The sequence below is a fragment of the Parablautia muri genome (assembly GCF_009917485.1).
Taxonomy (GTDB): domain Bacteria; phylum Bacillota; class Clostridia; order Lachnospirales; family Lachnospiraceae; genus Suilimivivens; species Suilimivivens muri.
On sequence record NZ_QZDT01000026.1, the window covers coordinates 1 to 57,671 of the forward strand.

A 57,671-nucleotide genomic window follows, 5' to 3' on the forward strand; every position below is an offset into this window, starting at 1 on the left:
TGTATTGCTCAAACTGATTTTCGCTCGCAGCAAATAAACCCTCATCATCCGATATCCTGGATTTCCAGAGTATTCATGGTATATTTGTAGGATCTTATTTTTAAATTTCTCTTTCTGCTCCCTGTAGCCTGCTTTCCTGTCCTTTTTATAATTGTAATAGGCATTTGGACAGATGCCCATCTGGCGCAGAAGCCAGCGGACGCCGTACTCCTGCTTATGTCCGTCAATAAACTGGTATTGTTCTAATCGATTTCCTTTGCGAAGAATGCGGCGGCTTTTTTTAAGAATGCAATTTCCTTTTTCTTTTCCTCCAGCTCTCTGCGCAGTTTACGGTTTTCCTCATAAAGATTCTTTGTGTCATTTAAGTCTGGGTTTGTTTCGCATTCTTCGCGGAATGCCCGCACCCATTTACGGACAGTTCCGTCTCCTAACTGGTATTCTTCGTTTAGACTTTTTATCGTACGTCCTTCTTCTAAATACAGCTGTACTATTTTCTTTTTGAATTCTGGCTCATAAACCTTTGTTTTTGGCATGTGTAACACCTTCCTTTTCTTTATATTGAATATATCATTTATTTCCTGTTTGGTGTTACAACTTTATTATACCATCTCAATACAGACTGAAAAAAAGGTGTAACCTTTGTGGTTATGCCTTTTTTTGTCGTAACTTGCGGCAGCCCGTGCAGGTGAGCGGGGAAGTGTACCGGGAATATTACCGGGCCGAGGACAAGGAGCGGTATTTTATGGGGAAGCTGAAAAAAGGGCGTACAAAAGTCAACCCGGAAACACAGGAAATACAGTACATCCCCAGCCGGGAACTGTCCTATGAGCAGCTTGTGGAGCAGGACTGGCAGTTTGCCGTATCGGATGATTCCGTGGAAGACAGGGCGGTCAGGGCTGACATGCTGGAGAAATTGCAGGACGTATTGCAGAGCCTGTCCGCAGAAGAAATGGCCCTGCTGAACGAACTGTTCTATCTGGAAAAGACGGAACGGGAAGTGGCAGGGCTGTACGCTGTCTCACAGAACACCATCCACTACCGGAAAAACAGGATTTTGGACGAGCTGAAAAAAAATGATGGAAAAATAACCATATTTCTTTCTATCAGGATGCGGTTTTAGTCCCTTACATTATGAGGGGGTTTTTGCTCCCTCTTACGGACATTGGAAAATAACAGGGCATTCCCCTGTTCATAACCAGTATTCAAGTTTTTCCTTCTGTGCGGGGCTGTAAAACAGCAAGCGGCCCAGGCACGGGCGCGATGACTGCCTGCGGGCGCGGGCGGGACAAGGGAGGGATGCAGGTTTCCCTTTCCTGCCTGCCCGCCCCGTCAAACAAGATGACTTCAAAGGTACGAGCGGCAACCCGGAGGGCCTGTGACCGGCGCGTGGCAGCGCCGGGACCGCCATGAGCCGCCAGTTTAAGGAGAACCAGCATATTCCCGTACCGCAAGGTGAAAGGGGGATACTGAGGGCATGGCCTGGGCAGCTTAGTCATCTGCCGCCACCTGCCGTTGGTATCATGGCGCTTATGGAGCCGTAGGCGGCTTGGATATTCCCGTGCCGGGGAAAAGCAGTAGGGCAGTCCGGTTGCCTGACAATACGGCACAAGACAGGAACTTTGTGATTTTTCGGAACCAATGCCGGATGGGAGGCATTTTATAACCTTTACTGTGCGGGCGGTTATCTATTTATATTTCCGGCAGGTGTACAGAAAACATCTGCCGGATTTCCCACGGGATGTAAGACCTGACGATGCAAGCCTTTTTTCGCTGTGCCCTGGCAAAACGGCGGGCTTGCGGCGCAAGGTGTTCCATCCCGTTTATACGGGAAGGGGGCAAAGTTTTTTGTGATAAGACAACCTTAACGGAAAATAGAATATAGAAAGGCGGTCAAGGGGCAGGATATGGAACTGACAAGGGAAAAGTTACAGGAGATGGAGGCTGTGGATATACGGGATGTGGATATTAACAGCCTGACGGATTTAAGGGATATTGTGGTAGACACGAAAAAGCCCGTTCCCCAGAAACTGGCTTCTTTTGCAGCGCAAACCAATAACGTATACGTCCACCGGATCGGGGACTATATTGTGAAAGTCCGTTTTATGAAGGAAGGGCCGACCATTGACGATAAGATGGAGGAATATTTAAGAAGGCTTGCAGAGATACATATTTAGCCGGAATAAAAGGAGTTTGTTCTTGAAAGAACAAAAAAGTTATGTGAATTTAAAGGCAGGACTTGATTCAGTGGAAGCCCTGGCTTTAAGGTTTAAACAGGATAACGGCTATCCTTGTTAGCTAATAAAAAGTCAGGGGTGATACAGTTGAAAGAAAAACAATTCTATGCGGCCATGTACCTCCGTCTTTCAAAGGATGACGAGGACAGGGGCAGTTTCAATAAGTCCGAGAGCAACAGTATCGGAAACCAGAGGGAACTTATCAAATCATTCTTGAGGGAGTAGCCGGACATAGAGCTTTACGACATCTATGTTGATATGTAAAACCGCATTTTGATATAATCCAATCTCACAATATGTGTGGGAAAAGGCTTAAATCAAGGCTTTCGGCAGATTCAATGATTTGTTGGAAGCCTTCTTTTTTTGTGTTCTGAAACAATAGATAAGCATTGAAATGTAAATTGAACCCCCTTAACCGATTTGGACCCCTCTGCAAGGCAAAATAAAAAAGTTTAATATGAAAATTTGCAAAAAAAAGATTATTGCGTTTTATACATCAATAATGCGAAACATTCACTTCGCTTTTCTGAAAAAGTGTGTTTTAATAGCCCTAAAGAAAGCAGAAGGCTTTCAGTTATGAAAGGAGCGATGTACTATGTTATTGCCAAGTATTTTCGGAGAAAGTTTGCTGGATGAGTTTTTTGACCATCCGCACCAGAGAACCCATTACCAATCCCACGTGTCCGAGATGATGAGGACTGATATTAAAGATTTGGGGAATGCTTATGAAATGACCATGAATCTTCCTGGCATTAAGAAAGAGAATGTAAAGGCAGAACTGAAAGACGGATATCTGACAATCAGCGCCTCATCCGCTTCCCAGAATGAAGAGAAGGAAGAAGGACAGCGATGGGGTATACATCAGGCGGGAACGCTATGCCGGTACCTGCAGCAGGAGTTTCTATGTAGGGGAAGATGTGAAACAGGAAGATATTAAGGCACGTTTTGAGAATGGCACTTTGAAATTGCAGGTTCCGAAGAACATGAAGGAAGCAGTCCCTGAAAAATCCAATTATATCGCAATCGAAGGGTGATGGGGCTGTACGGCAGATAAACAGACATTTTGTATATCAAATAAAAAGCGATATGGATGCTTTCCAGTATCTATATCGCTTTTTGCTGTGAAAGTTAATGGTAAGATGTATTCGTAACGATAGCAATAAAATTTTTCAGCAAAGGATTTTGTGAACTTTTTTTATAAAAAAGACCATAGGATAATGGTTTGCTGTTTTTTAGAGGGACTGAACAGATATCCGAATTTACAAAATTCATCCGTGGAAGTACAGAACAGCCATACCCTGCCCTGACAAGAGTAAGAAGCACCTGCAGGTTTTCACATACATAAGTGGATTCAGGCAGGATATGCTGTGAAATCTGGTTCTGCATTTCTGCGACTTTGGCAGGAATTGCATAGGAATTGCAGACAACAATATTCTCCAGATACAATTCCTCTCTTGCAAGCTCAGATTTGGCCGCATAAGGATGTGCGGCGGGAACAATACAGCACAGTGGTATCCGGAATAATTCTTTGTAGACCGTATCGTTCTTTACAGGGATATCATCTTGGAATCCAAACAGCAGATCCAGTTCTTCCTGGTAGAAGAGATTTAAAATGGACCTGTGGGGAATCACTTTCAAAAAGGGATATAGTTCAGGTATCTGTTCCCTACAGGATTTCAGTATCTTACAGAGCAGGTCCAGATTAGCCTCACTCTGGCAGCCTATCGTTAAGACCTGTAAGTTCGTGCTTTGATGGCGCTGCAGCTTCTGTTCGGCAATTTTTAATCTGCCCATAACATTTTTTGCATCTTCCAGAAAGCTGATTCCAGCAGGGGTAAGGGTAACTGTCCTGGTGGTGCGGTGAAGAAGTTTTGTCCCCAGTTCATCTTCCAGCGAATGAATCTGCCGGGAAACGGCAGACTGGGTAATCTTTAAAATTTCAGCGGCTCTTGCAAAGTTCAGGTTTTCGGCAACCTGGATAAAGCTCTTTAACTGGTCTGTATTCATGGGGTTCACCCCTATTATTGCGTTTTTATCATTGATAATATCATATTTTCACTTCACTATCAAGAGCGAGTGTGGTTTAATATGTATTGTAAAGATTAGCACTCGAAAAGTATGAGTGCTAACAATAAATAGAAAGGCAGGTAACAGGCATGAAATTAAAACCATTGGGCGACAAGGTTATTTTACGATATCAGGAAACAGAAGAAAAAACACGGTCAGGTCTTATCCTGCCGGACAGTGCAAAAGAGAAACCGCAGGAAGCGGTTGTTGTGGCAGTCGGGGACGGTACAGGCTGTGAAAGAAAGAATGTGCAGATGCAGGTCAAGGAGGGCGACAGGATAATTTTTCCTAAATATGCCGGAACAGAGGTAAAGGTTGAGGAAAAAGAATATACCATCGTTTCTCAAAAGGACATTATCGCAATTGTACAATAGCCGGGAAAAGGCAGGCTGAAGTTTAAAGGAAAGAAGGAATTGAATCATGGCAAAGGAAACTAGTTTTGATATTGCGGCAAGGAAGAAAATGGAAGCAGGCGTAGATAAGCTGGCAGATACGGTAAAGATTACACTTAGGCCGAAAGGAAGAAATGTAGTGCTGGATAAATCCTATGACGCACCGTTAATCACCAATGACGGCGTGACGATTGCAAAGGAAATCGAACTGGATGACCGTTACGAAAACATGGGAGCGCAGCTTGTGAAGGAGGCTGCCACCAAAACTTATCACCATTGAAGAATTCAAGACCATGAAAACGGAAATTGACGTGGTAGAGGGAATGCAGTTTTACAAAGGATATGCATCTTCGTATATGTGTGATGACAAGGAAAAATGACTGTGAATATGGAAAATCCATATATCCTGATCACAGATAAGAAGATTTCCAATATTCATGATTTACTTCCTGTTTTGGAACAGACAGCACAGTCAGGGAGCAATCTTTTAATCATAGCAGATGATGTGGAAGGGGAGGCAATTACAACACTGATTGTAAATAGTGAACTATGGATGGAAAACAGTGTGCTGGTTCTGTTCTGGGGCTGGCCAATCTGATAAAAAGAGTTTTTGACACGACAACGGGGCATTGCGGAACACAGATACGAATCTTGAACTTTGTGCTGGTGTCGTATCCGGACAGGGAGATTTATCAGAAGGATATAGAAGAGGAACTGAACATAAGAAGTGCATCTGTTTCTACGCTTTTGAAGAAAATGGAGGCACAGGACTTTATCCGCAGGAAGAAGGTTTCCTATGATGACCGCTTGAAAAAGATACTGCCAACCAGCCATACGGTGGAAATGAAGGAGCAGGTTGAAAGGCATATTGCGCTGCTGGAAAAAAGACTGACGGCAGGAATTAAGGAAGAAGAACTAAGGATTTTTTCCGATGTGCTGAAAAAAATGCAGGAAAATATGGAATTGACGGAAAGGGGAAACAGGTGCGGATAGGTTTTGTGTGCTTTCATCATGTATTTTGAGTTAGGAGGTAAATATGGATACGACAGTAACAAAAACAAATCCACTTGGTACAGAACGAATTGGGAAACTGGTACTTACGTTTGCTGTTCCAAGTATCATTTCTATGGTGGTCAACGCCTTATATAACATTGTTGACCAGATTTTTATCGGGCAAGGGGTAGGATATCTTGGCAATGGAGCTACCAATGTTGTTATGCCGATGACAGTGATTGCCATAGCTTTAAGCCTGTTGATTGGCGATGGAGCTGCGGCATACTTAAGTCTGAAGCTCGGCGAGGGTGATGAAAAATCAGCAGCCAGAGGCGTGGGCTGTTCCATATCGGTCATGGTGATTGTGGGGATTATTCTCTGCATCCTGTTTCATTTGTTTTTGAAGCCTTTGTGTATATTATTTGGTGCGGCAGAAGATATCCTGCCTTATGCCATGGATTATGGACGGATCATTTCGTATGGAATTCTGTTTTCTTCCATTGATTCCGGCATGGCGGGTATGATTCGTGCGGATGGCAGTCCAAAATTCAGCATGGCAGGACTGCTTTTAGGATGTATCACCAACATCATCCTTGATCCGATTTTTATTTTTGTGTTCCATTGGGGGGTAAAAGGAGCGGCATGGGCAACGATTGCCGGGCAGATATTGAATGCTTTCCTGTATCTTGTTTACATTTGGAAATTTAAGAGCATCAAACTGGATAAGGAATGTTTCCGCATCTCAGGGAAAGTCATGGCGAAAGTCAGCAGCCTTGGCGTATCAAGTTTTATCACACAGATTGCTATTGTCCTGGTTATGGCAGTTACAAATAATATACTGGTGTCCTATGGTGCAGAATCAAAATATGGCGCAGAGATCCCGCTGACGACTATTGGCATTACTATGAAAGTAAACCAGATTGTTTCTGCCATACTGCTTGGACTGGCGACAGGGGCGCAGCCAATTTTCGGCTACAATTTTGGAAGCGGGCAGAAGGACAGGGTGAAGCAGGCATACCGTATTATCCTGGCAGTATCTACAATCGTTTTGATTCTGGCATTTCTGGTATTCCAGTTTGCGCCTATGAGCATTGTCCGCTTGTTTGGTTCGGAATCAGAGCTGTACAATGAGTTTGCGGTGAAATGTTTTAAAATTTTCCTTCTGGCGTGTCCGATTAACGGGCTGCAGATGGCAACGGGGGTTTTCTTCCAGGCAATCGGAAAGCCTGCACAGGCGACCGTATTGTCACTGTCCAGACAGATTGTTTACCTGCTTCCCGCAACCATGCTGCTGCCAATGGTATTAGGAGTGGAAGGAGCATTGTGGGCAGGTCCGCTGGCAGATGTGCTGGCGTTCATAACAACTTTAATTATGCTGAAATTATATTGGAAAAAAATTTAGGAGGTATCTATGCAGGGAAGAATTATCACGATCAGCAGGCAGTGTGGAAGCGGCGGTCATAGTATTGGAAACGAATTGGCAAAGAGGCTGGATGTTCCGTTCTACGATAAAGAGATCATCGAAATGACGGCAAAAGAGAGTGGTTTTCATCCGTGCAGATATGGAGTTTAAAAAGAAGCACTGCATGGAAAGACGGCAGTTTCCAGAAGGGAATGCGGAGGATATGATCCACAGGAGGGATAAACTGCGTGCAGACCATTATCGGTATTATACAGACCAGAAATGGGGGGATTCGTTCCATTACTATTTATGTTTGGACAGCAGTATGTTTGGCATTGAGAAATGCGTTGACATCATTGAAGATGCCTGTAAAGCTATGCGTCCGGCTTCATAAAACAGCGGGAGAGTTTCAGATATTTATGAAAGAAACAGGAGGCATTTATGTTTAAAACACTTTTGAAGCAGATTGGAGATTATAAAAGGGATGCGGTCCTCACTCCGATCTTTGTCATTCTGGAGGTTATCATGGAGGTCATTATCCCTGTGATGATGGCAGCGATCATAGATTATGGACTGACTGGACAAAGCCTCAAGACGGTATGTCTGATCGGGGCAGCGATGATTGTGATGGCGGGGATGGCATTATTTTTTGGTGTGGAATCTGGGAGGACGGCATCCAGTGCCAGTTCTGGTTTTGCCATGAATCTGAGACAGGCCATGTATGAAAGGATACAGACATTTTCCTTCTCCAATATAGACAAGTTTTCTACGGCAGGGCTTGTAACCAGGATGACCACAGACGTGATGAATGTACAGCAGGCATTCCAGATGTCAATCCGTATCTGTGTCAGGGCTCCGATCATGCTGGTCAGTGCCATGGTGATGACCTTCCTGATCCATCCACGCTTTGCACTGATCTTTTTGATAGTGATCATCTGCCTGGCAGTCGTGCTAGCCCTGATTTCATCCAAGGCAAACCCGACTTTAAGAAAAGTTTTCCATGAATATGATGAATTAAATGCGAAAGTGCAGGAAAACGTAAACGGGATGCGGGTAGTGAAATCTTTTGTAAGGGAGGATTATGAAACACGGCGTTTTGAAACAGAAAGCGAAAAAATCCGCAGCCTGTTCGTAAGCGCAGAAAAGCTGCTTGCTTTGAATTCACCTGTTATGCAGTTTTCCATGTATTCCTGCATCCTGTTGATTTCATGGATGGGTGCAAAAATGATCATTGCAGGGAGTCTGACGGAAGGGCAGCTTATGAGTATGTTTACATACATTATCAATATCCTGATCAGCCTGATGATGGTATCCATGACTTTTGTGATGCTTATTATGTCAAGGGCATCGGGAGAGCGGATTTCGGAGGTACTGACCGAGGAGCCGGATTTATTTAATGTTCCCCATGCAATAAAAGAGGTTGCGGATGGCTCTGTTGATTTTGAACAGGTGGGTTTTGCATACCCATCCAATCCCGGAAAAGAAATCATCAGCGACTTGAATATCCATATCAGACCGGGAGAAACCATTGGTGTCCTTGGCGGAACCGGAAGTGCAAAGTCTTCTTTTGCTGCACTGATACCAAGGCTTTATGATGTCACAAGAGGAGAGGTACGGGTTGGCGGCGTTCCGGTGAAGGATTATGATATGGCCAGTCTTCGGGACAATGTGGCGATGGTCCTACAGAAGAATGTGCTGTTTTCCGGGACGATCAAAGAGAACCTGCGGTGGGGAAAAGAGAATGCAACAGATGAAGATATCATAAATGCCTGCCGGCTTGCCCAAGCGGACGAATTTATCCGGGATTTCCCCGCAGGGTATGACACGCATATTGAACGGGGCGGGGCAAATGTATCCGGCGGGCAGAAACAGAGGCTCTGCATTGCAAGGGCGCTTTTGAAAAAGCCGAAAATTCTGATTCTTGATGACTCCACGAGTGCCGTTGACACAAAGACAGATGCGTTGATCCGTAAGGCATTCAGGGAGGAGATACCAGATACAACAAAGATTATCATAGCCCAGAGAATTTCGTCAATTCAGGATGCGGACAGGATTATTGTGTTTGATAACGGCAGAATGGAATCTGTAGGCACCCATGAAGAACTGCTGGATGGCAGCCCGATTTACAGAGAAGTCTATGAGTCACAGACAAAGGAGGGCAGTAATGATGAAGGCAGAGAATAAGAAAAATATGGGCGCAGCTTTAAAGCGTCTGATTGCGTACATCCTGAGAAAATATAAATGGTAGTGTCTGCTTGTAGCATTATGTATCTTAGTCAGCACCGTTGCAAATATTGGTGGTACACTGTTTATGAGGAACCTGATCGATGATTATATTTTGCCTTTTGTGAACCAGGTGCAGCCCGACCTGACACCCCTTTTACGGGCGCTGTTTGTGATGGCGGCAGTTTATTATATTGGCGTGTTCTGCACATGGGCCTATAACTTCACCATGATTTATGTGTCCCAGGGAATGTTGAAGACAGTGAGGGATGATTTGTTCCGCCATATGGAACGGCTGCCGATACGTTATTTTGATACAAAATCCCACGGGGATATCATGAGTATCTACACCAATGACACAGACACGCTGCGGCAGGTGATCAGCCAGAGCATACCGCAGATGCTGTCCGCAGTGATTACGATTGTGGGTGTGTTCTTTTCCATGCTGGTCTTAAGCCGGCCGCTCACACTGATTACGGTGGTGATGGTCATCTGTATGGTATTTGCAACGAAGACCATATCCTCAAAAAGCGGATATTATTTTGTGAAACAACAGACAGATGTGGGCAATCTGAACGGCTACATAGAGGAAATGATGGAAGGCCAGAAAGTGGTGAAGGTGTTCTGCCATGAAGATGCCTGTATACAGGATTTTAGGTGTTTGAATGGAAAGCTGCGTGATAGTGCGAACAATGCCAACCGTTATGCCAGTATCCTTATGCCAGTGCTGGGCAATCTGGGATATGTGATTTATGCGGTAATTGCAATGGTGGGGGCGTGTCTGTCTATCTTCGGCGGGCATATGACACTGGGGACGTTGGCATCATTTCTGCAGTTTTCACGCTCTTTCAACCAACCGATTTCACAGCTTTCACAGCAGCTGAATTCTATCATTATGGCGATTGCGGGGGCAGAGAGGATTTTTGGACTATTGGATGAAGATCCGGAAAAGGACAGCGGATATGTGAAGTTGGTGAATGCACGCTATGATGAAAAGGGAAATCTGGCCGAGGTCCCGGATAGGACCGGTGTGGGGGCGTGGAAGCATTATCATAAGGCAGATAATACGACTACCTATCAGCCGATGCAGGGGGATGTGGTATTTGAACATGTGGATTTTGGATACACCAATGGAAAAACAGTTCTGCACGATATTGAGATTTTTGCAAGACCAGGGCAGAAAGTGGCTTTTGTTGGGGCAACAGGTGCAGGAAAGACGACCATTACCAATCTGCTGAACCGGTTTTATGACATTCAGGATGGAAAAATCCGATACGATGGGATTAACATTAATAAAATCAGGAAGGAAGACTTACGGCATTCTCTTGGGATTGTTTTACAAGATACGCATTTATTCACAGGAACGGTGATGGAAAATATCCGATATGGAAAGCTGGATGCTACAGAGGAAGATGTGATACAAGCTGCAAAGCTGGCAAATGCCCATGAATTTATTATGAAACTTTCAGATGGGTATCAGACTGTTCTGAAAGGCAGCGGCAGCAGTCTTTCCCAGGGGCAGAGACAACTCCTGGCAATCGCAAGGGTAGCTGTGGCGGACCCTCCGGTGTTGGTTTTAGATGAAGCGACTTCAAGCATTGATACCAGGACAGAGAAGATCGTGCAGGACGGTATGGACCGGCTTATGAAAGGCAGGACAGTATTTGTGATCGCCCACAGGCTTTCCACGATCAAAAATTCAGATGTGATCATGGTATTGGATCATGGACGGATTGTGGAACGGGGAAACCATGAGAGCCTGCTGGCAAAGAAAGGAATGTATTATCAGCTTTATACCGGGAAACTGGAGCAGGAATAAATTCTGCCAGATAGCATTCGATGCCTGGTACTGGATTGTAAAAATATATGTTTATTAAAGAAAGGATGGTGGCACATATGGACACAACAGCAAAAATCAAATTATTGGAGGAAAGGTTTCAGAAGCTGTCCTCCAGTGAAAAAGAGAACTACGGGGTGTGCAGAAAAATTAAAAGAGATATCCTAAAACTGCGAAAAGAATTGGCATTTCGTGCTTAAAGCGGTTCTTACCAGCAGACAGCCATCACTGAGAAACAGGCGCAGCGGAAAATGATGGAGAACTTCATGGAGGTGCTGCGGGGACTGCCGCAGCAGGTGGATTACTTTGACGAGGGCGCATGGTACGCCATGGTGGGTTTTGTGACGGTCTACGGCAAGGAGGATGTGCGGATTACCTTTAAAAACGGGATGGAAGTTCCGACAAAAAACGAATAAGGGATACAGATTGCACTTCACGGGAATGTGGAGTGTTTTCTTATTTTAAAGGCAGTTTTTCCATTTGAACCCCTTTGGGAGGCAAAATAAAAAAGTGTAGGGAAAATAAAATTGTATCAAAATGGGCTATTAGATAGACCTTGGGAAAACGGGGAGCAATTTCAACCGTGACGAGTTCCAGAGGCTTATGCAGGACATAAGGCTTGGTGACATTGACTGTGTGGTTGTTAAAGACCTTTCGCGCTTTGGCAGGAACTATCTGGAAGCGGGGAATTATATTGAGAAAATCTTTCCCTTTCTTGGCGTCCGCGTTATTGCGGTTGCTGACGGTCTTGATACGGGAAGCCGGGGAAGCGATACAAAGCAGATGTCAACCGCTATGGCGGTGGAGATAAAAAACCTTGTCAATGATATGTATACAAAAGATTTTTCCGTAAAGGCGAAGCAGCATTTGAAGCAGAGGCGGCAGGAAGGCTCCTATGTGGGTGGGCCGCCGCCTTACGGTTATAAATCCGGATGGGATAAGAAAATACGGAAGCTGACACCGGATGAAAATACGGCGGTAGCGGATGACCTGAACAGGAAAAAGGTCAACCCTCTCTCTGTTTATAAAAAGATAGGGGAGGTCTTTTTCAGTCAGAGGCAGGGAGAATACAAGGGCTGGGATAAAGGAGCGGTAGAGCGCATCCTGAAAAGTGAGACATACACCGGGAAGCTGGTGCAGGGGAAATCATCTATTACCGCCAGGGATGAAAAGAACTGTATCCATAAAGCGGAAGATGAATGGGTGGTCAAAGAAAATACCTATGAACCTGTCATTGACACAGCGATGTTCGGGGAAGCTGCAAAAGTACGGAAGAAGCTCCGGGAAAGAACAAAATCCTATTTGCATCCAACGGAAAGGTGCCCGATCGGAGAGAACATTTTTGATAGTGTGCTTTACTGCGGCGTGTGCGGCAGGAAAATGACACGCAGCAGTTATGTGAAAACCTATGCGGATGGCAGGAAGGCAAGACTGGACGGGTATTTCTGCTTAAACAGCGGGCAGACAAAAGTGGAACGCTGTCCTGTATCGAACCGTATTTCAAAAACGGAACTGGTGGATATCCTGTTACCGCTTCTTAGAATTGAGTTTTCCGTGTATTTGGGGAAAACAAAAAATATACGGAGATCGTGAAAGAGCAGCTCCGGGAGGCCGGGAGAGAGATTGACATTAAAATAAGGAAAGCAGAGAGGGACATTATCGCCGCGAAAGAGGAAGAACGGACAAAATATGTGGAATACCGTGAGGGCGCTATCCCTCAGAGTGAGTATGTCGCTTACAAGATGCGGCAGGAAGGCAGGCTGAAAGATTTAAACCGGCAGAAGGAAGAACTGGAAGCGGGCAGGAAGAACCTTGACACCGCATCCGAGAAATACCTTGCGGCGGTTCGTGCCCTGCTCCGTTTAAAAAGCGGTAGGGAACTGACGAAGGAAATGATCGAATCCCTGATCCGGAGGATTTATGTCTATCTGGGCAAAAGGATAGAAGTGGAGTTTGCTTATACGAATGAGCTGCTGGAGGGGGTGCCTACAAATGGATAGACTTGCAATTTATCTGCGGCTTTCCCTGGAAGATGCGGACGATAAAGACGAAAGCAACAGCATCAGCAGCCAGAGAATCCTTCTTCTTGATTATATCCGTAATAACAGGGAACTGGAAGGGAAAGAAGTTTCTGAATTTTGTGATGACGGCTATTCCGGTACAAGCATGGAAAGACCGGGGATGCAGAGGCTCCTAAAGGAGATCAGGGAGAATAAGATCAGGTGCGTACTTGTCAAGGATATGTCCCGTTTTTCAAGGGATTATATCGAGCTTGGAACCTACATGAACCAGATATTCCCCTTCATGGGGGTGCGGTTTATTGCGGTGAATGACCATTACGACAGCCGTGACCATGCAGGAAGCACTACCCCTATTGAGACAGCTTTCCAGACACTTTTGTATGACTTATACAGCAAAGACATATCCGTAAAGGTTAAGACCTCGGTTGAAAATAAATGCGTAAATGGGGAATATGTTTTCGGACAGGTTCCCTTTGGGTATGAGAAAAGTCGGAAAATAAAAATATGGTCATGGTGAATGAGAAGGAAGCGGAGATTGTGCGGTATATCTTTGCCCTTGCACTTGAGGGGAATGGCAGCACATAGATCGCAAGGGTTCTCAATGAAAAGGCAGTATCGACCAAAACACAGATGCGTTGCCCGGAAAGGGCAGAGAAAGACGGCAGGGTGCGGGCGTGGGATAACGTGTCTGTCCGGGCTGTCCTGAATAACCGTTTCTACCTGGGTGAGATGGCCTACGGAAAATCAAAGCGCAAATCTGCGGGCAGCAAAGCCGGTATCGATGTGCCAATGGAAGAATGGAAAGTGATACCAGACCACCATGAGCCGCTTGTCATACCTGAAGATTACGAAAAAGTGTGCCTTTTCCATAAAGGAGCGGACACTGCCAGGAAAGGGGAGAAAAACCCGCTTGTGGGGAAACTTTTCTGCGGCGGATGCGGTTATTCCATGACTTATAAGCCCCTACGGGGAAAGAATAAATACCGCAGGTATGAGTGCCGGAAACATGAAGTCTTGCAGATACGGTCGCGCTGTACCTATTTTAACGCTGATCTGCTTGAGGAAACCGTGCTGACCATGTTAAACAGGGAACTGATGGTGCGCGGGGATGCCGCAAAGGAGAACCAGAGCCTTATTTCTTTCCAGAAGTCCTGCATCGCAAGGCTGGAAAAGAAGATAACAGAGTGCCGGGGCAGGAAAAAACAGCTCCAGGCAGAGGCAGATGCCTTATATGAAAGCTATGCGTTTGGTGCGGCGTGTGCAGTATCCTACAGACAGAAAGCAGACAGTATAAAAGAGCAGACTGCTTCATTATCAGCAGAAGAAGAAAAGCATGGGAAAGAACTGGAACAGCTTCAGGAAGAATACCGCAGGACAGAGGAAGATATGAAGCAGGTCATCCGGTATTCCCATTTAGAAGTGCTGACACAGGAAGTGGTTGATATATTTATAAAGAAAATATACGTTTTAAAGGACAAAAGGGTTGAAACCCAGTGGAACTTCCGCGAAAATGGAAAGGAGACAGAATGAGAGCAGCGATATACGCAAGAGTAGGCAATCCGGATCAGGTGGCAATCTGGCATCAGTCAGAGATGTTGACAGAACAGATCCGGGATATGTGGGGAGACAGGGCAGAGATTGATATTTATGCCGACAATGGCGTTTCTGGTTTGCGGACAGACCGGCCCGGCCTGCAAAAATTTTTACAGAATGCCAGGACTTATGATGGGGTGTTTGTCTATAATATGAGCAGACTATCCCGGTCAGTGCCGGATGCTGTAGGTCTGGTTAGACAGATAAAGAATTTGGGAACGGAACTTTATGCGGCAGACAGGAACATGGTAGAGAGCGCAGAGAAAATAATGGAGACTGTTTCAAGCATTTCAACTTGACAATAATTCACCATCAATTTTGCCCCAACTTAGCAATAATCAACCGTACTCCCAACGAAGTTATGCGGGTTTCAGCGATTTTCACTCAGAAAAAGTGAAAAAAGTTTGTGACAATAACTTGACATACGCGGGGTATGGGGCGCTTTGCGTTGAAAACAGCCTGCCGGGGTAGAATGGGGGAGGTTTTCGGCTAATATGCATATTATTTTATCATATCCGGTGTCGAATAAACAATATTGCATTGATGATTTCCGTGGATGATTACACATAAAATATTGGCAAAACAACAAAGTTATGTTAATCTTTAGGATATGCTTGATGAATGTTTCAAGGATGGGGATGCCCCTTTGCAATGCTGCTTTCATATCTGTTTGGCATCTCCCATGAATTAGGATAGAAGGAAGAAAAGGCTATGGGAAAAGCTATAAAAAATGCAATATTTACCTTATTACTTTTAACGTTAAGCGCCTCCACGGCTCTTTTGGCATATTTGTACTTTTTTGCATCAGATAACAAGGAACTTACGGGAGAGTGGAGTGCAGAGCTTGACATGACCGGGCAGGCGGCAGTCACAGCATTCAGCTGGCTGCAAGATATAGAAGCTGTTTCCCTCTCTTTGGAGGATGTGGAATCCTATATGCAGGATTTAACCATCCGGTTGGATTTAACTTTGGAACAAACCGCCCGCGGGGAGGGGAGGTTCCAATGTAATATTCTGCCGGAAAGTTATGATGCCTGCAATCAGGCTGCTTATGAGGCATTTGCCGCGGCATTTCAGGAGCTTTTGGCCGAAAGGCTTAGCATGGCAGGCTATACAGGCAGTACGGACAGGGAATCTATGGAGGCGCTTGTAGCTGAAACCTTTGGGATGTCCACTGTTTCCTATTTAATGTCTTATGGCCCAGCGCTGCTGCCCGCCCTGGAGGATTTGCAGAAGGGGTATGGTGGCAGCGGCAGCTATGAAGCGTCAGAAGGCATTCTGACCAGAGCATTTGAAGATGGCGGGATTGTCACCACAAAGATGGAATATTATATTCAAAAAGATTCCAATTTGATCCTATCCGGAGAAATCGGTTCTGACCCCAATGGGCTTTTGGAAGATTATTATCCAGTAATATATGCTTTAATGCAACCTTCAAATCAATAAACATAGAAATGAAGCGGGAAGGGAGACTCTGTATTCCATGAAAAAAATCCTACAGAAAATAAGTGCTTTTATATTGTCCGTAATCTTGGTGTGCTCCATGCTGCCGATCGGGGCATCTGCAAACTATGAAATCCCGGGAACCTGTCAGGTGCAGACCGATACTGGCGCCGTATGTACCGTTAAAACTTTGGATTATAGTTATGATTACAATACTTATCTTTCTCTGCGGGATATAGCAATGCTTCTGAAAGAGACGGATAAAGCGTTTTCACTGGAAATTACGAGCAATGCCGTCTCGTTGCATCCGGGAAATGTCTACATGCCTATTGGGGTGGAAAATATTCCATGGGAAGATGATGAAAACCCGGATATTTCCCTGAGGCGAAATGAATTTAAAGTAGAGGAAGAAACTGTATTTTATTATACTTTGATTATGAAATTGCCCTCCGGTGATTATGATTGTTTCATGACAGCGGTAGATTTAGCATTGATTTTGGATGTGGATATCACCGGTTCCGTTACAGGCTCCCTGGAGATTCATACGCAGGAGCCTTTTAGAATTTCTCCTGCTGCCTTGGAAGAAGCAGGTTATTTTTACGGGGTTAACAGCGTACTGGTAGGGGATGCCACTACCGGGGAAATCTATTATCGGTATCAATCTGATTTGTCCTATCCAATTGCCAGCATCTCCAAGCTTATGACCTGTCTTTTAACCATGGATGCTATTTCGGCAGGGCAGATTGGCTTAAACGAGCCGGTCATAATCTCTGATGCAGTTCAGTCATTATCCAGATCAGGCGATGGGGTGATATCTTTGGAAGCAGGAGAGCAAATTACGGTGCGGGAGCTTTTGCTGGGTGCCCTTTTGCCCTCCAGCAATGAATGTGCATTGTGCCTGGCCGAAAGGATTGCCGGATCAGAGGAAGCATTTGTTCAAATGATGAATCAGACAGCGCAGGATTTGGGTCTTTCCCAGGCAATTTTTTTCAATAGTAATGGTCTGCCTTCCTATGCAGAGGATGTCATTCCTGCAAAGCGTCAAAATAGCATGAGTGCAGAAGATATGTTCCGATTGGTATCACACCTTTTGAAGGTCTATCCTCAGATTACGGACATGACTTCTCTGGAAAAAGCCACCCTAGAGTCTTTGGATCTTGAAGTGCGCAATACCAATCCGCTTCTGCAGAATTTGCCCCAAGTCACTGGGTTAAAAACCGGAACCACCAACAAAGCTGGCGCCTGTTTGGTCACAACGCTGACTGCGGATGACGGAACCATGGAGCATGATTTGGTAGTGGTTGTACTTGGGACTGAGGACTCCATGGAGAGAGGACGGGTTTCAGGCTTGTTGGCAAGATATGCCCTGGATGCCTTTGATACTGGCATGGAGAAGCCGGAAGATGGGGGAACTGTCCGGACTTACGGAAATTTACCCACACACGCCGAGGCAGCAGTGGATTGGGTGATTCGGACTGCACGAAAGGGAACTGCAAATGGTGCAGACGGATAAGCTAAATGGCCGGAGGCAAAATATATTGCGGTTATGAGAGGAAAGAAATGAGGGTGGTTTACTGTGAAAAATAAATTTTTCACAGACAAATTTGCGCCAACGCCCAAATTGGCAGATGTTGGCAGCATGGAGGATTTTTATGAAAGAAAAGAAACAGGCAGTGTCGATTAACAAAAAGGAGTTTTATCGTAATCTGACGAGGCTGGCTCTCCCGATTGCCCTTCAGAGCCTGATGCTTGCAGCGGTGGCTGCCGGCGATGCGCTGATGCTGGGGAAGGTTGCCCAGAATGAAATGACAGCAGTTTCCCTGGCAACTCAGATTCAGTTTGTCCAGAACATGTTTATCATGGCAGTTACAGGAGCGGGAGCCATTCTTGGTGCGCAATATTGGGGAAAAGGGGACAAGCATACGCTGGAAGATATTTTTAATATTATGCTTCGTTTTAGCGGTATCGTGTCTCTTATCTTCTTTTTAGGATGTGAATTGGCGCCGGAGCTGCTTATGCATATTTTTACGCATGATGCGCCACTGATTGTCATTGGCAGCGCTTATCTGCGTATTGCAGGCTGGTCATATCTGCTTACAGGGGTATCCCAATGCTATCTGACAATCATGAAGGTGTCAGAACATGTAAAGCCCGGAGCGCTTATCAGTTCATGTGCGGTGCTCCTTAACATATGTCTCAATGCCGTTTTTATATTTGGGCTGTTTGGAGCGCCCAAAATGCAGGCAAGAGGAGCGGCAGTTGCCACTACAATTTCCCGTGTGATAGAGCTGGCGCTATGTATTGCCATATCGTCAAAAGGCTCTTACATTCGTCCTGCGTTTGACAGATTTATGCAGCTGCCTAAACAGTTGAAATCTGATTTTATAAGGCAGTGCCTGCCTCTTATGGGTGGTTCGCTGTGTTGGGGTGTAGGGTTCACATCCTATACTGCAATTATGGGACATGTGGGAACTGACGCTGCGGCGGCAAACTCTGTGGCAGCAGTGGTACGGGATTTGATTTGCTGCATGTGCAATGGTATTGGCGGTGCAGCGGGGATTATGGTAGGAAATGAACTTGGCGCAGGACGTCTTGATGTGGGGAAAGCATATGGAATAAAGCTTAAGAATCTTTCCTACATCATCGGATTCATATCTACGGCGCTGGTGCTTGCAGTAACACCGTTTGTGGTGCGGATGGTTATTCTGACAGACCAGGCAAGGGGATATCTTACGGGGATGATGGTAATCATGTCCATCTATATGATCGGGCGGGCCGTAAATTCTGTTACGATAAACGGAGTGCTGGATGGAGGCGGCGATACCCTGTTTGATATGTACAGTCTGATTGTATGTATGTGGTTAATCGCTATTCCACTGGCACTTGTAGGGGCATTTGTCCTTCATTGGTCGCCCCTTGCGGTTTATGCCTGTACCTGTCTGGATGAGGTGGGAAAAATCCCATGGGTGATGATACGCTTTCGGAAGTATAAATGGGTACAGGATTTGACAAGATAGGAAACTGGCGCTTGGTGTTTTACTTGAACGGCCAGGGCGTCTGCCAGATCTGCGCCGGCAGCGCCTCCCTTTCAACAGAGCCCATGCATATCGCAGGCTGTGCCTGCGATATGCATGGGCGTATAAGAAAAGGTATGGTTTTATGAAACCTGATAGAATGCAAATGACTTGGCAGGAACTGTTACTTTACCGCTTATGGAGCTCATTTTGCTGCCAAAGGTATATAATTCATTTTCCAGAGGATAAGCGCAGTCAAATGTGGTGTCCTTGTTGGATGGATTTAGGATAACAAGTATTTTTTCATCCCCGATGCTTCTAAGGTAAGCAAAAGGATAAGTATTTTCTTCCGCATAAAGGAAATCTATTTCCCCTTTACTCTGTAATGCGGGATGTGCCTGGCGCAGCGCAATCAGCCGTTTTACTTCATGGTACAGAGAAGATGTATCGGCCATCTGATTTTGCACGGTAGGACGGTCCGGGCTTTCATCCAAAGGAATATATAACTTTTCTTTGCTTGCAAAGCTAAAGCCAGCGTTTACACCGTCATCCCACTGCATAGGAGAACGGGAGCCGGTTCTGTTGTAGCCGCCTTCCACGGAATCTAAGCCTTCTACATAGCGCATACCGATTTCATCACCATAGTAAATGAAAGGTGCACCAGGCATGGAGAGCAGGAAAGCAAAAGCAAATTTCAGCTCATCTCCATGGAGATGTCTGGCGATACGATCTACATCGTGATTGCCGGAAGGAATGCAGATCAAACCTTTACGTGCTGTTTCTTCGTAATCTTCTTTGTACTTCTTAACAAATTTAGAGATATCGCCTTTTCCACGGCTTGCAAAAAATGGTTCAGGAGAACGAAACAGGTTGTTAGGGTCAGCAGGACCGTGGAATAAGATAAAATCCATATGGAAACCTCCGGCTAAGGAGTTTTTTGGTTTGCTCCACTCAGATACCATGGCTGCATCCGGGAATTCTTTATCCAGGAAAGCGCGGATACCCTGCCAGAGCTTGGTGGTGCCTTTGCCGTCGTCATCGTGCTTTACAAGAGAACCTGCCATATCTACACGGAATCCATCGCAGCCCATTTTTAACCAGAAACGCATAATATCCTTAAGCGCTTCAACGGTGGCTTTAGGGCCCGGGTCATCCATGGACTGCTGCCAGGGCAGCTCCGGCTTATAGAAGCCATAGTTTAGAGAAGGCTGGTTGGAGAAAAAGTTTACCGCACAGGAGCCGTCACGGTCGGAAATTGCCCGAAGGCAGCCCATGCTCTGGGGCGCTTCCCAGATGCTGTTCGTCCATACATAGCGGTCGGTAAACTCATTGCGGCCCGGTTTCATGGATTCCTTAAACCAAGGATGCTCCACGGAGGTGTGGCCGGGAACAAGGTCAAGGAGTATGTGCATATCACGTTTATGAACTTCATCAAAAAGGCGCTTTAGGTCATCATTGGTACCGTAACGGGGCGCCGTTTTACAATAATCTGCCACATCATATCCGGCATCTCCAAAAGGTGATTCAAAGCATGGATTTAACCAGATTGCGTTGCAGCCTAAGTCTTTGATATAGTCCAGTTTTTCAATAATTCCATTGAAATCCCCAATACCATCGCTGTTGGTATCCTTAAAAGACTGCGGATAAATTTCATAAAAAATTGCATTGTCAAGCCATTGTGCCATAAGATAAGCTCCCTTCTGTTTGTATTTGATTTGTTTAATGATATAATAATCTTAAAATATTAAAGAAACAACTGATATAATACTAAAAAATGATACTAAAATACTTTTAAAGCTGTTTTGACACATTGAGCTGAAAGGTATTTTTTGACTTTCATTTATAGAGGAGAGAAAGGTGAATCGTTTATCTTCTAAAGAAAAGAGAAAGCATGGCTCAGTGAGAATCCCCTATGATTTTTTTGAATGCAGGGTGCCCGACCGATTTCCGTTTGTGCCTTTGCACTGGCACAATGAGTTTGAACTGAATTATATAATAAGCGGCAGAAGTGAATTTACCTGTGGAGAGGATAAGTTTATAGCAGATGCCGGTGATATTATTGTAGTACCGCCTAACATGCTTCACGCACTGTATCCTTATGCGCATGATGCGCAGGTTTACAACACATTGGTGTTTCGGGAGGAATTGCTTGGAATTGGGAAGGAAGAACGGTGCGGTATTTCCTGCATAGAACCGATTGTGAATGGAAACCGCAGGATTGTGATGCCTGTTTCTAAAAGGAATGAAGCTTATGAGAAAATCAGGGAATGTGTGGAGCAGATTTTTATTTGTGTGAAAGATAATACGCCGATTGCGGATTTATACATGAAAAGTGAGCTGCTCCGTTTCCTGTGGCTGCTGGAGCAGTCAGACTGCATTGTGACGGTGAAGAATCAGGATGAAAGACAGATAGAGAGCCTCAGGGAGATATTGGTGTTTATTAATTTGAACTATCGGGAGAATATCAACATAGATAGACTGGCACAGCTGGCCCATCTTAGTAAAAGCTATTTTATGTACCGTTTTAAGAAAACAGTGGGCGTCAGTGCCATGGAATATATTATCCAGCTTAGAATCAAGCTTGCCTGCGAAATGCTGCGAAACTCCGGGGAACCGTCATTGGAGATTGCGTTTGCGAGTGGGTTCCAGAATTTGTCTAACTTTAACAGGCAGTTTAAAAAATATGTAGGGTGTACACCAAAGCAATATAGAGAAAGCATGGAGGTTAAATATGATGGTAGAAAATAAAAATGATTTTACACAGGGAAGTATTGTTTCCAAGCTGCTTCGATTTATGATACCAATCCTTGGGGCTTTGGTCTTGCAGGCAATGTATGGAGCGGTAGATATTCTTGTGGTAGGGCAGTTTGGAACCACCGCTGGAATTTCAGGAGTGTCTACAGGAAGCAGTATTGTAAACCTGATTACCTTTACAATCACAGGACTCACAATGGGAGTTACAATTGTAATGGGGCAGTATTTTGGAGAAAAGAAGCCGGAAAAAGTGGGACAGGTGGTAGGCGGCGCAATTTGGCTGTTTTTGGTGTTATCCTTTGTGATTGCAGCATTTATGCTGATTTTTGCAAGGCCCCTTGCGATTCTAATGCAGGCGCCAGAGGAAGCCTTGGATTTGACAGTATTATATGTCCGGATTTGTGGCGGAGGGATTTTCTTTATCATTGCATATAACGTAATCAGCAGCATTTCCCGTGGAATCGGCGATTCTAATATGCCGCTGATTTTTGTGGGAATTGCGTGTGTTGTAAATATTGTAGGCGATTTGTTGTTCATTGCAGTCTTTAAGTGGAATGTGGCAGGGGCGGCTCTTGCAACAGTGATGGCCCAGGCAGTCAGTGTTATCTTGTCTATCATAATCATCAAAGGACGGGAGCAGCCCTTTGTGATGAAAAAAGAATATATCCGTTTCAATCCGGAAATCAATAAATTTATACAGGTAGGAACCCCTATTGCATTTCAGGAAGTTTTAACCCAGCTTTCCTTTTTGGCATTATGCGCCTTTATTAACAGACTGGGACTGGACGCATCTTCAGGTTATGGCGTGGCCAATAAGATCGTAAGCTTTGTTATGCTGGTGCCTGGGGCGCTTATGCAATCCATGGCCTCCTTTGTAGCCCAGAATGTAGGGGCAGGACAGGAGAAGCGCGCAAGGAAAGCAATGGCGATGGGGATGATGATAGGATGTGGCATTGGTATTTTTATCGCAATTTTTTCTTTTACCCGTGGGGATTTGCTTGCCGCTATTTTCTCAAAGGATGCGGCTGTTATTGCACGTGCGGCGGAATATTTAAAGGGCTTTGCGCCGGAGGCAGTGGTAACGGCAATCCTCTTTAGTTTTATAGGCTATTACAACGGGCATTCGAAGACATTGTTTGTGATGCTGCAGGGAATCAGCCAGACCTTTATGGTGCGTCTGCCCATGTCCTATTTCATGAGCATCCGGCCGGATGCAAGTCTTACCATGATTGGTTTGGCGGCACCCTGCGCAACGGTATTTGGTATTTTGCTTAATCTTCTATATTTTGCGAAAGTAAGCCGGGAAATGAAAGTATGAAAAGCATGGCAGCGCTTTGTATTAAGCGGTATGTGTGTCAGAGGTAAGTTCCTTATAGGTGGAAGCAATTATGACAGCGGAAACAACTGCCGTAAGGACATCCGACACAGGCATGGAATAAAGTACACCGTCAAGACCAAAGAATTTTGGAAGCAAGAGCGCGAAGCCTACCCCGAATACAATCTCACGTATCATGGAAAGAATCGTGGAGGCAGCGGCCTTTCCCATTGCCTGCAAAAAGATGAAGGCCGCCTTGTTTAAACAGGCAAAGATGACCATACATAAATAAATGCGGAATGCTTTGATGGCGAAATCCGAATAGTATACGCTTTCATTTGCCGCGCCGAATATGGCGATAAGCTGTCCGGGCAAAAGCTCTACAATTAATAGCGCGATTAAGCCGATGAGCGCCTCACAGGTAAGTAGCTTTGTAAAGAGACTTTTTACGCGGGGCCTTAATCCGGCGCCCATATTAAAGCCTACAATTGGAATGCACCCTGCGGCCATACCCACGACAATGGAAATGACAATCTGGAAAAACTTCATTACAATGCCCACAACGGCCATTGGAATTTGCGCATATTGTTCCTGGCCGAAAATAGCGTCTATTGCGCTGTAGTGACGAATCATATTATTGATGGCAGCCATTGCGGCAACAAGGGAAATCTGAGAGAGAAAGCTGCAGATTCCCAGTGTCAGGGAACTTTTTACAATGTTTCCTTTTAAGAGAAATGCGGTTTTTGATAGCTGAACGGATTTTATATGGCCAAGATACCAGAGAGCAAGAAATGCCGTGACAATTTGGCCAAGTACAGTTGCAATGGCAGCCCCCATCATTCCCCATTGAAATACGAAGATAAAGACAGGGTCAAGTATTATGTTGATGACAGCTCCTGCAAGTGTAGAAAGCATTGCGAATTTGGGATTCCCGTCAGCACGTATTACCGGATTCATTGCCTGACCAAACATGTAAAATGGAATTCCCAGCGAAATATAAAGGAAATATTCTTTAGAATGCCGGAAGGTTTCGGCGTTAACCGTGCCGCCAAACATGGAAATGATAGGATCCATAAAAAGAAGATAGGCAGCACACAAAATGATGCCGCCGGCTGTTGTGAGTACGATGGCATTTCCAATACTGATTTTGGCATCCTCTGGCCGCCCTTTTCCCAGACTTAAGCTTACAAAAGCACAGCACCCATCTCCGATCATAACCGCAATTGCCAGGGCAATAACTGTAAGGGGGAATACGACCGTATTAGCGGCGTTGCCGTAAGAGCCAAGATAATCAGCATTAGCAATAAAAATCTGGTCAACAATGTTGTATAGTGCGCCTACTAGCAGGGAAATGATACAGGGAACCGCGTACTTTTGCATCAGCCTGCCTACCTTTTCCGTAGCGAGAAAAGATTGATTTGTTTGTTCCATTATAAATCCTCCATTCTTACAAATAATTAGGAGTCTTTTTTAGGAAAGCTGCCATAACCTGTATTTCATGTAAAAAGGCGTAAATCCATGTATCTGGGTTTACGCCTTTTGGCCACTCGAACGCTGATATTATATCGCAGAATTTTTTAGAAAGTCAAATATTTTTTTTGATAATTAATTAGGTACCTTGACAAAAATGAAAAATAAGCATAAGATATTAAGGTACCAAAATAATTTCAGAATGACAAACTTGTGCCGGCGCTCTGATTGGGTCTGTGGGCAGGAATGGAGGAGTTGTATATGGAAGAAACGAGAAACTTATCTGAAAAAATGCAGTGTACCAAATACGATGAAGGTACGGATATCAATAAGAAGCTTATTGTTCATATGAGGGAATTAAGTCATATTATGCGCTCCTTATATGAGGGAAAGGCCAGCCAGCAAAGGATTTTGATTATTTTAGATGAAGTAAAAACGATTACACAGCGGGATCTGACCATACGGCTGGGAATACAGCCAGGCTCCGCCAGTGAAATCCTGTCCAAGCTGGAAAATGCAGGACTTATTCGGCGTACCATAAGCGAGACGGACAGGAGAACCGCCAATTTATCTCTCACGGATGAAGGAAGACAGATGGCGCTTGATGCTGCCAGGCGGCGCTTCGAAAGGCATGAGGAGATGTTTTCCTGTCTGTCGGAGCGTGAAAAGGAAGAATTGCTGTCCCTTTTTGAAAAATTGAATGCAGACTGGACCAATCGGTATGGCAGGATCATGGAAGAACGCAGGAAACAACGCCAAATGCACAAGTGTGAGGGAGAGCGTGGGCATAAGCACAGGCATGGACAGGATCATGAAGGAGACCATGGACGCAGGCATGACTATGAAAGTGAACACAGACATGGTTATGAAAAAGACCATAGCCGTGAACATGTCCATGAAAAGGACTATGGACGGAGGAATGGGCATGGAAAGCACAGTCCGGAAACGGAGGAAATAACTGATGTGGAAATACATTAAGCCATATCTTCTCTTTGGAATTTTGGCCGGCCTGTTTATGGTGGGCGAGGTTTCTATGGATTTGATTCAGCCTGGCATTATGAGCCAGATTGTGGATGATGGTGTTTTGGGGCTTCATAACAATGGTGTTGGGGACTTAACGCTGATCTGGAAGCTGGGAATCGGGATGATAGGATTGGTACTTTTGGGAGGACTGAGCGGGGCGTTTAACAATGCCTTTGTTCATCTGACGGGACAAAATATCGGAAACGATATGCGAAAAGACTGTTTTCGCAATGTAATGGGATTTTCCTTCCCGCAGATAGACGAATATGGAACCGGAACGCTGGTAACACGCGTAACAAATGATATCACACAGGTGCAGAATTTTGTGTCACAGTTTGTGCGGGGCATGATTCGGACCATTATGCTGACCTTTGGGAGTATGTACTGCATTTTTAAGCTGAATCGGGATTTTGGGCTGATTACGGTGTGCGCGTTTCCTTTTATTGCTGGATGTCTGGTATTTTGTTTACATAAGGCAAATCCGCTTTTTTCCCGTTTACAGGCACAGCTGGATGCCATCAACGAGATTATGCAGGAGGATATATCCGGCATCCGCACCATTAAGGCTTGTGTGCGTGAAACCTATGAAAAGCTCCGGTTTGGCAGGGCAAATGATGGGCTGATTCAGACACAGTTGAAGGTTCTTGTGATTTTTGCCTTTATGAATCCGGTGGTAAATGCCATGATGTATCTGGTGGTAGCGGCTATTTTGTTGATTGGCTCTTTTGAGGCGGGCAGCGGCAGAGCAACGCCAGGGAATATTATGGCAGCGGTTACCTATACGACACAGTTGTTAAACGGCGTTCTTATGCTTACAATGCTATTTCAGAATATTTCAAGAGGTTACGCTTCCTGGAAAAGAGTGAAAGAAATTCTGGATAGTAAGCCGGAGCTTAAGGATGGTTCTTTTTGTGGAGAGACGGAAAAAAAAGGTGAGATTGAATTTCGGGATGTGTCCTTTTCTTATCCCCACAGTGGCAAGATGGTGTTAGAGCATGTGAACTTTACCGTCCATCAGGGAGAAAAGGTAGCGGTTTTGGGCGCAACCGGATGCGGAAAATCATCATTGGTGAATTTGATTCCCAGATTTTACGATGTTGTGGAAGGCACTGTCCTGGTAGATGGGGTGGACGTACGGGAATATAAGCAAAAGGATCTTCGGGAAAAAGTGGCAGTAGTTTTGCAAAAGAGTGAATTGTTCAGCACTTCCATCGGGGGAAATATTGCATGGGGTAAGCCGGATGCTGCGCCAAAGGAAGTGAAGGCGGCAGCCATTATTGCACAGGCTGATGATTTTATCCGGCAAAAGAACGAAGGAAAAGGGCAAAGCGGGCCAGAGGGCGGCTACGAAACCATTGTGGCGGAGCGCGGCATGAGTCTTTCCGGCGGGCAAAAACAGCGGCTTTCCATTGCCAGGGCTGTGCTAAAGCCTGCGGAAATACTGATACTGGATGATTCCACCAGTGCGCTTGACTTAAAGACAGAGTCCGATTTTTATAAGGCATTAGAGGAATTTGGCGCAAAGAGTACTAAGATTATCATTGCACAACGGATTGCGTCTGTGCGGGGGGCGGATCGAATCCTTGTTATGGAAAATGGCAGGATTTTGGAGGAAGGCTCTCATGAGGAGTTGTTAAAGTCCTGCAAGGTATACCAGGAAATATACCGTTCGCAGATCGGTAAGGAGGATGAAAAAATTGCGTGAATCTGATAATCAAAAGCTGGTGGAAAAGAATCTCCTTGGCATGAGCAGGGAAAGATTTGGACAGGTAGAATATGCAGAAAATACAGGGAAAACCCTAAAACAGATAGCAGCTTACTTTGGGCATGAGAAAAAGATGGTCTTATGTATGCTGGCAGTAGTGGTGTGTGGGACCATCTGCGGTGTTTGGGCACCGGGGCTACAGAGCAATGCGGTAGATATCATTGCCGGGGCAAGGGGCGGCAACTTTGCAAAGACTTTATCCCTTATGCGGGGTGTGTATCTGCTTTACAGCGCCAGCGGCCTTTTGCAGGGAATGTGCAGCGCGAAGCTCAGTCAGGGAATTGTAAAGCGGATGAGAGGAGAGCTGTTTGGAAAAATCGTAGATCTCCCGGTTTCTTATCTGGATACCCACTCCCATGGAGATGTAATGAGCCGTATGACAAACGATATTGAAAATATATCTACAACCGTTTCCCAGGCCCTGCCCTCCTTATTTTCAGGCGTGCTGACGATTATTGGGACGGTGGCGGTGATGCTGTTATACTGTTGGCAGCTGGCGCTGCTCAGCTTTGCAACGGTGATTTTGACTGTGATTGCCACAAAGTTTCTCTCTCAAAAGGTGCGTAAGTATTCCCGCAGAAGACAGATGCTGCTTGGGCAGTTGAACGGGACGGTGGAGGAGATGATTTCCGGTTACCGAACGGTGGTTGCCTACAACCATCAGGATATCACCACAGAGGATTTCTGCAATACTGCGGATGCCCTTACCAAAGCCGGAATAAAGACGGATATTTTCAGTGGCGTCATGGGACCTGTTTTGAATTGTATTGGGAACATAGGATTTGTGGTGATTGCCGCTTTCGGAGGGTATTTTTCTGTCCACGGATTGATTTCGGTGGGGGTGATTTCCGCTTTTATCGTTTATGCCAGACAGTTTAGCCGTCCCATCAATGAGATTGCGCAGATTTATGGGCAGCTTCAGACGGCTATAGCAGGCGCAGAGCGGGTTTTTACAGTATTGGAAGAACAAAATGAGGAGCAAAGCGGCGGAATGCTGGAACAGGCAGAAGACGCTGAAGTCAGATTTGAGAACATACAGTTTTCCTATGAACCGGGAAAGCCGATGATTCAGGATTTTACGCTGACTGTTCCTTCGGGACAGAAGGTGGCGCTGGTAGGTTCTACGGGGTGTGGAAAGACAACGATTGTCAATCTGCTTATGCGCTTCTATGATATTGACAGTGGCAAAATTTTGATTAACGGACAGAATGTGGAGGATGTTGCAAGAGAAAGCCTTCGACATAATATTGCGATTGTGCTGCAGGATACGGTTTTGTTCTCCAACACGGTAGAGAATAATTTGAAATATGGCAATGAAAATGCAACGAAAGAACAATTAGAACAGGCGGCATCTATGAGCCGTTGCGAAGAAATGATTCGTAACCTTCCCAATGGTTATGACACCATCCTTACCGGTTCCGGTGAAAATATCAGCCAGGGGCAGAGACAACTCCTTGCGATTGCCCGGGCTTTTGTGGCGGATCCCAGGATTTTGATTCTGGATGAAGCCACTTCCAATGTGGATACAAGGACAGAAAAGGCAATTCAGGACGCGATGCAGCTGGTTATGCGTAACCGTACCAGCATCGTAATTGCGCACAGGCTTTCTACCATTCGGGATTCGGATTTGATTGTGGTGATGGATCATGGCAGGATTGTGGAAAGCGGGGCGCATGACGAGCTGCTTGCACAGAAAGGAAAATATTATGAGCTTTACATGAGACAGTATGCAGGGTATGCCATCTGAAATAGCGTTTTTAAGTGGACTCTGTACATACTCTGTACAGGGTTTAAATTTTTTTAAAACCTGAAAACTTTTTTCCGGGGTCATGACAATATATAAGTGCAAGGGTAAATCCCTACAAGTCGACTTGAAGGAAGAAAGAGGATAACTGCTATGAATAGAGATGAATTTGAGCTGTTTGTCCTGAGGTTCGGGAAGGATATTCTGCGGTTTTGCCGGATGAGCGCCGGGGATGCGGAAACCGGAGACGAATTGTATCAGGATACAATGCTTAAGCTGCTGGAGAAAAGGAATCAGCTAAGCTTCACGCAGAACACAAAGAGCTACGCTTTATCCACTTCGATTTTTCTTTGGAAGAACAAAAGAAGGAAATATGCAATCAGGCAGAGGCTGGCGCCTGCTGACAGTATGGACGAGATGTCTGATGAGGGAAGGGAGATCCCGGATGATGGACATGAGGCTTCGCCGGAGCAGGTGGTTTTACGGCAAAGCGAAGTGGACATGGTCCAAAAGCTGGTTGCATCTCTGCCGGAGAAATACAGAATACCGATTTATCTGTATTATTCGGCGGATATGCAGATAAATGAGATATCTAAAATCCTTGAACTGCCGGAAGGGACGGTCAAGAGCCGGATGCGGAAAGCAAAGAAATTGTTGAAGGAAGAATTGGAGGCGATAGGATATGACAGATGAAAAACTGGATCAGATCTTAAAGCAAGCCCTTGCTCCGGAAATTAATGACAGAGAAATCAGAGTACGAAGAAAGGCGGGGAAGGGTAAAATGAGAGTATTTAATATCATTGGAAAAGGTGTTGCAGCAGCAGCGGCGGCTGCCGTTATAGGAATTGGCGGACTGGGATATTTTAATCCTGTGCTTGCGGCGAAGATTCCGATTATTGGAAGGATTTTTGACAAGATTGAGGAAGACATCACATATTCCGGTGATTATGCGGATAAGGGGTCCGTCCTTACAAAGGAGGATGCGGCGGGCGCTTTAGATACACAAGCGTATTCGGTGTCTGACCAGGGGATTACGCTGACGGCATCAGAGGTTTACTGCGATGGATATTCTCTGTTCCTTACAGTGGATATCAAGCAGGAGGATGGAGCGTTCACCCATATTCCGGGGCATTATACGGGGATGTATGTGGAGGAGAACAAGATAGCCGCCGGATTTTATGTAGACGGAACATGGAATGTGGACGGAGGTTTACCTGAGCAGTTGGAAAATACCTTTGAGGGAGAGGTAATTGACGACCATACCTTTGTGGGCATGCTGAAAATAAACTTCAGAGAAAAATTTGAGGGCAGCGGAGAGCTAAGCTTAAATATCACCGGCCTTGGTTATGATGATGACAGAATGCTTGACGCTGAGGAAATAACCGCATCTCATTGGACGGATGGCAGCTGGAATATGAAGCTTCCTTTTGAGGTAAATGAGACAGATGTAAAAACCATTGAAATAGGCGAGACGAAAGAAAATATCACCCTCCATGATGTGATGGTGTCACCGTATCAGGTAGTTGTCCATGTAGAGACACCCGGAATGCAGCGTGAGCTGACAGATGACAGAAGGGAAAAACTGCTTTCGAAAGATCCGGATATGACAGATGCGGAAATGTTTGAACTTTTGGGATGGTCTTATGAATCCTGCCATACAATCGTGTTTAACCAGGATGGGGAAGCCCTTTATTCCGATATGGAAATGCCAGGCTTTGCCGGGTTTGCCGTTCAGGGAAAAGAAATTAGCGTACTCCATATTTTTATTTTTGAGAATCTTGACGATTGGGACAAAATGAGGGATGAAGGTATGAACAGCAGTGTTGCAGATAAGGCCGTGATTGCAAAGGAAGTTCATGTATCATAAATTATTTAAAGCAATATATTTCTTATGCACAAATGGGGATACCTGGCCTTAACGAAAGGCAAGCCCGGATTTTTTGCAGGGAAAAGAAATCGGCACCGGCTGGGAAATAGCCGGTGCTCTCTTTAAGGTACTATTTCCAGCCAGTATCCATCCGGATCCGCAATAAAATAAATACCCATATCCGTATTTTCATAACAGATGCAACCCATTTGTTTATGCTTTTCATGGGCAGATTCGTAATCATCTGTCCGAAATGCCAGATGGAATTCGCAGTCCCCTAAATTATAAGGCCGCTCCATATCCCTAAGCCATGTAAGCTCTAACTGGAAATCACCATTTTCGTTTCCCATGAAAACAATGATAAAAGAGCCATCTTCCGCTTCATTACGGCGCACTTCCTTAAGGCCTAAGGCTTCCTCGTAAAATGCGATAGATTTTGCCAAATCAAATACGTTGTAGTTCTCGTGAACCATTTTGAATTTCATACGTTTCCTCCTATTGCCCAATCTATTGTGCAACTCTTTGATAATAAGCTGAAAGCCAAAGCGTATATAAAAGAGTTCAACCCTAAATACATAATACCATATTGCCGGAAATTTGAATAGACGGCAGTCCTTTGAAAGGCAGCGGTAAGTAATTATTCAGCTAGGTCTGTGCATTTACTGCAGAGACCGTGAGAATATGATTAAGGAGTGCAAAATCCCATCGCCGAAGGCGATTTTAAATGGATTTTGCATGTAACAGTTCAGCAAGGCTGAACTGTTACAGCGGTAAATTTCTAAAATATGTAATGCTATAGACAAAAGCAAGGCATTAATGTAATAATAGTCGTATGTTTGGACAACAAATTTGTGAACGGCATATAAGAATGGAGGACAGGATATGGGGAAAAAAGTAAATTTTGGAAAATTACTGCACGGCGGAGATTATAATCCGGAACAGTGGCTGGAAAGTCCAGAGATTCTGGATAAGGATATTGCATATTTTAAAAAGGCAAAAATCAATGAGGTTTCTCTTGGAATTTTTTCCTGGTCTGTGCTGGAACCGGAGGAGGGAAAGTTTCATTTTGAGTGGATGGAAGAAATAATAGATAGGTTGTACGAAAATGGAATATCTACGATTCTGGCGACTCCTTCCGGGGCGCGTCCTAAGTGGATGGCAGATAAGTACCCGGAGGTGCTGCGCATGGATGAGACGCGCAGGCGCATGTTATATGGGACACGCCATAATCATTGCTATACATCTCCCGTATATCGTGAAAAGACAAGAATTATGAATCAGGAGCTGGCAAGGCGCTTTGGCCCTCATCCAGGTGTGATTGCCTGGCATATTTCCAATGAATATGGTGGTGAGTGTCACTGTCCTTTGTGTCAGGAGGAATTCCGTAAATGGATACAGAATAGATATCAGACGGTTGAACGCCTGAATCATGCATGGGCAACCACCTTTTGGAGTCATAAATACAATCGCTTTGACCAGGTAGAAAGCCCGTCCAGCATAGGGGAGCCGGGGCTGCATGGGCTGAATCTGGATTGGAGAAGGTTTGTAACTGACCGCACATTGGACTTTATCAGACATGAGATTGCCGCCATCCGGAATGGAGGAAGCGACAAACCCACAACGATTAATATGATGTATGATTTTCGTGAGCTGAACTATCACAAGCTTGCTGATGTGATAGATTTCGTGTCATGGGACAACTATCCCCAGTGGCATAAGAAGGAAGAAATTCTTACGGCCAGGGATAGTGGAATGCAGCATGATATTATGCGGAGCCTTCGGAAGGAACCGTTTTTCTTAATGGAGAGCTGTCCATCTGCGACAAATTGGCAGCCGGTAAGTAAGCTGAAAAAGCCGGGCATGCTCCATGCGGCGTCTATGCAGGCGGTGGCCCATGGCTCAGACAGTGTGCTCTATTTCCAGCTCCGACAAAGCCAAGGCTCCAGTGAAAAATTCCATGGTGCGGTGATAGACCATTACGGCGGTGAAGATACGAGAGTGTTTGGAGAGGTAAGCCAGGTTGGAGAGAGCCTTAGAAGGCTTGGTGAAGTGGCCGGAACTATGCCAAAAGCAAAGGTTGCTGTGCTGTTTGATTGGGAAAGCCGCTGGGCTATGGAGGATGCCCAGGGGCCGCGTAACGATGGCTTGTTTTATAAAGAAAGTGTGTTGAAATCCTATCACGCATTTCGCAATTTAGGACTTGATGTGGATATGATTGACATGGAGCAGCCGCTTGAGGACTATAAGATTGTGGCGGCTCCGATGCTGTATATGTTTCGTGCAGGGTTTGAGGAGAAGGCACGAAGATTCGTAAGTGAGGGCGGAAAATTTATATTGACATACTGGTCTGGGATTGTGGACGAGACAGATTTATGCTTCCTTGAGGGAACGCCTCATGGGCTTATGGACGTGATGGGACTGCGCAGTACGGAGATTGATGGTCTGTATGACGGGGAAGTCAATAGCGGAGTACCTGTAGAAGGGAATACGCTTCATATGGCGCATACATATGCTTGCAGTCATCTGTGTGATTTGGTCAGGCTTTCCACGGCGGAAGCAGTGCTGGTTTATGGCTCTGATTTTTATAAAGGGATGCCGGCGCTTACCAAAAATAATTTTGGAGAAGGCCAGGCATATTATATTTGTGCTGATTTTGACCAGGACTTTTATGATGATTTTTATGGAAAGATTGTAAAAGAAGCAAGAATAGAGCTGCCGGTAGAGAAAATTCCGGCAGGCGTAGAGGTGACAAGGAGATCTTCTAAGGATGCAGAGTATCTGTTCGTACAGAATTTTAACCGTGAGCCTGTAAATATGGATCTGCCGATAGGAGAATATCAGATTCTCTTAGGCGATTATAATGGAACAGTAGCACGGTTTGGAACGGTGGTTTTGAAAAAGAAGTTGTAAGTTGACGGTTTATTAATGCAGTGTTGCAAGCTATGCTTGCAATATGCAGAGGTATAAGCTTGGAAGTAAATTTTCAAACTCTTTATTTGGTGGCAGTACCGCAAGCAATGCTTGCGGTATGCAGGGGGTAAGAATGATACATTTATATACGGGCGAAGGAAAAGGGAAAACGACTGCGGCAATTGGACTTTGCATACGGGCGTTGGGATGGGATTTTCAGGTTTGTTTCGCCCAATTTATGAAAGGGAACGATACCGGGGAGCTATATGTGCTTGAAAGAATGCCGAATGTAACTATCCTTCGAAGCAAGAAAAATTTTGGCTTTTATCATTCCATGTCCGAAGCAGATAAGGCGGAGCTTACGGAGATTCACAACCGTATCCTTGACAGTCTTTGGGAAGTGGCGGGAAACGGGAATTGTCATATGATTGTTTTGGATGAGCTGACCTATCCCATAAAATGGCGATTGCTGGATGAGGAAAAGCTAAAGCGTTTGCTGGCGCTGGGAAAAGAAGATGGCGGCAAAAAATTGGAATTGGTGGTTACCGGACGGGGAGCCGGAGGGCTTTTACGTGATGCGGCCGATTATATCACAGAGATGAAATGTGTGAGTCACCCTTATGAAAAGGGAATTGAAGCAAGAAAAGGGATTGAATTTTAGGGTATGCTTAAAAAGGCTCTTACGCCAGAGCTGTGGTGTAATTTGCAGGGACGATTTCGTAAATACGCTTTGCAGGAGGTATCAAAGGATGGCGGCTTTTTTTTCGGATTTATTGGATGACTTTTTGGGGATTGATTTTCTAAAGAAGGTGCATAAAAAATTTCATTATACGCCGGAACAGATGGAAACGCTTTTGGCAGTGGCTCAGGAAATGCTGCCACGAATGAGGGCAGAAGCTTTTTGGGAACGGAGATTATCGGATGCACAAATTTGTGGAAATCTGTTGGCAGCAAAGTTTGATGAGAAATATGAAGATGTTGTGATTTCCCTGGGATATGGACTGGATGAATTGCAGGAAAATTACAGCCAAAAAGGAATGCTGCTTGAAAGCTATATGCTAGAAACTCTGGCTAGTGAATTGTTATTGCAAAGCTACGGCAGTTATAATCGTTATACTTTGAAGGAAGGAAAATGGCATGTCGCCAGATACCATTTTCCAGGAAGTGAAGAAAATTTTCCTTTGGAGCTGCTCCCTAAAATGTTACAGGGAATTACCAACCGGGTAGCATGTAATTCGGCATTATGTATGCAGCCTAAAAAAAGTGTAGCTTTTGTGGCAGAGCTGACGCAGGATGCTAAGAGATTCTGCGAGGGTATTTGTACAGGATGCGGCAGTATGGATTGCCCGAACAGGGGGGAAGATGATTCTCTGATGAGACGATTGGCGGTGCATAGTAGGGCGGATATGCCTTTGACTTATGGATATGCAAGGATTTTTGGGAAATAAGTGGAAAAACCGGATAATACTTGTATGTGTGATAAAGAAATAAATCCGGCTGTTTCGTTACTTTTTTTATAATAATAAGGTACCTTGACAAATGTGAGTGGCTGTGTTATTGTCAAGGTACCTTATTAAAATGCGCGCAATGAGGAAATACTGCAAACACAGAAATAAATTTGTGCTTGGCGGCCATATTTATGGGCTGCCGGCAAAAATGGAGGTTTAGGATGGAAAATGCGGATGGGATAAATCTGGATGAGAGAGGACGGCAGGGCTATGGTGAAGGTCATGGACATGGGCATGATAGAGGTCATCAACATGGTAGAGACGACTTTGGACATGGCAAATCGGATGACTTATATAGCCTAATGCGTGGATGTGGCCATTATTTACATCACAGTAGTGAGAAACATCAGAAAGCAGAAGGAGAGAACCAGCTTTTTGCTGTACTGGATGATGAGGAACAGAAATGCTTGAAGGGGTTGTTAAAGAAGTTGCTTGATAGCTGGGCATAGTGTGAAGAAAAGTTCTAAAAGGTCAAAAAATATCGTCCACGGACAATAAGTGAATTTGCTTGTATTTATGACTTTACAAGAATTTTACAAAACCTTGCTAATAAATTTGATGTATATTAGATAAAATAAAATCCATAGGAAAAGACAAAAAGAGATAGAAAGGCAAGGGCCTATGGATATTTTTGATGTACTCACGCTAATAGGCGGCTTAAGTCTGTTTTTATTTGGAATGAATATTATGGGGCAGTCTTTGGAGCGCCGGGCCGGAGGAAATCTCCGGTTGCTTCTTGGCAAGCTTACTACAAACAAAGCGGCCGGTCTTTTGACCGGTTTAGGTGTTACGGCGGTGATTCAAAGTTCTTCGGCCACAACGGTGATGGTGGTGGGATTCGTAAATTCCGGGCTTATGACTTTAAAACAGGCAATCAATGTGATTATGGGAGCGAATATTGGCACCACGGTGACAGCATGGGTTTTGAGTCTTGCGGGGATTGAAAGCGGTAATGTGTTTGTAAGTCTACTAAAGCCGTCCTCCTTTACACCGGTTCTTGCTTTGATTGGGATTATTTTCTATATGTTTTGTAGGAACGATGAGAAAAAGGATACCGGTATGATTTTATTGGGTTTTGCAACGCTTATGTTTGGCATGGAGACAATGTCAGGGGCTGTTTCCGGGCTTCGCAGTGTTCCATGGTTTCAAAGCCTTTTTATTATGTTTCAAAATCCAATTTTGGGTGTGCTGGCAGGGGCAATTCTCACAGCTGTCATTCAGTCAAGCTCCGCTTCGGTGGGAATTTTACAGGCACTGGCCGTTACAGGGCGGGTGTCTTACGGGGCGGCAATTCCGATTATCATGGGACAAAATATCGGAACCTGTGTAACGGCAATGATTTCTTCAGTAGGCGCCAACAAAAATGCAAAACGGGCCGCTATGGTGCATTTGTCATTTAATGTAATTGGAACAGTGGTCTGGATAACGGTTTTTTGTCTGATAAAAGTTTTTTTTAGCCTGACACTTTTAGAGGAACCTGCCTCCTTGTTTGGCATTGCCGTGGCACATTCTGTTTTTAATCTTTTATGCACCGTTTTAATACTGCCCTTATCGGGGTTTTTTGAAAGGCTGGTGAACCGGCTTGTGCCTGATGCAAAACAGCCGGAGGTACATTCCGAACTGGACGAGCGTTTACTTTCCACACCGGCTATTGCATTAGAACGCTGCCATAAGGTGGCAGCCGATATGGCACAGATCGCCGTAGACGCATTAAAAGAAAGTGTGGCTTACCTGCTTCACAATGATTCTTTGGAGATGGCAGGCTCTGTGTGCAAAAACATTCGTGAAAGGGAAGAAAAGACAGATTACTATGAGGATATTTTGGGAACCTATCTTGTAAAACTAAGTGCAAAGCAAATTAGCAGGGCGGACAGTGCGGAAGCGGCAAAGCTCCTTAAGATGATTGGTGATTTTGAACGGATTTCTGATCACGCAGTCAATATTTTAGAGTCCGAAGAAGAAATGCAGGAGAAAGGACTTGCGTTTACTGCTGATGCAGTATTTGAGCTCCAAGTCATTGGCGGGGCAGTAAATGAAATTCTGGATTTGTCGTTAACAGCCTTTTTGTATGATGATTTGGAAGCTGCCTCTAAGGTGGAACCTTTAGAGCAGGTGATTGACCAGTTGAAGGAACAAATGCGTACGCGCCATATTCTTAGGATGCAGCAGGGATTGTGCTCCATTGATGTGGGCTTTATATGGTCAGACTTATTGACTAATTTGGAACGGACAGCTGATCATTGCTCTAATATTGCCGGATGTGTGATTGATATGGCGCATCAGAATATGAATATCCATGAATCACTTCGCAGTATAAGAAATGACAGTGAGGATTTTCAGCAGAAATATAGGGCATATGCCAGCAAATATTCTTTCGTCCGCTAATATTCAGATAAGCTGAAAGGTTATACAATTTTAAATAGAATATTAAAAATAGATTTACATTTAGGCAAAAATGTTATATTGTGTCAGATTCAGGTTCAGGCAGTGTAAGTTGTCTGATTAAAAGGGAAACAGGTGTAAATCCTGTACGAACTCGTCACTGTAAGCGGGGAGTGCAAGGCCATAAATGTCACTGAGAAATTGGGAAGGCGGCCGTGCATGATGATACGCAAGTCAGGAGACCTGCCTGTGTAATGGAGTGGAAATTTTTTCACCGACCACGAGTAATTGGTCGCAAGCCAGTATATCAACAAATAAAACCTTCAGAGAGCGATAGTCTTGCGGACATAGTTTTGAGAGCATAACCATTTAGGTATAGTTCTATAAGCATCGCTTTTAATCTCAGATTTAAAATTGTAATTTTGGAATCTTAGATTTGCTGAAAGGTTTATTTGACATGGATGGCACGGAAAGTGTGGTATCCATTTTTGTTATACGATGAATACGCTCTTTTACTGATTGGCATCAGGAGGGGCGTTTTTTTTGTACTTACAAAAAAACCCTGCCGAAGCAAAACAAAGCAGTGAGAGGTGATTAGGTTGAAAGAATTGCATTCTTTCAACCGCAAATTTGTGCTTGAGCGCACAAATTCGCACGTTGAGAAAGGAGCATGGTTATAAAAATGAAAAAAGATTAGCTGCAATTTTATTGGCTGCCGTTATGGTATGCATGTGTGCACTGACCGGCTGTGCAGGAGAAAATCAGGCGACCTCAGGCCAGACACAGGAAGGCGGGGAAACATCTAAAACGGAAGAAGCAGACGCAGATAAAGAGGAAACAGACAAGTGTTGTTCGGCGAATTATCTGCACCTAGATTCTTCACATTAAATGCGCCTGTTTTGCGGATGGTTTGGATAAATATTCAAAATTCCTGAATCTGTTTGTGCAGCTTATTTGAGCTCAGTATTGTATAAACAATTCCAGCCAGTTTCTTTTTTCCGGTGCCTATCGCATGGAAAAAAAGAAACGGCATCTGAATTGTCAGTACAATTTAAAATCCCCATGAACAGATGTTTGGCTTCGAGAAAAGGAGCTTTCTGATTTTTTCTGAATACACCGCCATGATGGGATTGTGGGTTTTTGTCGGTTACTATGTGACAAAGGGACTTGAGAAACTTTCCTGCAGAATATGTAATTGCGAAAAATAAAAGGAAAATTGAGAAAAAGGGGCTTACCACTGCCCATAGGGTAAACGGGCAGTATACCGGATGATGCAGCACAATGGCTGGCTGCACTATTTATGTGCATTAACTAAGGATTGATACATGATTCCCCAATCAAATAAAGATGATATGATGGGGCGCATTGTATTCCCTAATTCACTTAAGGCATACTCCACCCGTACAGGGACTTCGGGATAAACAGTGCGTGTAATAATACCGTCATTTTCCATAGAACGAAGGTTATCTGTTAAAACCCGCTGGCTGATGCCGGGAATATCCTTTTGCAGTTCATTAAACCGCCAGGGACGGTCTAACAGTCTTTGCACAATAAATATTTTCCACTTATTTCCGATCAGCATTAGTGTTGTGGCAACAGGGCATGCTGGCAGCTCGTCTTTTGTCAGCATAAAGGACACCTCCTATAGTATATAACATTCATATTTGTACTAACTAAGAAAAAGCTCACTACATAATAAAATAGTGCGTACTTTTATTTTTGATTGTTGCAACTTATACTAAGTATAGACCAAAGGGGTCACAAAATCAATAACGTACAATAGAAAATACGCTATGGGAATTTTCTATTGTCACAAATTAAGGAGGTAACTATCATGAGTCATCTTGAAAATGTCGCTGCATTTGCTGGCAGGAGTGCCATATCGTCCTGTGGTTCATCTTGTGGGGCAGCAGATCCGAAGCCGGAGGGAAAGCCTGCATCAGCCTGTGGTTCGGCTTGCGGAATTATTGAAAGAGTGGGGTATTCCGGATACAGATATAGCCCGCTGCTTTGTAATATTGGGATGTTGTGATGGGAGTTATCCGCAAATGAAACCAAGAAAAGAAAACCGTTTTTGGATTATCGGTTAAATCCGGAGGTGCCAGTTATGGATGCACAAACGTGCTTAAAAACCGGCAAGCCATATCAATTCATACAGGAGCATTGTCTGTATTGTGGAAACTGTTATGAAAAGTGTCCTGTGGGGCAGTAAAAAGGCAGGGAGTAGCAAATGAAACAGAATGAAAGAAGAAATATGACCATGAAATCTGGGAAAACCTACGCAGAGAAAATGAAGCAGCTAAGAGAAAAAATAGAAAATACGGATACAATCCTTATCGGTGCAGGAGCAGGGCTTTCCACTTCTGCCGGATTTACTTACAGCGGTGATCGCTTTTGGAAATATTTCAAGGATTTTATTGAAAAATACCATTTTCGCAATATGTATGAGGGTGGCTTTTATCCTTTTGACAGTCTGGAAGAATATTGGGCATATTGGAGCCGATATATTTACATTAACCGCTATATGGATGCACCAAAACCTGTTTATGAAAATCTGTATGAACTGGTAAAGGACAAAGATTATTTTGTGTTGACAACAAATGTAGACCATTGTTTTCAAAAAGCGGGTTTTGCAAAAGAACGATTGTTTTATACCCAGGGAGATTATGGGCTTTTTCAATGCCAGACACCATGCAAGCCATATATATATGAAAATGAGACTTTCGTTAAGCGTATGATAGAAGAACAAAAGGATATGCGTATTCCAACGGAACTGATACCGAAATGTCCGAGTTGTGGAAAGCCAATGACGGTGAACTTGCGGGCAGATGCTGCTTTTGTGCAGGATGAAGGATGGAATATGCATGCTGGCTGCTATGAGGAGTTTCTTGATACACATAGGAAAAGCAAAATTTTGTTTTTAGAATTAGGTGTTGGCTATAATACACCGGGGATCATCAAGTATCCCTTCTGGTAGATGACGGCGGAGAATCCGAAGGCCGTGTATGTCTGTATTAACGATGGGGAGGCGGTCTGCCCGCAGGAGATTGAAAAACAGTCTATATGTATTAATAGGGATATCGAATGGGTTCTGCAGGAGATGAGAAGTTAAAAAATAGCATGATTGCAGTTTTCTGTTTCAAACTCAAAGTACTGAAAAATGTGCAATTGAACATAAAAATAGGAAGGATACGCTAGTTGGCATTCTTGCTTCTACTATCGGAGCCCTCCGTCAGGGAAGGGATGCGGGTCTGTTGTCTATGGGTATAGGAGCTATAAAATTTGCGATTTCACGTAGACGGATGAAACATTTATGAAGTAGGGGTTAGAAATTCCTTTTATTTTTCCGATAAAGTATTTGAAGGCGGGAGATGAAGTTTGGAACTGTTCTGTGCTGATAACAGTCGGCGCAGCCCTGAATGAGAATAGGGCGGATTCGTGGCCTGTTGGTTATGATTCCGAATCTGATATGCGTTCACAGAACAGTTTCTATAAGAGGACGAGCGATAAGAAAGGCAGGTATCCTGGCTAGTTTTTGGGAATCGGCCAGGTGTAAGAAAATTGACAGGAAAGGGTAAGGTAATGCAGATTCATTCGTTCAATGGTTCATTGCAGAGCAGATACTTTTCAGGAACGGGAAACATAGGCGGTATCCATCTGCCTGATTTTCATGATAAATATGTTTTCTCCAAAAAGAAAAGCGGCATCAGTGATGAAGAATACCGGAAGCAGATTGTAGAACAGGCTTATAAAGATTATGCAAAAGGGCAGTTCCAGAATAAATCAGAAGGATTTAACAGGCTGATGAAAAGTTACACATCGGAAGTATCCCCGGACAGAAAAGGTATCATCACTTCGGGCCTGAAAGCTGTCTCCAAGAACAGACAGAATGTGCTTAAGCCCATAGATTTTGTGGCAACTGTGCTTGAAGGGAAAGTGAAATATCAGAAACTGCCGTCAGGCAACAGCGATTACATAGAGTTTTACGATAAGAATGGGGAGATGGTGGCGACTTATTCCAATAATGGGTGGACGATGTATACCACCAATGCGGAAGCAGCCAGACAGACGGAAATGTGCATGATCTATAACGAAGCGTGGGGGAATGCCAAGAGAGGGATACCGCTGTCATGTGAAGAAGCGGTAAATGCGGAAGAACCACAGAATCGTTTTGATGCCAAAGCATAGTGGGAGATAATTCTGTGAATGTATATCCCCAATCAGTCACAGTCCAATAGGGCGGGAATCCTCGGTTTCCGGCAGATAGGGGAATCGGGGAGCAGGGTGCGGGAGTTGATATTGCAGGCATTCCGGCAGGTGTATGAATATACCGGATGATTCCTTCCAAGCCCAAATGGGGTTAACTGTCCTATATCACGAAAAACAGTAACCCCAATAGCCTTGGTATGATGATAACAAGCCGTATGGCCAGCCTTGTTGAGCAGTGAAAGGATAGTTAATGCGACAGACGTGTGTTATTTAACGCTGCCCTCTGCAGCTTTTGATGCAAACTGGGTGGTAACTAAGTCATCATAGGGAACTTTTTCGGGCAATTCCCCTGCTTCTTCCAGAATATTTTGCAGAAGGGTGAAGGAATCTTCTTCAAAAATCAGGTTGTTTTTCCAGGTGTCCTGTTCATAGTAGCGGGTGATGATGGTGGTAAGGGTATCAAGATCTGTTTCTTCAAATTGAGGCTGGATAACCTTGGCAATTTCTTCCGGAGAGTGAGAGGCTACGTAGTCCATACCCTTTTGCAAGGCATTGGTAAAGGATTGGATGATGTCAGGATTTTCATCTATATAGCTTTTCTTTGCACAAAAGGCGGTGTAAGGCACATAGCCGGAGTCTTCGCCTAAGGAAGCAACCACATATCCATCCCCTTTGGATTCTAAGGAGGTAGCGTGAGGTTCAAATTCTACAGTAAAATCACCTTGCCCTCCGGAAAAAGCCGCGGCAGTGGAGCCGAAATCTATGCTTTGATCTATGCTAAGGTCGCTTTTGGGGTCGATGCCATTCTTTTTCAAAATAAATTCAAATACCATCTCTGGCATACCACCTGCCCGCCTCGTACCTATGTAAATTTTGGTCAGCGAGGGTCACATGCCCTGTGGCCTTGCAGCGTGCGCTTCGCAGTCCCCGGCTGTGCCCGATCTTGTTTGGAGACCCCCTTTTTTGGCACCTGCACTGTGCTGGTGGGCCTGGACGATTGTGGCATCCAGGGAGAACTCATACAGTTCGGCTCAAGGCTCAGCACACGAAAGATATTATCAAGGATCCCGTCATCAATCCACTTGCGGAAACGGCTGTATACCGAATTCCAGGGGCCGTAACGCTCCGGCAGGTCACGCCACGGGGCACCGCTGCGTGCGATCCAGACCATCCCGTTAAGCATGGTACGGTTATCCTTTGAAGGACGTCCGGGTTTTCCGGTCTTTTCCGGAGGGAGTAAAGATGCAATCTGTTCCCATTCCTGAACGGTAAGTTCGTAACGCCTTAACATAATACCAGCCCCCTTTTTCTTTATTTTACCATGAAAAAAGAGGTCATGAACAAATGTTTTGTTTATTTTTTATTTTTCAAACACGCTCTAGTACATTAGAGGCTATGACTGGTATCATGTGGCAGGTCTTGATGGAATTTTGTCATGATTTCCTGTATTTCGGAATGGGCTTTGCGGATAGTATAAGGCTTTCGTGAGCTGTCACCTGGCGCTATAATACCCATATCTATCATAAGTCCTATATAAGGCAGTACATTTTTTTCTGATATAGGAAAATAAATATTTGTAAATAGTTTCGATAAATATCTGGCGGAAATATAATCTCTTTTGCCTTCAAGGATAAGATGCATCATCTGATAAATAATTTCGTTTTGATGACGGTTCAGCTCCTGTGCCGGACTGTATTGTATCAGATGAGACAAGCCGTACCTGAATTCAATTTCCGGAAGACCGTCTTTATCTACTTCGATTTTCTCAATGAGAATTTCAATGTCCTTGCGGTCAAGAGTTCCTTTTTCAATTATCAGGTCAATTATTTGCAGGGCATTTTGAAATTCCTCTTTGGTATCGTTATGATTGTTTTTTGAAGGGGAAACATTTAGTTTTTCCAGTTGGGCTTTCAAAAAGTTAATCTGCGCTAAAATGTCCTGCTGCATGGCTTCATAGCTTTCATGGATGACATCCTCGTTTCCATGGGCAGTCGATAAATCCCTGATTTTTTGTGTAAAAAGAATTTTCAGTTGTCGTTTGAGTTGTTCAATGAGATTTTGGAGTTCAGTCCTTTTTTCGGGAGCTGCTTTTTTACCGCAATTGAAATCTTCCATACTATAGGCAGCGATATCCTCACAAAAAAAATTGCGGCAGAATTTAATGTAGGTGAATAAATCTTTCATTAAATTATTTTCCTCAATGAGATGTGCTTTAGGGCAATAGAGCCTGCCCTTTGTATTGTAGGTGGTGCAAATATAATATTTGCGTTCGGCGCCGGAAGTAATTCGCCTGATGGGCGTCAGACGGCTTCCGCAATCCTTACAAAACAGGCAGCAGCCGAAAGGGGATGATGTTTTTGGGTGGACATACTGTTTGCGAGAACCGCGGTATTTGCTTTTGGTTCGTTTCTTTTTTATATCTTGTATCAAATCAAAAGAAGCTATATCAATGATAGCAGGGTGATGGTTTTTAAAAACGTACTGCTCATTTTGGGGAACTCGTTTATCTTTTCCGTGGACAGTGCAGCGGGCGCGTTTTCGTAATCGCAGTGTACCGATATAGAAGTCATTTCCAAGGATATCTCTGACCATTGCGTCAGACCATTGGGCAGTTACCGGGTATTTGGTTATTTTGCCTTCTTTTATTTCATGCGCATGTCGAATCATGGATGGGGTTGGAATCTTGTTTTGGGTGAGATGATTGGCAATCTTGCGATAACCAAAGCCTTGTAGATAAAGGTCGTAGATTACTTTTATGTACTTTGCTTCTTTCGGAACGATTTCAATTTGGGATTTATCCTTTTTACTTCTTATATATCCAAAGGGTGGCTGGGTTATTAAAGTCCCTTCTTTTTGACGGGCGTTAAGAGCGCGTTTGATTTTTTGGCTTGTATCCTTGACATATTTTTCGTTATACCAAGTTTTGATGCCGATGGTGTCATCGTTTGTCTGCATGGAGTCATAATGGTCGTCTATCACAATCAGGTGCTTGCTGCGTTCCTGGAATTCATCAAGCAAAAGAAGGACTTTGGCATTGTGGCGGCCAAGGCGAGAAAAATCTTTGACAAATACCCGGTCTATATCTTTATCCAAATCTGCCATCAGCTGGTTGAAGCCGGGACGGTCGAATTTATACCCGGAGACCCCGTCATCCTCATACCAGCGATCTATGGTAAAATGGTTTTCTGCTGCAAATTGGGTGATGATTAATTTTTGATTTTCAATTGATACATAATTATGTTTGTCATCATCCCTTGACAGTCGTACATATCCAACATTCATAAATATAGATGCCTTTCATAATATTGAGTGTGTTTTGAGCGTAAAGTGACTAAAGATTGTTATAATGGTTTTTGATAACCGCTTTTAAAACGTTATGAATATTTTGGTCGGATTGGCCGTCCAGGTAGGTGACAACTCGAAATCCCATATCCTGATATTTTTCTTTAGCCGCCTCAAATTCCTCCTGTGATGTAAAATCGTTTTTCCAAAGATAATAGGTAGGTTTGCTCAAGGTTCATTGCGTCCTAATTGCCTTATTGTTATTGTATGAATATGGGATTAGATTATTGCAAGTCCTATTGAAAAGCAATAGCTATCCAGACAGATGATGATACCATGAAAAAACCTCCTATTAAAATTGAGAAAGGCAAAGAAGCGATTCCCAAAATAGGAGGCAGTCCAAATGGACAAGAAATGTTTATCACCTATTTAATGATATATGCTGAATTGTCATGAACTATCTCTACTCTTAAATCAGCAATCGTTGTACATAATGACGTATATATAAATACGTTATTATATCTCTTTCTGTTAGCACTACTACAGTATCTACTTTACCACATTTTAAAATTAAAGTCTAGTAATTTTTTCTTTATTTAGCTAGAATAGGTAACAGTTCAGCCAGGACTTTGCACTTGCCGCAAAGTCCGTGAGAACATGATGCAGAATCGGACAGTTGCTTAGACGCATGAAGATGGAGGAGAGGGTATGGAATCACAAAAGGAAGTGACAATTAAGGGAATCAGCCGTAGAGAGGAGGAGTCTTATCTGAAAAAGACCCTCGAAGTGGTAAAGACCAATGTGAAAAATTATGAGGATGATGTAGCAAAAATGCAGGAAGAAATCGATGAAATGCTGGAACATTATCATGATAATGATACGGAAGTTTACACGCTTTTAAGCAACACGATTACCATGCGGGATAACATGGCACATGCCCTGCGCCGGAACCTGAAGGCACTTAAAAAGCCTTACTTTGGCAGGATAGTATTCTATGACGAGAGCTTTCGCAAGGAAGAATCTCTTTATATCGGACGGGGCGGTATTGCAAGGGATACCACTCATCAGATGGTGGTAGACTGGCGGGCGCCGGTTGCGACCGCTTATTATGAAAACGGGCTTGGAAAGTGCAGCTATCGGGCGCCGGATGGTAAGGATTTGCCAATTGATCTGAAGCTGAAAAGGACCTATGAAATTGAAGGCGATAAGCTTTTAGACTATTTTGACACGGAAGTAATTACAAATGATGAGCTTTTGACTAAATATTTAGCAAAAAACAAGCAGGCGGTGCTGGGAGAAATTATTGCAACGATTCAAAAGGAACAAAATGAGGTTATCCGGAAATCACCTTTTCACAACATAATTGTACAGGGAGTGGCCGGTTCCGGAAAAACTACGGTTGCAATGCATCGGATTTCCTACATTCTTTACAATTATGCCCAGCGCTTTAAGCCGGATGATTTTTATATTGTAGGGAGCAACCGCATTCTTCTTGCTTATATTACAGGGGTTTTACCGGATTTGGATGTGTACGGTATCAGGCAGATGACCATGGAGCAGCTTTTTGTCCGGCTTTTGTATGAGGATTGGGATGAGAAAAGGTACCAGGTTAAGGAAAATGTGCAGGATAGCAGAGTTGCGAATACACAGGGCGGTATACGGGGGACGAAATTTTGGCTTCAGGAATTGGAGGCATTTTGTACAGCACTGGAAAAAGAGTTTATTTCTGAGGAAAGTATCTTTTTAAACCCAAGGCAGTTTGTGGAAGGAATCCGAAATGGCGTTGCAGGCGTATTTGACGATACGGTACAGGATTCTTGGGATATTACGGGAGATAAGAAAATAAAAGCAGCCGGAAAAATTGAAATTCTTTCCGGCGAATCCATCACAAGCTTCCTGCACCAGAATGCGGTTTTATCCATCCAGGCGAAAATTAATCTTTTGAATGAAAGGCTTCTTATAAAAATAAAGGATGAATTTTTAAAAAGTGGTATTCGCTACACGGAAAAGGAGCAGAAGGCAATTTTGAAGGCTTACCGGGGACGTTTTGGAAAAAAGGTTTGGAAACGTTCTATTTATGACTTATATCAGGATTTTTTACGGGAGCAGCGGCAGAAAGGGTATGATGTGGAGCTTCCGGATTTGGAATATGATGTGTATGACTTAGCGGCCCTTGCCTATCTCTATAAGCGGGTAAAGGAGACGGAGGTCATCAGTGAAGCCCACCATGTGGTAATAGACGAGGCCCAGGATTTCGGTGTGATGGCTTACGGGGTGCTGAATTTTTGTATCAAGGACTGTACCTACACCATTATGGGGGATGTGTCCCAGAACATCCATTTTGGTTACGGACTAAACGACTGGGAGGAGTTAAAAGAGCTTCTTTTAGAGAGCGGCAGTGGATTTGAGGTACTAAAAAAGAGTTACCGGAATACAGTGGAAATTTCAGAATTTGCCATGAAAATTTTACAGCATGGAAGCTTTACTTCTTATCCGGCAGAGCCGATTATCCGTCATGGAAGTCCGGTGCAGGTAAGAAGGGCAACGGAAGATGCAGAGCTGATAAAGGAGGCTGCAGCCTTGTGCAAAAGCTGGCAGGACAAGGGCTATGGGACGATTGCGGTAATTTGCCGAAGCATAAAGGAGGCAGGGGATAGGGCAAAGCAGCTTTCCAAAATACTTCTGGTGTCCGATGGCAGTTTGGAAAAGGCAGTGTTTTCGGAAGGAATTATGGTGCTACCCGTTTCTTATACCAAGGGACTTGAATTTGACGCGGTACTTATTTTGGATCCGGACAGGGAGGACTATCCGGTGGATGATGGACATGCCCGACTGTTGTATGTGGCTGCTACAAGAGCCCTTCATGAGCTTTGTGTGCTTCATAAGGGAAATCTGACGGGATTGATTGCAGACCCTGTTCCGGAGAAAAAGAAAGAAATTGCAGAAAAAAAGATTTCTGTGATTGAAAAGCGACCAACAAGGATAAAGCCGTCTGCGGAAATGAAGTCTGCGGCAGAAAAGTCATCTGTAGAAAAACCATTGGCAGGGAAGCCTTCGGCGGCTTTGAAACCTTTTGCAAATCAGAGGACAGTGGTTGGCGCAAGGCCTATGGCCCTCCCAAAACCTGCGGCACGCCTAGCCCCGGCAAAGTCTCCTGAAAGGGCGGCTAAGGTTGGAATGCCGACAATTGTCAGAGAAGACTGGAGAGACAAGTTCTATCAGAGCGGTCTGACAGATACGGCTAAAAGGAAACAAAAGCCTGAGGCTGGACCAGTATTTGGGGATATGCCTACCACAGAAAAATTAAGGCCAATGGGACATGCAAGAATTGATCTTTCAGTCAAATGGGTTAAAAAGGAAAGGGATAGTTTGTGCTTGCAGAGCAGATATGGCCTGCTGCGGCTTTGGCCGGTAGGGGATGAAATTATCCGGGTGACTTTTTCGCGTCAGGGCATGACGGGAAAGCTCTCAGAGGAAAGGCTCTTGGAGGAAAACCCAATGTTGGGGAAACAGGGGAGTTTTTGGATGTATAAGGAATCCGGGGCATATGTGGAGCTTTTAACAGATGCACTTTGTTTGCAGGTAGATAAAGCAACCGGCGCTGTCAAATATAAAAGCCGGGAAAAAAAGCTTTTGCTTTCAGAAAAAAGCGGCAGCAGGCAGATAGATATGGGAAAGGAAGGAACGGAGAGAAGCTGGCTGTTTCTTGACATAAAGAAGGAGCATTTTTATACGCCAGGGATGAACGGAAGGGGCAGCTTAGCGTTAGATGGAACTGCCAGATATATTTCATCGGGAAAAGAAAAGGGTCAGATGCCATTTTTACTTTCTGATAAGGGCTGCGGGATTTTGGTGGCAACTGAGAAGCCCGTGATTTTCTGCAATCTCCCGGCATATGGTTCATGGCTGTGTGTAGAAGGAGAGGAATGGATGGATTTTTATTTTCTGGTGGGAAAGAGCAGGGAAGAATATGAAAAAAGAAGATAGATTGAAATATGAATTGATACAAAATTTACATTGTTTGGCGTTGGTCACCTGCCCGGCCTCCAAGCACATCAGCGCCGATTAGCATATCCCAGCTGAAATTCTCTATAGGCTGGCGTGAGACAAGGAAGTTTCCGGCACGTTGTGTAAGCTGCGCAAAGTTGACCACATAATCCTGTGTGCCGCCAGCATAGGTATAAATGGTAGATTCACTCCCCATAAACCCAATATCAGCTTCATCCGTAAGCACAGCGGTCATGGTTTTGTCAGCGCCAAAGCCTGTAACAAGGGTAAGATCAATTCCTTCCTCTTTAAAATAGCCTTCCTCTATGGCTACATACATGGGTGCATAAAAGATGGAATGTGCCACTTCATTTAAAATGATTTCTCCGGAAGATGTGGAGGCTCCTCCATTATCTGTGCCCTTACTTCCACATCCGGCTACAGAACCGATCAGCAGAAGCAGGGCCAGGGTTATCCCCAGAGATTTTTTGAGCAGACAGACAGCCTTGGTTGGTTTTTCTTTCATAATAACCTCCATTTCTTAATTGGAAACTTGACAACGTTTAATGGTTTATCATATGTAAAAAGAAAGAAAAGTCGCCTGTCCGAAGAAAATTTATGAAGCAACAATTTAAGATTTTTTGGCTAAAAGATAGGTCAAAAGAAAAGAGCATACGCCCAGTAGGGCAACGCAGCCCAGCGTAAGGTTAAACCCAATATGCTCGCTGAAAAATCCGGCAGCCACTGGCATCAGCATGGAGGAACCGCCGGTAAAAATGCTGAGGGCAATCAATTGACTGCTGTTTTTTAGCTTTTTTGGTGCGATTTCCAGGATCAGCATTTTCGAGGCAACCAGAATAATTGGGGTCGAAAATAATTGAAGAACGCTGGCACCTATAATGATAGCCGGATTTTGGGCCCATGCAAACAAGACAAACTGAAACGTTAACATGATAGAGCTTAAGCGCAGCAATTTTAGGCCGCTGAACCTGGCAAGCAGATAAGCCCCTGCAAGGTAGGTGGGGATTTCCAACAAAGACTGCAGAGACCATTTCATGGAAATCTGTGCATTTGACGCATGCAGGTCAATCATTTTATCAATCACAGTGCAGTTATTTGCAATCACCATAGAGTACATTAAAAACAGGATAAGGATGAGCAGTACATATTGCTTATTTTTCATTAATTGCTTAAAATCGCGCATGGATAACTTACTTTTTTCTTTTATCTGGTCAATATCAGGCAAAACAGCCATATTGAGCAATGACAACACGGTAATTATGATAATGCTGATTCCAAGCCCTCGGTAGGAAAACAGGCTGATGATGAGAGAGGCAGCCATACTGCCGATAGCCCACCCAATGGAGCCAAAGGCTTTAATGAAGGACAAATTTTTCCGAATTTCTTCACTACAGCCTAGAACCCATGTGTCATATAAGCCGCAGCAGGAATTGAGCAGGCCGCCGGAGAGAGAAACCAGCACAAAATAAACGGCGATCACTGCATTCTGGGTGGAAAAAAGTATGGCGGACACAACTCCGTAGACACACAGACAGAGAATAATTATCTTTTTCATCGTCTGATAACGGTCTGATAATATTCCAAACAGTAGCTGCAGGATAATAGTTGCGGCGGCATATCCGGATAGGATAATTCCCCTTTGAAATGCGGAATAGCCTATTTCGGATAAATAAGGAGTAAACTTTGTGGACGAAAAAGAAAAAATTCCATAAGAAAGAATATAAAAGATAATGAAATGAATTTTATAATTGTTTTTCATGATGTTTTCCCTTCCAAAGGCCTCGTGCCTGCGTAAATTATTGTTCTGTATTTGATTATATATTCTAACAGGGACTTTGTCTATTTTAAAGTGATTTTAACGATAAACAGGAGATGTTATTTTGTCAGGTTTGTTTTTATGGACAAGCAAAGGTAAAACCGATATAATAGGAAACGAAAGAGATGATATAGTTATATGAAGGTTCGGCTGTGTCGAAAACAACTGTCAGAAAAATAAGGAGGATAAGGAAATGGGCTTAATCAGGGGGATTGTTGCTGCGGCAAGCAGTGGCATAGCAGATCAGTGGAGAGAGTATTTTTATTGTGATTCGTTAGAGACAGATATTTTGGTGACAAAGGGCAAAAAGCGCACAAGTAAAAGGAGCGCAGGCAATAATAAGGGAGAGGAAAATATCATTTCCAACGGTTCTGTGGTTGCGGTCAACGAAGGTCAGTGTATGATTATTGTAGATCAGGGAAAAATAGTTGAATTTTGTGCGGAAGCAGGAGAATTTACATATGACACATCCTCCGAGCCCAGTTTATTTTACGGAAATCTAAGTGAGAATCTAACCAAAACCTTTGCTGTGGTGGGCAAGCGTTTTACCTTTGCAGGAGATACCGCAAAAGATCAGAGAATTTACTTCTTCAACACCAAAGAGATTATGGGCAATAAGTATGGTACGGCCAATCCGGTTCCGTTCCGTGTGGTAGACGAAAATATCGGTTTAGACATTGATATTTCTTTAAGATGTAATGGAGAATATTCTTATAAGATTGTAGACCCGCTTTTGTTTTATGCCAATGTGTGCGGCAATGTGGTTGAGGATTATGGCAGAGAGAAGCTTGACAGCCAGCTAAAGGCGGAGCTTATGACAGCGCTGCAACCTGCATTTGCAAGGATTTCCGCTATGGGTATTCGCTACAGTGCGGTTCCCGCTCATACACAAGAGCTGTCAGAGGCCTTAAATGATATTCTTTCCGCAAAATGGTCTCAGCTTCGTGGAATCGAAATTGTATCTTTTGGGGTGAATGCGCTCAAGGCTTCAGCGGAAGATGAGGCAATGATAAAGGAGCTGCAAAAGAGTGCGGTTCTGCGCAATCCCAATATGGCAGCGGCTACATTGGTGGGAGCACAGGCGGAAGCTATGAAGTCGGCAGCGTCCAATACTTCTACAGGTCCTATGATGGCCTTTGCAGGTATGAACATGGCAGCTCAGGCAGGAGGTATGAATACGCAGCAATTATTCCAGATGGGACAGCAGGCAGCACCTGCATCTGTACCTGCATCTGCTGCAGCGCCTGTGGCTGGGGCAGCGCCTATGGCGGACGGATGGAACTGTAACTGTGGAAAGGTGGGAAATACAGGTAAATTTTGTTCTGAATGCGGAGCCCCAAGGCCTGCCGCTGATGGATGGACTTGTGTTTGCGGAGCAGTAAATAAAGGAAAATTCTGCAGTGAGTGCGGGGCAAAAAAACCTGCCGGAGAACCTTTGTATAAGTGTGATAAATGCGGATGGGAGCCGGAGGACCCTAAGAATCCTCCTAAATTCTGCCCTGAATGTGGTGATCCTTTTGATGAGAATGATATTTCCCGGCAATAACATGTGTTCTGTTTTCTGAATGAAATGCTGAAGCGATAGGGAACAGATATAACTGTTACAACAGGTCAGGGCATTCTTCGCCCGGATCTAAGTTGCCGCAAAGCGGCAGCATGGGGTTAGATTGAAAAATCTCCGATTTTTCAATCTACAAATTTGTGCTTACGCCCAAATTTGAAGGCATTGGCAAGAATGGGGATTAGTTTGAGGAGTTTGGAAAGGATTCAGGAACATGAGCGGAGTTATGATAGGTATCATAGTGATACTGGTTTTACTGCTTGCAGTAATAGGCAGCGTAGGCATTGCAATCTGGCGTGTGAAAAGCGCGGCCCAAAAAGCCTTCGGCACTTCTGACCTCCGGGAGGGAATCAAGCAGATTGAGCAGGAATATGCTATGGCACCGAAATCAATTTCCGCAATGACAAGCTTATACCTGCCCAGGATCAAGGCGGATTTTCCTGAATTTCAATATGATGAAATGAAGGTCAGGGCGGAAAATGCCCTGACTTCTTATCTGATTGCTGTTGACAGGATGACCCCGGGAGCTTTAAAAGAGGGAAATAAAGAGCTCCATGATAAGTTGGAAATGAGGATTCAAATGCTGTGTGGAGCAGGCAGGCGGGAACACTATAAGAGGATAAAGATCCACAGAACAGAATTATGTGATTATAAAAAGAGAAACGGCAGATGTATCATCACATTTCAAAGTGCTGTTCAGTATTACCATACAATAACAGATGAAAATGGGGAAATTCTGGGAGAACACAGTGATATGCCAACCCAGTCCAGATACAATACGGATGTTATTTATATACAGGATAGAGATAGGGTGGAAGATGAAAGAGACTTATCTCTTGGACTAAATTGTCCGAATTGTGGTGCGCCTATATCAGGAACTGGGAGTAAGGTATGTGAATATTGTGGAACGCCAGTGATTGAAATAAACATTCATGCATGGACATTCAGTGATATCAGGGAATTAAAATAATTAATAACAGGAGATTTTGAATGAGTATATATGATACTTTAAATGAGGAGCAAAAAAAGGGCGTATTTACAACACAGGGGCCAGTACTTTTATTGGCAGGGGCCGGTTCCGGCAAAACCCGTGTGCTTACTCATAGAATTGCCTATCTGATCGAGGAGCTGGGGGTAAGTCCTTGGAATATTATGGCCATTACCTTTACCAACAAGGCAGCCGGAGAGATGAAGGAGAGGGTGGAGCATCTTGTAGGAATGGGGGCAGAGAGTATCTGGGTTACCACCTTTCATTCTACCTGTGTGAGAATTTTGCATCGCTATGCGGATCGTCTGGGGTATGATAACCATTTTACTATTTACGATACGGATGATCAGAAATCGGTGATGAAGGATATCTGTAAGCGCTTGCAGATTGATACAAAGCTTCTTAAGGAGAGAAGCATTTTATCTGCAATTTCCTCCGCCAAGGATGAGCTGATTTCTCCTAAGGAATACGAGCTTAATGCTATGGGAGATTTCAGAAAACAGAAAATAGCCCAGGCTTACAACGAATACCAGGAAGCCTTAAGAAAAAGCAATGCCATGGATTTTGATGACCTGATTGTAAAGGCGGTGGAGCTTTTGAAAGCGGACAGGGAGGTATTAGAAAACTACCAAAAAAGATTTAAATACATTATGGTAGATGAATACCAAGATACCAATACGGCTCAGTTTGAATTGGTCAGGCTCCTTGCAGACGCTAGCCACAACCTTTGCGTGGTGGGGGATGATGACCAGTCTATTTATAAGTTCCGGGGAGCGAATATCAGAAATATATTGGATTTCGAGAAAGTTTACCCTGAAGCAGCGGTAATCCGCCTGGAGCAAAATTACCGCTCCACGAAAAATGTCTTAGATGCCGCCAATGCGGTAATCCGCAACAATAAGGGGCGGAAAAGTAAGACCCTTTGGACGGATAAGGGAAGTGGGAATCCGGTACATTTTAGACAGTTTGATCAAGCTTATGAGGAGGCGGAGTTTATTGCCGATGATGTGGTGCGCAAGAAAAGAGAGGGTATAGCCGATTATGGTGACTGTGCGGTGCTTTACAGGACCAATGCCCAGGCCAGACTGATAGAGGAACGGTTTGTGGTGGAGGGGATTCCCTATAAAGTGGTGGGCGGCATCAATTTTTATGCCAGACGGGAGATTAAAGACCTGCTTGCCTATTTAAAAACAATAGATAACGGGCGTGATGATTTGGCTGTGAAGCGTATCATCAATGTTCCCAAAAGAGGAATCGGAGCCGCTACTATCGCAAAAGTGCAAAACTATGCGGATATACATGAAATGAGTTTTTATGATGCTTTATGCCAAGTAGATGATATTCCGGGCATAGGGAAAAGCGCTTCCAGGCTGGATGCCTTTGTAACTATGATACAAAGTTTTAGAAGTAAAGTAGAATATTATGGTTTGGAGGGATTGATAAAGGATGTTATTGAAACCACAGGCTATGTGTCAGAGTTAGAGGCATCTGATGATGAGGATGCGGAAGACAGAATCGAAAATATTGACGAGCTGATTAGCAAGATGGTGTCCTTTGAAACAGCCCATGGCGAGCCGACCTTAGGAGAATTTCTTGAGGAGGTGGCGCTGGTTGCGGATATCGACAATGTGGAAGCAGGAAATAATAAGGTGCTTTTGATGACACTTCACAGTGCTAAGGGTTTAGAGTTCCCCCATATCTATTTAGCAGGCATGGAGGATGGTGTTTTTCCCAGCTACATGACAATTGTATCAGATGACCCTGATGAGATAGAGGAAGAAAGACGCCTTGCCTATGTGGGAATTACAAGGGCCAAAGAGGATTTGACCTTAAGCTGCGCAAGAATGCGGATGATACGGGGAGAGACTCAGATAAATGCGGTAAGCCGGTTTGTGGGGGAAATTCCGCAGGAACTTATGGATAACAGAGCGCCGGTTTCCCGATATCGGGTTATGCAACAGAACGAGGAGGAATATGGATTTGCAGGGAAATCGGAAAGTACATACAGACCTGTTGCCACCTTAAAGCCCCGGCGGACTGCGGCGGAGAATAAACCCTTTATAGCCGGAGGCGGGCTGGGTTCCCTGGCAGTGGCCGGAATCAGCAAGGGTGTAGGGGCTGTTACAGGTGGAAAGCCGGATTATGATGTAGGAGATCGGGTAAAGCATGTGAAGTATGGAGAGGGAACTGTTACCGGCCTGGAGCCAGGACCAAGAGACTATAAGGTCACAGTTGACTTTGATAATGCAGGACAAAAGATCATGTATGCTGCTTTTGCAAAGCTGGAGCGCATTTGAAAAATGTTTCAATTTGGCTTTGAAATATAAATAGTAAAAAAGTGGTAAAAAAATTGTAAACTTTTTCAAATTTTGGTAGTAAAATTTATCAGTAAATGTTATATTATTAAACAGGAAGGAAATAATAAGTCAAAAAGTACTTTTATGAACATTCCTTAAGAAATAAACTGAATAAAAGATATTAAGAAAGGGAGGCGTATGCCATGAATACGTGGAATAAGATTGAGGAGTTAATGGATTTTGTAAAAACTCATGATATCAAAGAATTAAAGGATTACTGGAACCACAGGGAAGAAGAAAAGAGAAATAATACGCTTTTGTGGATACTTGCCGTTATTGGTGCGGTGGCAGCGGTGGCAGCGATTGCTTATGCGGTATACCGTTACATGACACCTGATTATTTGGAAGATTTTGAAGATGATTTTGATGACGACTTCGAGGATGATTTCTTTGAAGATGAGGAAGAAGAAAAAGAAAAATCCGAATCTGAGGAGAAGCCTAATGTGGCTGCAGAAGAGGACTTTGCAGAATAGTTATGCTTATACGATAAGAAAATTTGCGGGATGTGCAGAAGTGTACATCCCCTTTTTAAAGTAGGAAAAGAAACCTATATAGAAGCTCTGCGCACCTGTTTTGCAGAGCGTATACGCGCCATGCAGTTTGCCGCATGTGTGCTTCCGGATATTCGTGCCTCCTTTTTAGGAAACGTTTGCACCTTAGAAGGTATGGGCATAAGTATGATTTTTTATGAGGATGCCTGTATAAAGATGGACATCCTAAATTTGTGTAAAGGGTATGGAGGTTTTTTATGAAAAAAGGACAAGTACTGAAGGGAATTGTGGAAAAGGTTGACTTTCCAAATAAAGGTGTTGTACTGACAGAAGAAGGAAAGTGTATTGTAAAAAGTGTGCTGCCGGGGCAGAAGATATCTTTGGCGGTGCAGAAAGTGAGAAATGGCAGGGGAGAGGGGAGGCTGCTTAATATAGATGAAAAATCTCCATTAGAGATTGAAAGTCCCTGCCCCCATTTCGGGACCTGCGGCGGTTGTACATATATTTCCCTGACCTATGAGGAACAGCTGCGGTTAAAAGAAGCCCAGGTTTACCAGCTTTTAAATAATGTGCTGACGAAACAGGAGAAAGAATGGAAATTTGAAGGAATTAAGGGCAGTCCTGTTCAAATGGGCTATCGAAATAAGATGGAATTTTCTTTTGGAGATGAATTTAAAGATGGCCCCCTTGCCCTTGGCATGCATAAAAGGGGCAGCTTTTATGATATCGTTACGGTGAAAGACTGCCAGATTGTAGATGAAGCCTATCGAAAAATTCTCACACTGACGAGAGCTTTTTTTGATGGATGCAGCTTTTATCACAAACTTCGCCATACAGGATATCTGCGTCATTTGCTCGTCAGAAAGGCAGCTAAGACAGGAGAAATTTTGGTTGCACTGGTGACAACATCGCAGCCAGATTTTGACAGGAAGGCTATGGAGAATCCAGATGATAGCAGCGGACTTGATCTAAGTTTAGATGGAGAAGCCAAAAGAGAAGAAT

The 57,671-nt window shown here is 44.2% G+C and carries 55 protein-coding genes, 3 pseudogenes and 1 riboswitch (1 of these 59 running past the window's edge); of the genes and pseudogenes, 45 read left to right on the plus strand and 13 right to left on the minus strand.

The genetic code is table 11. The annotated features are described in order from the left end of the window. Positions 1 to 242 precede the first annotated feature (242 nt). Positions 243 to 533: a transposase gene (locus D5281_RS14965; protein WP_160560933.1), complete on the minus strand. Its 291-nt coding sequence runs from the start codon at positions 531 to 533 to the stop codon at positions 243 to 245. Positions 534 to 685: 152 nt separating this feature from the next. On the opposite strand from D5281_RS14965, the gene D5281_RS14970 reads away from it, so the two are divergent. Then, on the plus strand, positions 686 to 1,120 hold the full coding sequence (locus tag D5281_RS14970; protein WP_330585048.1) for a sigma-70 RNA polymerase sigma factor region 4 domain-containing protein: 435 nt from the start codon (positions 686 to 688) through the stop codon (positions 1,118 to 1,120). Positions 1,121 to 1,202: 82 nt separating this feature from the next. Here D5281_RS14970 and D5281_RS14975 read toward each other — a convergent pair whose 3' ends face one another. After that, the gene (locus D5281_RS14975; RefSeq protein WP_160560935.1) at positions 1,203 to 1,496 is read right to left on the minus strand and encodes a hypothetical protein; all 294 of its coding nucleotides are present in this window, start codon (positions 1,494 to 1,496) and stop codon (positions 1,203 to 1,205) included. Positions 1,497 to 1,904: 408 nt separating this feature from the next. Here D5281_RS14975 and D5281_RS14980 point away from each other — a divergent pair, with 408 nt between their 5' ends. Together D5281_RS14980 and D5281_RS14985 are read left to right on the plus strand one after the other, a co-directional pair. Further along, complete coding sequence (locus D5281_RS14980) at positions 1,905 to 2,174, plus strand: DUF6870 family protein (RefSeq protein ID WP_160560936.1); 270 nt, start codon at positions 1,905 to 1,907, stop codon at positions 2,172 to 2,174. A gap of 655 nt (positions 2,175 to 2,829) precedes the next feature. Beyond that, positions 2,830 to 3,268 (plus strand): annotated as a pseudogene (locus tag D5281_RS14985) (Hsp20/alpha crystallin family protein). A gap of 94 nt (positions 3,269 to 3,362) precedes the next feature. Here D5281_RS14985 and D5281_RS14990 read toward each other — a convergent pair. Next, positions 3,363 to 4,241 (minus strand): LysR family transcriptional regulator, encoded by an 879-nt coding sequence (locus D5281_RS14990; protein WP_120469780.1) that lies wholly within the window; start codon positions 4,239 to 4,241, stop codon positions 3,363 to 3,365. Between the two features lie 149 nt (positions 4,242 to 4,390). Between D5281_RS14990 and D5281_RS14995 the strand changes: the two genes are divergently transcribed. The 19 genes and pseudogenes from D5281_RS14995 to D5281_RS15065 all read left to right on the plus strand — a co-directional run bounded on the left by D5281_RS14995 (position 4,391) and on the right by D5281_RS15065 (position 19,368). After that, positions 4,391 to 4,675, plus strand: a complete 285-nt coding sequence (locus D5281_RS14995; RefSeq protein ID WP_160560937.1) for a co-chaperone GroES — start codon at positions 4,391 to 4,393, stop codon at positions 4,673 to 4,675. A gap of 46 nt (positions 4,676 to 4,721) precedes the next feature. Then, positions 4,722 to 5,234, plus strand: a pseudogene (locus D5281_RS26950) (TCP-1/cpn60 chaperonin family protein); the annotation flags it as partial. Between the two features lie 8 nt (positions 5,235 to 5,242). Further along, a complete protein-coding gene (locus D5281_RS15005; RefSeq protein WP_160560938.1) occupies positions 5,243 to 5,686 on the plus strand; it encodes a MarR family winged helix-turn-helix transcriptional regulator in 444 nt (147 codons plus the stop codon). Positions 5,687 to 5,729: 43 nt separating this feature from the next. Further along, on the plus strand, positions 5,730 to 7,088 hold the full coding sequence (locus D5281_RS15010) for an MATE family efflux transporter (RefSeq protein ID WP_160560939.1): 1,359 nt from the start codon (positions 5,730 to 5,732) through the stop codon (positions 7,086 to 7,088). 9 nt (positions 7,089 to 7,097) lie between these two features. Beyond that, positions 7,098 to 7,259 carry a cytidylate kinase-like family protein gene (locus D5281_RS25760; RefSeq protein ID WP_277935381.1) on the plus strand — a complete coding sequence of 54 codons (162 nt, stop codon included), beginning with the start codon at positions 7,098 to 7,100 and terminating at the stop codon, positions 7,257 to 7,259. Between the two features lie 13 nt (positions 7,260 to 7,272). Further along, positions 7,273 to 7,482, plus strand: coding sequence for a cytidylate kinase-like family protein (locus tag D5281_RS25765; RefSeq protein WP_277935382.1), 210 nt, complete (start codon positions 7,273 to 7,275; stop codon positions 7,480 to 7,482). 47 nt (positions 7,483 to 7,529) lie between these two features. Beyond that, positions 7,530 to 9,272 carry an ABC transporter ATP-binding protein gene (locus D5281_RS15020; protein ID WP_160560940.1) on the plus strand — a complete coding sequence of 581 codons (1,743 nt, stop codon included), beginning with the start codon at positions 7,530 to 7,532 and terminating at the stop codon, positions 9,270 to 9,272. Positions 9,273 to 9,339: 67 nt separating this feature from the next. After that, positions 9,340 to 11,130 carry an ABC transporter ATP-binding protein gene (locus tag D5281_RS15025; protein WP_330585058.1) on the plus strand — a complete coding sequence of 597 codons (1,791 nt, stop codon included), beginning with the start codon at positions 9,340 to 9,342 and terminating at the stop codon, positions 11,128 to 11,130. 77 nt (positions 11,131 to 11,207) lie between these two features. After that, on the plus strand, positions 11,208 to 11,348 hold the full coding sequence (locus D5281_RS25770) for a hypothetical protein (RefSeq protein WP_277934675.1): 141 nt from the start codon (positions 11,208 to 11,210) through the stop codon (positions 11,346 to 11,348). Positions 11,349 to 11,399: 51 nt separating this feature from the next. Beyond that, the gene (locus D5281_RS15030) at positions 11,400 to 11,564 is read left to right on the plus strand and encodes a hypothetical protein (protein ID WP_277935383.1); all 165 of its coding nucleotides are present in this window, start codon (positions 11,400 to 11,402) and stop codon (positions 11,562 to 11,564) included. Positions 11,565 to 11,751: 187 nt separating this feature from the next. Then, entirely contained in the window at positions 11,752 to 12,741 is a 990-nt protein-coding gene (locus D5281_RS15035) for a recombinase family protein (RefSeq protein ID WP_277935384.1), read from the plus strand. Then, on the plus strand, positions 12,738 to 13,148 hold the full coding sequence (locus tag D5281_RS25775) for a hypothetical protein (RefSeq protein ID WP_277935385.1): 411 nt from the start codon (positions 12,738 to 12,740) through the stop codon (positions 13,146 to 13,148). Before D5281_RS15035 ends, D5281_RS25775 begins: the two co-directional genes overlap by 4 nt. Next, positions 13,141 to 13,686, plus strand: a complete 546-nt coding sequence (locus tag D5281_RS25780; protein WP_277935386.1) for a recombinase family protein — start codon at positions 13,141 to 13,143, stop codon at positions 13,684 to 13,686. Before D5281_RS25775 ends, D5281_RS25780 begins: the two co-directional genes overlap by 8 nt. 113 nt (positions 13,687 to 13,799) lie before the next feature. Continuing rightward, a complete protein-coding gene (locus D5281_RS25785; RefSeq protein WP_277935387.1) occupies positions 13,800 to 14,699 on the plus strand; it encodes a recombinase family protein in 900 nt (299 codons plus the stop codon). Further along, complete coding sequence (locus D5281_RS15045; RefSeq protein WP_160560941.1) at positions 14,696 to 15,061, plus strand: recombinase family protein; 366 nt, start codon at positions 14,696 to 14,698, stop codon at positions 15,059 to 15,061. Before D5281_RS25785 ends, D5281_RS15045 begins: the two co-directional genes overlap by 4 nt. Positions 15,062 to 15,473: 412 nt before the next feature. Then, positions 15,474 to 16,208: a hypothetical protein gene (locus D5281_RS15050; RefSeq protein WP_160560942.1), complete on the plus strand. Its 735-nt coding sequence runs from the start codon at positions 15,474 to 15,476 to the stop codon at positions 16,206 to 16,208. Between the two features lie 37 nt (positions 16,209 to 16,245). Further along, a complete protein-coding gene (locus D5281_RS15055; RefSeq protein ID WP_160560943.1) occupies positions 16,246 to 17,718 on the plus strand; it encodes a D-alanyl-D-alanine carboxypeptidase family protein in 1,473 nt (490 codons plus the stop codon). 139 nt (positions 17,719 to 17,857) lie between these two features. Beyond that, on the plus strand, positions 17,858 to 19,222 hold the full coding sequence (locus D5281_RS15060; protein WP_160560944.1) for an MATE family efflux transporter: 1,365 nt from the start codon (positions 17,858 to 17,860) through the stop codon (positions 19,220 to 19,222). After that, positions 19,198 to 19,368: a hypothetical protein gene (locus tag D5281_RS15065; RefSeq protein ID WP_160560945.1), complete on the plus strand. Its 171-nt coding sequence runs from the start codon at positions 19,198 to 19,200 to the stop codon at positions 19,366 to 19,368. Before D5281_RS15060 ends, D5281_RS15065 begins: the two co-directional genes overlap by 25 nt. On the opposite strand, the gene D5281_RS15070 is transcribed toward D5281_RS15065, so the two are convergent. After that, entirely contained in the window at positions 19,363 to 20,904 is a 1,542-nt protein-coding gene (locus D5281_RS15070; RefSeq protein WP_160560946.1) for an alpha-amylase family glycosyl hydrolase, read from the minus strand. The two genes, D5281_RS15065 and D5281_RS15070, sit on opposite strands and share 6 nt — an antisense overlap. A 172-nt stretch (positions 20,905 to 21,076) precedes the next feature. On the opposite strand from D5281_RS15070, the gene D5281_RS15075 reads away from it, so the two are divergent. After that, the gene (locus tag D5281_RS15075; RefSeq protein WP_160560947.1) at positions 21,077 to 21,967 is read left to right on the plus strand and encodes a helix-turn-helix domain-containing protein; all 891 of its coding nucleotides are present in this window, start codon (positions 21,077 to 21,079) and stop codon (positions 21,965 to 21,967) included. Then, positions 21,951 to 23,291 carry an MATE family efflux transporter gene (locus D5281_RS15080; protein WP_160560948.1) on the plus strand — a complete coding sequence of 447 codons (1,341 nt, stop codon included), beginning with the start codon at positions 21,951 to 21,953 and terminating at the stop codon, positions 23,289 to 23,291. The genes D5281_RS15075 and D5281_RS15080 overlap by 17 nt, the downstream gene beginning before the upstream one ends. 21 nt (positions 23,292 to 23,312) lie before the next feature. Here D5281_RS15080 and D5281_RS15085 read toward each other — a convergent pair whose 3' ends face one another. Beyond that, a complete protein-coding gene (locus tag D5281_RS15085; protein ID WP_160560949.1) occupies positions 23,313 to 24,719 on the minus strand; it encodes an MATE family efflux transporter in 1,407 nt (468 codons plus the stop codon). A gap of 300 nt (positions 24,720 to 25,019) precedes the next feature. Here D5281_RS15085 and D5281_RS15090 point away from each other — a divergent pair, with 300 nt between their 5' ends. The 5 genes from D5281_RS15090 to D5281_RS15110 all read left to right on the plus strand — a co-directional run bounded on the left by D5281_RS15090 (position 25,020) and on the right by D5281_RS15110 (position 31,157). Further along, on the plus strand, positions 25,020 to 25,736 hold the full coding sequence (locus D5281_RS15090) for a MarR family winged helix-turn-helix transcriptional regulator (protein WP_160560950.1): 717 nt from the start codon (positions 25,020 to 25,022) through the stop codon (positions 25,734 to 25,736). Next, positions 25,720 to 27,486 carry an ABC transporter ATP-binding protein gene (locus tag D5281_RS15095; protein ID WP_160560951.1) on the plus strand — a complete coding sequence of 589 codons (1,767 nt, stop codon included), beginning with the start codon at positions 25,720 to 25,722 and terminating at the stop codon, positions 27,484 to 27,486. Before D5281_RS15090 ends, D5281_RS15095 begins: the two co-directional genes overlap by 17 nt. Beyond that, the gene (locus D5281_RS15100; RefSeq protein WP_160560952.1) at positions 27,470 to 29,293 is read left to right on the plus strand and encodes an ABC transporter ATP-binding protein; all 1,824 of its coding nucleotides are present in this window, start codon (positions 27,470 to 27,472) and stop codon (positions 29,291 to 29,293) included. Before D5281_RS15095 ends, D5281_RS15100 begins: the two co-directional genes overlap by 17 nt. Positions 29,294 to 29,443: 150 nt before the next feature. Beyond that, positions 29,444 to 29,983 carry an RNA polymerase sigma factor gene (locus tag D5281_RS15105; protein WP_160560953.1) on the plus strand — a complete coding sequence of 180 codons (540 nt, stop codon included), beginning with the start codon at positions 29,444 to 29,446 and terminating at the stop codon, positions 29,981 to 29,983. Next, entirely contained in the window at positions 29,973 to 31,157 is a 1,185-nt protein-coding gene (locus D5281_RS15110) for a DUF4179 domain-containing protein (RefSeq protein ID WP_160560954.1), read from the plus strand. Before D5281_RS15105 ends, D5281_RS15110 begins: the two co-directional genes overlap by 11 nt. Positions 31,158 to 31,279: 122 nt before the next feature. Here D5281_RS15110 and D5281_RS15115 read toward each other — a convergent pair whose 3' ends face one another. After that, positions 31,280 to 31,642, minus strand: a complete 363-nt coding sequence (locus tag D5281_RS15115) for a VOC family protein (protein WP_160560955.1) — start codon at positions 31,640 to 31,642, stop codon at positions 31,280 to 31,282. A gap of 397 nt (positions 31,643 to 32,039) precedes the next feature. Here D5281_RS15115 and D5281_RS15120 point away from each other — a divergent pair, with 397 nt between their 5' ends. The 6 genes from D5281_RS15120 to D5281_RS15145 all read left to right on the plus strand — a co-directional run bounded on the left by D5281_RS15120 (position 32,040) and on the right by D5281_RS15145 (position 38,845). Next, a complete protein-coding gene (locus D5281_RS15120) occupies positions 32,040 to 34,067 on the plus strand; it encodes a beta-galactosidase (protein WP_160560956.1) in 2,028 nt (675 codons plus the stop codon). A 133-nt stretch (positions 34,068 to 34,200) separates the two neighbouring features. After that, entirely contained in the window at positions 34,201 to 34,728 is a 528-nt protein-coding gene (locus tag D5281_RS15125; RefSeq protein ID WP_160560957.1) for a cob(I)yrinic acid a,c-diamide adenosyltransferase, read from the plus strand. Between the two features lie 88 nt (positions 34,729 to 34,816). Continuing rightward, on the plus strand, positions 34,817 to 35,515 hold the full coding sequence (locus D5281_RS15130; RefSeq protein ID WP_160560958.1) for a hypothetical protein: 699 nt from the start codon (positions 34,817 to 34,819) through the stop codon (positions 35,513 to 35,515). Between the two features lie 221 nt (positions 35,516 to 35,736). After that, on the plus strand, positions 35,737 to 36,024 hold the full coding sequence (locus D5281_RS15135) for a hypothetical protein (RefSeq protein WP_160560959.1): 288 nt from the start codon (positions 35,737 to 35,739) through the stop codon (positions 36,022 to 36,024). A gap of 172 nt (positions 36,025 to 36,196) precedes the next feature. Next, positions 36,197 to 37,960 (plus strand): Na/Pi cotransporter family protein, encoded by a 1,764-nt coding sequence (locus D5281_RS15140; protein WP_160560960.1) that lies wholly within the window; start codon positions 36,197 to 36,199, stop codon positions 37,958 to 37,960. 74 nt (positions 37,961 to 38,034) lie between these two features. Continuing rightward, positions 38,035 to 38,222: riboswitch (cobalamin riboswitch) on the plus strand. Between the two features lie 371 nt (positions 38,223 to 38,593). Further along, positions 38,594 to 38,845 carry a hypothetical protein gene (locus D5281_RS15145; protein WP_160560961.1) on the plus strand — a complete coding sequence of 84 codons (252 nt, stop codon included), beginning with the start codon at positions 38,594 to 38,596 and terminating at the stop codon, positions 38,843 to 38,845. A gap of 406 nt (positions 38,846 to 39,251) precedes the next feature. Here the strand turns inward: D5281_RS15145 and D5281_RS15150 are convergent, their stop codons facing one another. Next, entirely contained in the window at positions 39,252 to 39,587 is a 336-nt protein-coding gene (locus D5281_RS15150) for a winged helix-turn-helix transcriptional regulator (RefSeq protein ID WP_160560962.1), read from the minus strand. Positions 39,588 to 39,807: 220 nt separating this feature from the next. On the opposite strand from D5281_RS15150, the gene D5281_RS15155 reads away from it, so the two are divergent. The 4 genes from D5281_RS15155 to D5281_RS15170 all read left to right on the plus strand — a co-directional run bounded on the left by D5281_RS15155 (position 39,808) and on the right by D5281_RS15170 (position 42,145). After that, the gene (locus D5281_RS15155; protein WP_160560963.1) at positions 39,808 to 40,047 is read left to right on the plus strand and encodes a hypothetical protein; all 240 of its coding nucleotides are present in this window, start codon (positions 39,808 to 39,810) and stop codon (positions 40,045 to 40,047) included. Positions 40,048 to 40,064: 17 nt separating this feature from the next. After that, on the plus strand, positions 40,065 to 40,169 hold the full coding sequence (locus D5281_RS15160) for a 4Fe-4S binding protein (RefSeq protein ID WP_160560964.1): 105 nt from the start codon (positions 40,065 to 40,067) through the stop codon (positions 40,167 to 40,169). 18 nt (positions 40,170 to 40,187) lie between these two features. Then, entirely contained in the window at positions 40,188 to 40,934 is a 747-nt protein-coding gene (locus tag D5281_RS15165; protein WP_330585053.1) for a hypothetical protein, read from the plus strand. Positions 40,935 to 41,518: 584 nt separating this feature from the next. Next, positions 41,519 to 42,145: a hypothetical protein gene (locus tag D5281_RS15170; RefSeq protein ID WP_277935389.1), complete on the plus strand. Its 627-nt coding sequence runs from the start codon at positions 41,519 to 41,521 to the stop codon at positions 42,143 to 42,145. Positions 42,146 to 42,432: 287 nt separating this feature from the next. Here D5281_RS15170 and D5281_RS15175 read toward each other — a convergent pair whose 3' ends face one another. From D5281_RS15175 to D5281_RS15190, 4 genes are all read right to left on the minus strand, one after another. Then, positions 42,433 to 43,047 (minus strand): ABC transporter substrate-binding protein, encoded by a 615-nt coding sequence (locus D5281_RS15175; RefSeq protein ID WP_330585061.1) that lies wholly within the window; start codon positions 43,045 to 43,047, stop codon positions 42,433 to 42,435. Beyond that, positions 43,044 to 43,457 (minus strand): transposase, encoded by a 414-nt coding sequence (locus tag D5281_RS27205; RefSeq protein WP_277935390.1) that lies wholly within the window; start codon positions 43,455 to 43,457, stop codon positions 43,044 to 43,046. Before D5281_RS27205 ends, D5281_RS15175 begins: the two co-directional genes overlap by 4 nt. A gap of 95 nt (positions 43,458 to 43,552) precedes the next feature. Next, complete coding sequence (locus tag D5281_RS15185; protein WP_160560965.1) at positions 43,553 to 45,448, minus strand: recombinase family protein; 1,896 nt, start codon at positions 45,446 to 45,448, stop codon at positions 43,553 to 43,555. Positions 45,449 to 45,497: 49 nt separating this feature from the next. Next, positions 45,498 to 45,680: a hypothetical protein gene (locus D5281_RS15190; protein ID WP_160560966.1), complete on the minus strand. Its 183-nt coding sequence runs from the start codon at positions 45,678 to 45,680 to the stop codon at positions 45,498 to 45,500. 476 nt (positions 45,681 to 46,156) lie between these two features. On the opposite strand from D5281_RS15190, the gene D5281_RS15195 reads away from it, so the two are divergent. Beyond that, positions 46,157 to 49,435: an ATP-binding domain-containing protein gene (locus D5281_RS15195; RefSeq protein ID WP_160560967.1), complete on the plus strand. Its 3,279-nt coding sequence runs from the start codon at positions 46,157 to 46,159 to the stop codon at positions 49,433 to 49,435. A 34-nt stretch (positions 49,436 to 49,469) separates the two neighbouring features. Here D5281_RS15195 and D5281_RS15200 read toward each other — a convergent pair. Together D5281_RS15200 and D5281_RS15205 are read right to left on the minus strand one after the other, a co-directional pair. Then, a pseudogene (locus tag D5281_RS15200) lies at positions 49,470 to 49,973 on the minus strand (ABC transporter substrate-binding protein); the annotation flags it as partial. Between the two features lie 93 nt (positions 49,974 to 50,066). Next, a complete protein-coding gene (locus D5281_RS15205) occupies positions 50,067 to 51,215 on the minus strand; it encodes an MFS transporter (RefSeq protein ID WP_160560969.1) in 1,149 nt (382 codons plus the stop codon). A gap of 250 nt (positions 51,216 to 51,465) precedes the next feature. Between D5281_RS15205 and D5281_RS15210 the strand changes: the two genes are divergently transcribed. From D5281_RS15210 to rlmD, 5 genes are all read left to right on the plus strand, one after another. Beyond that, a complete protein-coding gene (locus tag D5281_RS15210; RefSeq protein WP_160560970.1) occupies positions 51,466 to 52,818 on the plus strand; it encodes an SPFH domain-containing protein in 1,353 nt (450 codons plus the stop codon). Between the two features lie 229 nt (positions 52,819 to 53,047). Further along, positions 53,048 to 53,803 carry a zinc ribbon domain-containing protein gene (locus D5281_RS15215; protein ID WP_160560971.1) on the plus strand — a complete coding sequence of 252 codons (756 nt, stop codon included), beginning with the start codon at positions 53,048 to 53,050 and terminating at the stop codon, positions 53,801 to 53,803. 20 nt (positions 53,804 to 53,823) lie between these two features. Then, positions 53,824 to 56,118, plus strand: coding sequence for an ATP-dependent helicase (locus D5281_RS15220; protein ID WP_160560972.1), 2,295 nt, complete (start codon positions 53,824 to 53,826; stop codon positions 56,116 to 56,118). A 203-nt stretch (positions 56,119 to 56,321) separates the two neighbouring features. After that, positions 56,322 to 56,651 carry a DUF4366 domain-containing protein gene (locus D5281_RS15225; RefSeq protein WP_160560973.1) on the plus strand — a complete coding sequence of 110 codons (330 nt, stop codon included), beginning with the start codon at positions 56,322 to 56,324 and terminating at the stop codon, positions 56,649 to 56,651. A 275-nt stretch (positions 56,652 to 56,926) separates the two neighbouring features. Further along, positions 56,927 to 57,671 carry the 5' end (the start) of a 23S rRNA (uracil(1939)-C(5))-methyltransferase RlmD gene (gene rlmD, locus D5281_RS15230; protein WP_330585055.1) on the plus strand. The gene runs 920 nt beyond the window's last position, so the window shows 745 of its 1,665 coding nt (coding positions 1-745); the start codon lies at positions 56,927 to 56,929; its stop codon lies off the right edge, out of view.

What these genes read in the sequence shown, in the direction of transcription:
- D5281_RS14980 (WP_160560936.1), top strand. Translation starts at nt 1,905, where the DNA reads ATGGAACTGACAAGGGAAAAGTTACAGGAGATGGAGGCTGTGGATATA.
- D5281_RS15080 (WP_160560948.1), top strand. Translation starts at nt 21,951, where the DNA reads ATGATGGTAGAAAATAAAAATGATTTTACACAGGGAAGTATTGTTTCC.
- D5281_RS15070 (WP_160560946.1), bottom strand. Translation starts at nt 20,904, where the DNA reads ATGGCACAATGGCTTGACAATGCAATTTTTTATGAAATTTATCCGCAG.
- D5281_RS15160 (WP_160560964.1), top strand. Translation starts at nt 40,065, where the DNA reads ATGGATGCACAAACGTGCTTAAAAACCGGCAAGCCATATCAATTCATA.
- D5281_RS15095 (WP_160560951.1), top strand. Translation starts at nt 25,720, where the DNA reads ATGTGGAAATACATTAAGCCATATCTTCTCTTTGGAATTTTGGCCGGC.
- D5281_RS14975 (WP_160560935.1), bottom strand. Translation starts at nt 1,496, where the DNA reads ATGACTAAGCTGCCCAGGCCATGCCCTCAGTATCCCCCTTTCACCTTG.
- D5281_RS15060 (WP_160560944.1), top strand. Translation starts at nt 17,858, where the DNA reads ATGAAAGAAAAGAAACAGGCAGTGTCGATTAACAAAAAGGAGTTTTAT.
- D5281_RS15125 (WP_160560957.1), top strand. Translation starts at nt 34,201, where the DNA reads ATGATACATTTATATACGGGCGAAGGAAAAGGGAAAACGACTGCGGCA.
- D5281_RS15030 (WP_277935383.1), top strand. Translation starts at nt 11,400, where the DNA reads ATGATGGAGAACTTCATGGAGGTGCTGCGGGGACTGCCGCAGCAGGTG.
- D5281_RS15140 (WP_160560960.1), top strand. Translation starts at nt 36,197, where the DNA reads ATGGATATTTTTGATGTACTCACGCTAATAGGCGGCTTAAGTCTGTTT.
- D5281_RS15035 (WP_277935384.1), top strand. Translation starts at nt 11,752, where the DNA reads ATGCAGGACATAAGGCTTGGTGACATTGACTGTGTGGTTGTTAAAGAC.
- D5281_RS15215 (WP_160560971.1), top strand. Translation starts at nt 53,048, where the DNA reads ATGAGCGGAGTTATGATAGGTATCATAGTGATACTGGTTTTACTGCTT.
- D5281_RS15105 (WP_160560953.1), top strand. Translation starts at nt 29,444, where the DNA reads ATGAATAGAGATGAATTTGAGCTGTTTGTCCTGAGGTTCGGGAAGGAT.
- D5281_RS15210 (WP_160560970.1), top strand. Translation starts at nt 51,466, where the DNA reads ATGGGCTTAATCAGGGGGATTGTTGCTGCGGCAAGCAGTGGCATAGCA.
- D5281_RS15130 (WP_160560958.1), top strand. Translation starts at nt 34,817, where the DNA reads ATGGCGGCTTTTTTTTCGGATTTATTGGATGACTTTTTGGGGATTGAT.
- D5281_RS15090 (WP_160560950.1), top strand. Translation starts at nt 25,020, where the DNA reads ATGGAAGAAACGAGAAACTTATCTGAAAAAATGCAGTGTACCAAATAC.
- D5281_RS15220 (WP_160560972.1), top strand. Translation starts at nt 53,824, where the DNA reads ATGAGTATATATGATACTTTAAATGAGGAGCAAAAAAAGGGCGTATTT.
- D5281_RS27205 (WP_277935390.1), bottom strand. Translation starts at nt 43,457, where the DNA reads ATGTTAAGGCGTTACGAACTTACCGTTCAGGAATGGGAACAGATTGCA.
- D5281_RS25770 (WP_277934675.1), top strand. Translation starts at nt 11,208, where the DNA reads ATGGACACAACAGCAAAAATCAAATTATTGGAGGAAAGGTTTCAGAAG.
- D5281_RS25760 (WP_277935381.1), top strand. Translation starts at nt 7,098, where the DNA reads ATGCAGGGAAGAATTATCACGATCAGCAGGCAGTGTGGAAGCGGCGGT.
- D5281_RS14990 (WP_120469780.1), bottom strand. Translation starts at nt 4,241, where the DNA reads ATGAATACAGACCAGTTAAAGAGCTTTATCCAGGTTGCCGAAAACCTG.
- D5281_RS14995 (WP_160560937.1), top strand. Translation starts at nt 4,391, where the DNA reads ATGAAATTAAAACCATTGGGCGACAAGGTTATTTTACGATATCAGGAA.
- D5281_RS25785 (WP_277935387.1), top strand. Translation starts at nt 13,800, where the DNA reads ATGCGTTGCCCGGAAAGGGCAGAGAAAGACGGCAGGGTGCGGGCGTGG.
- D5281_RS15165 (WP_330585053.1), top strand. Translation starts at nt 40,188, where the DNA reads ATGAAACAGAATGAAAGAAGAAATATGACCATGAAATCTGGGAAAACC.
- D5281_RS15195 (WP_160560967.1), top strand. Translation starts at nt 46,157, where the DNA reads ATGGAATCACAAAAGGAAGTGACAATTAAGGGAATCAGCCGTAGAGAG.
- D5281_RS15045 (WP_160560941.1), top strand. Translation starts at nt 14,696, where the DNA reads ATGAGAGCAGCGATATACGCAAGAGTAGGCAATCCGGATCAGGTGGCA.
- D5281_RS15135 (WP_160560959.1), top strand. Translation starts at nt 35,737, where the DNA reads ATGGAAAATGCGGATGGGATAAATCTGGATGAGAGAGGACGGCAGGGC.
- D5281_RS15065 (WP_160560945.1), top strand. Translation starts at nt 19,198, where the DNA reads ATGGGTACAGGATTTGACAAGATAGGAAACTGGCGCTTGGTGTTTTAC.
- D5281_RS25780 (WP_277935386.1), top strand. Translation starts at nt 13,141, where the DNA reads ATGGATAGACTTGCAATTTATCTGCGGCTTTCCCTGGAAGATGCGGAC.
- D5281_RS15110 (WP_160560954.1), top strand. Translation starts at nt 29,973, where the DNA reads ATGACAGATGAAAAACTGGATCAGATCTTAAAGCAAGCCCTTGCTCCG.
- D5281_RS25765 (WP_277935382.1), top strand. Translation starts at nt 7,273, where the DNA reads ATGGAAAGACGGCAGTTTCCAGAAGGGAATGCGGAGGATATGATCCAC.
- D5281_RS15005 (WP_160560938.1), top strand. Translation starts at nt 5,243, where the DNA reads ATGGATGGAAAACAGTGTGCTGGTTCTGTTCTGGGGCTGGCCAATCTG.
- D5281_RS15010 (WP_160560939.1), top strand. Translation starts at nt 5,730, where the DNA reads ATGGATACGACAGTAACAAAAACAAATCCACTTGGTACAGAACGAATT.
- D5281_RS15225 (WP_160560973.1), top strand. Translation starts at nt 56,322, where the DNA reads ATGAATACGTGGAATAAGATTGAGGAGTTAATGGATTTTGTAAAAACT.
- D5281_RS15150 (WP_160560962.1), bottom strand. Translation starts at nt 39,587, where the DNA reads ATGCTGACAAAAGACGAGCTGCCAGCATGCCCTGTTGCCACAACACTA.
- D5281_RS15050 (WP_160560942.1), top strand. Translation starts at nt 15,474, where the DNA reads ATGGGAAAAGCTATAAAAAATGCAATATTTACCTTATTACTTTTAACG.
- D5281_RS14965 (WP_160560933.1), bottom strand. Translation starts at nt 533, where the DNA reads ATGCCAAAAACAAAGGTTTATGAGCCAGAATTCAAAAAGAAAATAGTA.
- D5281_RS15055 (WP_160560943.1), top strand. Translation starts at nt 16,246, where the DNA reads ATGAAAAAAATCCTACAGAAAATAAGTGCTTTTATATTGTCCGTAATC.
- D5281_RS15185 (WP_160560965.1), bottom strand. Translation starts at nt 45,448, where the DNA reads ATGAATGTTGGATATGTACGACTGTCAAGGGATGATGACAAACATAAT.
- D5281_RS15120 (WP_160560956.1), top strand. Translation starts at nt 32,040, where the DNA reads ATGGGGAAAAAAGTAAATTTTGGAAAATTACTGCACGGCGGAGATTAT.
- D5281_RS15100 (WP_160560952.1), top strand. Translation starts at nt 27,470, where the DNA reads ATGAAAAAATTGCGTGAATCTGATAATCAAAAGCTGGTGGAAAAGAAT.
- D5281_RS15115 (WP_160560955.1), bottom strand. Translation starts at nt 31,642, where the DNA reads ATGAAATTCAAAATGGTTCACGAGAACTACAACGTATTTGATTTGGCA.
- D5281_RS15155 (WP_160560963.1), top strand. Translation starts at nt 39,808, where the DNA reads ATGTCGCTGCATTTGCTGGCAGGAGTGCCATATCGTCCTGTGGTTCAT.
- D5281_RS15205 (WP_160560969.1), bottom strand. Translation starts at nt 51,215, where the DNA reads ATGAAAAACAATTATAAAATTCATTTCATTATCTTTTATATTCTTTCT.
- D5281_RS15085 (WP_160560949.1), bottom strand. Translation starts at nt 24,719, where the DNA reads ATGGAACAAACAAATCAATCTTTTCTCGCTACGGAAAAGGTAGGCAGG.
- D5281_RS15020 (WP_160560940.1), top strand. Translation starts at nt 7,530, where the DNA reads ATGTTTAAAACACTTTTGAAGCAGATTGGAGATTATAAAAGGGATGCG.